This window comes from Variovorax paradoxus EPS, from assembly GCF_000184745.1.
Taxonomy (GTDB): domain Bacteria; phylum Pseudomonadota; class Gammaproteobacteria; order Burkholderiales; family Burkholderiaceae_C; genus Variovorax; species Variovorax paradoxus_C.
On record NC_014931.1, the window covers coordinates 4,843,469 to 4,900,090 of the forward strand.

Below are 56,622 nucleotides of genomic sequence, written 5' to 3' on the forward strand. Positions count from 1 at the left end.
AGACTGGCAGAAGCACCCGCCCCGCCTCATCTACACGACGCCCTCGCACCAGTACCCGGCCGGTGCGGTGCTGAGCATCGCGCGCCGGCTCGCGCTGATCGCCGAGGCCCGCCGGCACGGCGCCTGGATCATCGAAGACGACTACGACAGCGAGTTCCGCCACACGGGCGAACCCATCGGCGCGATGCAGGGGCTGGTGCCCGACGCGCCCGTGCTCTACATCGGCACCTTCAGCAAGACGATGTTCCCCTCGCTGCGGCTGGGTTTCCTGGTGCTGCCCGAAGCGCTCCTGGCCAGCGTGCAGGCGCCGCTCGAGGAAATGCTGCGCGGCGGGCACCGCCACGAGCAATTGGCGATGGCCGACTTCATCGAGAGCGGCCAGTTCGGCCGGCACCTGGGCCGCATGCGGCGGCTGTACCGCGACCGGCAGCAGGCGCTGCGGCTCGCGCTGACCCGGCACCTGAAAGTGCCGCACGAGATCGACGGCGGCTACTGCGGGCTGCACCTCACCGTGCGCCTGCCGCCCCGCTTCGACGACCGCCGCATTGCCGCCGAGGCGCTGCGGCACCAGCTCGCGCCCGTGGCCCTGTCGAGCTTCGCGCTGCAGCCGCTGCCGTCGGACAACGGGCTGGTGCTGGGTTATGGCAATACGTCGGCGGAGCTTTTCGAGCCGCTGGTCAAGCGCCTGTCGCAGTTGGCGCGGGCTGCGGAATGCGGCGACAGCGGCAGCGGCGCCTGATGCGAATTGGCGGTCAATCCATAAGAACCGTTCGGGCCGAGCTTGTCGAAGCCTCGCGCAGCGCTTCGGCAAGCGCAGCGTGAACGGTCTTATCTTTTCGAACGCAGCCCTGTATGAAGCTCTTGCAGCGCCGGGTTACTGCGGACGGCTGCCGTCCCAGCTGAGCAGCCCCTGCTCCATCGCCGCGCGCACCGCCCGGGTCCGCGAATTGACGTCCAGCTTGCGGTAGATGCTCTTGATCTGCGTGTCGATGGTGTTGGCCGAACGGCTGAGCGCCTCGGCGATCCGGCGGTTGCTCAGGCCCTGCGACACCAGTTGCAGCACCTGCAGTTCTCGCGGAGACAGCGAAACGTTCGCCGCCGGCGGCGCGGCGCCCGTGCGCGGCTTCGTTGCAATGGCCGAGGGAGGCCGGGATTTCGCGGCCGCCGCGATCAACGCCAGCATGTGGCGCGCGATGCGCGAGGCGCCGGGCGAATGGCTGCGCTCCATGGAAAACATCAGGGCGGCCAGTTCGTCCTCGCGGGCCTCGTTGAAGAGATGACCGAAGGTACCGGCGGCGGCGGCTGCGGCTGCGGCTGCGGGATCGGCTTTTCCTGTGGACATTTCGGTACTCGCTCAAGAAATCAGGTTCGTTCGGCCATGCAGCCGCTCGAAGGCAAGAGTCGTGGAGCCGCTCCGGCGGACTTGACCGTCCGTCTCAGTTATTGAGAGAATTAATTCGAATTTGCGCCTTATTTAACGGTTTTTTCCATTCATTGGATGCCGCGATCGCGCAATCGCAGCGGTCGCACCTCGCGAATTTCTCCTCACCCATGAACTCCCGCGCCCGCCGAGGCGACCTCCAGGCCCCCGCCCTTCCCGCGCAAGGCATCGTGGCGCGCAGCCATTTCAGCGTGCATGGCGAGCCGGCGCACCGGCAACTGCTGGCCTGGCGGGAGCGCGTGGGCCACGTCATCGACGTGCTGCCTTCGAAGGCGGACATCGGGAAGCCTTTCAGCGCGGAGATCGACCGCTACAAGGTCGATGGCCTCCTCTTCACCGACTGCCGCTCCGACGCGATGCTGCTCGAGCGCTCGCTGGCGCGCATCTCGACCGACAACGTGCGCGATTACGTCTTCCACGTGTTCTCCGAGGGCGGCGTCGATGACGTCGCGCTGCGCGCCTCGACGCCGCGCCACAAAGCCCCCTCTTCCAGCGCCACCACGAAGATCCTCGCGCTGGACATGAACCAGCCGGTACGCATGCGGCGCAGCAGTTGCCGGGTGCTCACCTTCTTCGTGCCGGCCTCGCTGGTGCAGCAGACCTTGCCCGACCCCGAAGCCATCCACGGCCGCACGATCCAGGACGCGACCCCGCTCACGCGGCTGGCGCTCGAACACGCGGCGGCGCTGGGCGCCAACATCGGCGGCATGACCGCCGCCGCGGCCGACAGCGCCGTGCGCAACGCCGCGCACCTGGTGGTCGCCGCCTTCGGCAAGCAGGCCGGCCTGAGCGGCAATGCGCGCTCGGCGGCGCGGGCGGCGCTCTTTGGCCGGGTGCGGCGCTACATCCAGGCCAACCTGCACCGCGCCGAGCTGACGCCCGAAGGCGTGGTCAGCGCCCTGCATGTGTCGCGCCCGACCATCTACCGCATGTTCCAGCACGAAGGCGGCCTGGGCGCCTACATCCGCCACCTGCGGCTGCGCCAGGCGGCCGACGAACTCGCCCGCTACCCGCACATGATGGTGACGGACGTGGCCTATGCGGTCGGCTTCAAGAGCGCGTCGGACTTCACCCGCGCCTTTCGCCGAGCCCACGGCATGGCGCCGCAGGAGTTCCGCGCGCTGTCGCAGACGTACCGCCTCGAGCACCCGGACCCCTGGCAGATGCCGCAGATGCCGCAGGTGCCGTCCGCCTAAGCCGCAACGCCGAAGCCGGTGTCGAAGGTGCCCTTCACATCGAGCGGCTGCTTGATGAGCCCTACCTGCCGGTAGAAATCCGCCGTGCCCTGCTGGTCGGCGACCACCTGGGCATCGATGGCCACCCACTTCTGCTGGCGGCGCTCGAACTGCAGCTTCGCCGCCTCGGGCGGGATGCCGATGATGCGGGCCAGCGCGGCCGAGTAGGCATCGACATTGCGGTACGACCAGAGCTGGGCCTTGACCACGCGCTGCAGGAAGTCCTGCAGCACCGGCCGCTTGGCCGCGATGGCTGAATCTGTCGCAGCAAGGTAGCTCAACCCCGGCAGCAGGCCGCGCCCGCTCACGAGCACGCGCGCGTGCTTGCTCACCTCGGCCAGCGCGGTGTAGGGCTCCCAGGTGGCCCAGGCATCGACCGAGCCCTGCGTGAGCGCCAGCTTGGCGTCGGCCGGCGCGAGGAAGCGGATGTTCACGTCTTCGGGTTTCAGGCCCGCCGCGGTTATCGCCTTGAGCGTCACGTAGTGGCCGATGGAGCCGCGGTTGGTCGCGATGCTCTTGCCCTTGAGGTCGGCCGCGGTCTTGAGCGTCGAATCGGGGCGCACCAGCACCGCGGTGCCGTAGGAATCGGACCGGTTCGCGCCGATGGCCTTGACGCGCGTGCCCGCTGCCAGCGCGAAGATCAGCGGCGCATCGCCGATGGGGCCCGAATCGACCGCCGCCGCGTTCAGCGCTTCGGCAAGCGGCGCGGCGGCGGGGAATTCGGACCACTGAATGTCGTAGCTCAATCCTTCGAGGCCGTTGGCCGCTTCGAGCAGCGCGCGCAGCCCGCCCTTCTGGTCGCCGGCCTTGAGCACTTGGCGGCCCTGCTGTGCGCGGGCAGGCAGCGAGAAGGCGGGCAAGGCGGCGACAACCGTGACGGCGGCAATGCCTTGGGTGAGGAGCTTGCGGCGGGATGGGTCGAGACGCGGGTCCATGGGTTTCCGTGTGCGATCGGGCTTCAAAGCAGCAACTCGGGCTCGGCCTCGACCAGCCCTTCATAGAGGCTGTCGAAGGAATGGATGGCCCCCTCCGGGCCGCCGATCTGGCTGTGCGTGTGGCGCGCGGTTTCCTCGTCGATGGGCTGCGGCTTGCCCGCCGCTTCGGCGAGGAGCTGGGTGTGGCAGGCGTTGTCCAGCGCGATGTACCACCACGCGGCGGCCTCCACCGTCGGGCCCGCGGTCAGGATGCCGTGGTTCTGGAGGATCGCGCCCTTCTTGTCGCCCAGCGCTTCGGCGATGCGGTCGCCCTCGCTGGTGTCGACCACCATGCCGGTGAAGTCGTCGAACAGCGCCACGTCGTCGTGGAACACGCAGCTGTCCTGCGTGATCGTGTCGAGCTTGCGGCCGAGCGTGGACCAGGCCTTGCCGTAGGTCGAGTGCGTGTGGGCGGCGGCGACGATCTTCGGGTTGTGCTCGTGGATCGCGGCGTGGATCGCGAAGGCGGCCTTGTTGAGCGGCTTGTCGCCGATCACGGTTTCGCCCTTCGCATTGACGAGCAGCAGGTCGGACACCTTGATGCGCGAGAAATGAATGCCCAGCGGGTTGACCCAGAAATGGTCGGTGAGCTCCGGGTCGCGCGCGGTGATGTGGCCGGCCAGCCCCTGCGCGAAGCCGAAGCGCGCGAACAGGCGGAACGCGCCCGCCAGGCGCTCTTGTCGGTGGCGGCGTTCGGCCTGCACGCTGGTGCGTGGCGGGACCGGGTCGAACCAGTACTTCTGCTGCGGGTTCGGGTTGAGCTTGAGCGGCTGGGGGGCGTTGCGGTCGATGGAAAGAACGGCACTCATGAGGATTCCTCGTATTCGGTTTTTGCTCCTTCCCCCTCTGGGGGAAGGTTGGGATGGGGGCAAGCGGCGCTCGAAAGGCCGCGGCGTCGTGAGTGCCGCTTGCCCCCACCCCTGCCCTCCCCCAGAGGGGGAGGGAGAAAGTCAGGTCATGCGACCTTGCGAACAAAAGCCGCGCGCTGTGCGACCAGTTCGCGCGTACGCGGAATCAGTTCGCGGCCGTAGTCCGTCGCGTCTTCCAGCGGATCGAAGCCGCGGATCAGGAAGGTCGTCACACCCAGGTCGTAGTAGTCGAGCAGCGCATCGACTACCTGCTCGGGCGTGCCGACCAGCGCGGTGCTGTTGGAGCGGCCGCCGATTTCCTGCGCGATGGCCGTCCAGAGGCGCTTGTCCACGCGCGGGCCCTTGTCGGCCGCGGCCAGCAGGCGCTTGGCGCCTTCGCTTTGCTGCGGGCCGCCGCGGTTGTAGCCCTGCACCACGCGCAGTCGCTTGGTCTCGGCCAGGATGTTTTCGGCACGCGCCCAGGCGGCCTCTTCGGTCTCAGCGAGGATCGGGCGGAACGACACCGAAAAGCGCACGCTGCGCCCGTGCTTCGCAGCCTCGGCCCGCACGCGCGTGGTGAGCTCGCGCGCCTGGTCGAGCGATTCGCCCCACAGCGCATACACGTCAGCGTACTTGCCGGCGACCGGGATCGCGGCTTCCGACGCACCGCCGAAATACACCGGCACATGCGGCTTGCCGTTGCGCGTCTGCAGCGGCTTCACTTCGGAGAAAGCGTTCTGGTAGCGGTAGTGCGCGCCTTCGTGGTCGAAGGGCTTGTCGGCGGTCCACACCTTGTGCAGCACATCGAGGTATTCGTCGGTGCGGGCGTAGCGCTGGTCGTGATCGAGCCAGTCGCCGTCGCGGCGCTGCTCTTCGTCGGAGCCGCCCGAGATGTAGTGCACGCCCAGGCGCCCGCCGCTGAACTGGTCGAGCGAGGCGAACTGCCGCGCCGCGAGCGTGGGCGCAACGAAACCCGGGCGGTGCGCAAGCATGAAGTGGATGCGCTCGGTGACCGAGGCCGCATACGCCACGGTAAGCGTGGCGTCGGGGCCGGTCGAATGGTGCGGCACCAGCACGCGGTCGAAGCCGGCGTTCTCGTGCGCCTGTGCGAAGGCGCGCACGTAGTCGCGGTCGATGGCCGGGCCCTTGGCGGGGTGGATCTCCGAGACCTTCTGGCCCTGGATCATGCCGATGAATTCAACGTCGCTCTGGGTGTTCTGGCTCATGGGAGTCCTTTGTTTGTTGTCGAGGTTTGGGGGTCGATCAGGCGGCGGGCAGGCGCAGAACGCTTTCGAAGCTGCGATCCCACAGAGGCTTCACGTCGGCGGGGCCATCGAGCACACCGATCTTCAAAAAGGTGTCGGCCACGTCCTGGTGGCTGCGCACCACCGCGTCGCTGACCGGGCCGAGGCTGTAGTCGCCGCTGCGGCCGTTGAAGAGTTCGACGATGTCGCCGACCGGCACACGCGTCTCGGCCGACTGCGCACGCGCATAGGCCAGGTAGTTGCCGTTGATCCATGCGAACGATCGCTGCAGGCGCTGCAGCAGGTCGCTCAGTGCCGCGCGGCGCAGCGTGTCATCGAGCGCGCGCGGGTTGGCGTAGATCGGGAAGTTGCCCGAGAGATAACCCACGCCGGTCTTGATGACCCGCGCGCCGTACTGGGTGCGCGCGATCTGGCCGTTGTAGCCGTAGATCGCCCAGGCATCGAGGTCGCCGCGTGCGAAGGCCGAGAGGCCGTCCGAGGGCGTGAGGCTCACGGCCTGGATGTCGCTGAACGAGAGCCCCGCCTCGGCCAATTGCTTGGCCAGGTAGTAGTGCGAAGTGGTCGCGCGCACGTAGCCCACGCGCTTGCCCTTGAAGTCGGCGATGGTGCGGATCGGCGCATCCTTGCGCGCGAGCGTGGCCTGGTTGTTCAGGTCTTCGTGCGTCACGGCGACGAGCCGCACGCTGGACTTCTGGCGCGCCGCGAACACCGGCGGGATCTCGCTGCCCGAACCGAGGTCGAGCGCGTCGCCATTGATGGCCTCGATGTGCAGCACGCCGTTGTTGAGTTCGCGCCAATCAATTTTGTAGAGCGTGTTGGCCTGGCCCGAGGCCTGCAGCAGCGGACGCCACAGGCCCTTATAGGTGCCGACGCGCAAGGTCACGCCCGAGAGGTCGCGCGATGGTGTTGCGGCCTGGGCCACTTGCACCCCAAGGCCGGCGGCGGCTGCTGCACCCCATGCGGCGGCGGCCTGCAGCAGGCTGCGGCGATCGAGTGAGAAATCGGGTTTCATGCGTTGCGGTCTTTCTTCTTCCCTGCCCACGGGAGCCGCAGGAGAGAAACGAGACCGTACCGAGACGCCTCGCAAAAGCGAACGCAGAAAAACGAGTTTGCATATGCGCGATGCGTAGTTTTCAGGCGGCCGGCGGGTCGGTACCGTGCGGGACCATGAGTGCACTCCCCTTGCGCCGCCCGTCGGCCACGCCTGAAGAAGAAACCCCTTCCGCCACCGTCGATGCCGCGCTGCTGGCCCGGCTGTCGGCCCAGTTCGCTGCCACGGCGGCCGACTACGACCGCAGCGGCGCCTTTCCGCAGGAGAACTTCGAAGCACTGCAGGCGAACGGCCTTGTAGGCCTCGTTGCACCCGCGGCGCATGGCGGCGGGAGCGCCACGCTGGCGACAGCGCGTCGCGTGATCGCGGCCGTGGCGCGCGGCGAGCCGGCCACCGCGCTCATCCTCACGATGACCTACCTGCAGCACCACGCGCTCACACGCGGCGACAACCGCTGGCCGCCACAGTTGCGCGAACGCGTGGCGCGCGATGCGGTGGAGCGCGGCGCGCTCATCAACGCGCTGCGCGTGGAGCCGGCGCTCGGTTCGCCCTCGCGCGGCGGCCTGCCCTCGACCGTCGCACGGCGCAGCGGCAACGGCTGGGCCCTCGACGGCCACAAGCTCTACACCACCGGCATCGAGGGCCTCACATGGCTTGCCGTGTGGGCGCGCACCGACGAAGCGGTGCCGCGCACCGGCGTGTTCCTGGTGCCGCGCCACGCCCCCGGCGTGCGCGTAATCGCGAGCTGGGACCACCTGGGCCTGCGCGCCTCGGGCAGCCACGAAGTGATCTTCGAGAACGTGGCCATCGACATCGACCACGCCGTCGACCTGCGCGCACCAGCCGACTGGGCGCCCGACGCCGGGAGCCAGACCGACATCGACGCGCACGCCACCCAGCAGGCCTGGATGGTCGTGTTGCTCGGCAGCCTCTACGACGCGGTTGCGCAGGCCGCGCGCGACTGGCTGGTGGGCTTCTTGAACCAGCGCGCGCCCGGCAGCCTGGGCGCGCCGCTCGCGAGCCTGCCGCGCGTGCAGGAGCATGTCGGCGAGATCGAAGCGCTGCTGCGCACCAACCGCGTGCTGCTCGACGACGCGGCCTCGGCCGTCGACAACGGCCACGCGCAGCCAGCCACCGACAGCGGCTTGCTCAAGTACACGGTGACAGGCAACGCGGTGCGCGTGGTCGAGCTCGCATTGCAACTGAGCGGCAACCACGGCCTCACGCGGCAGAACCCGCTGGAGCGTCACTACCGCGATGTGCTGTGCAGCCGCATCCACACGCCGCAGAACGATGCGGTCCTGGTCGGCGCGGGCAAACGCGCGCTGCTCTCGACGGGAGTTGCCGCGTGACCGATCTGCTGTTTTCCAAAGCCTCGCGCCGCAGCTGGTTGAAGCAAAGCGCGGCGCTCTCACTGGCCGCGACCGGCTCGTTGCGTGGGTGGGCGCAGCCGCAGACCACGCTGATCCTCGGCGACCAGGCCGGTGGCCTGCGCTCGCTGTTCGAAGCGTCGAAGGCGCTCGAGGGCGCACCGTTCGCCTACCGCTGGGCCAACTTCCAGGGTGCCGCGCCGCTGTTCGAGGCGCAACGCAGCGCCGCGGTCGATACGGCAATGGCCGGCGATCTGCCGGTGCTCGCCGCGGCAGTCGGCAAGACGCCGCTCAAGATCGTCGCCACGCGCGTCGGCAAGGCCGATTCGTTGGGCATCGTGGTGCAACCCGGTTCACCGCTGCGCAGCGTGAGCGACCTGCGCGGCAAGACGGTGATCGTCTCGTCGGCGCGCGGCAGCATCTCGCAGTACCAGCTCTACGGCGCGCTCGAAGAGGCCGGCGTGCCGCGCAGCGAGGTCACGGTGAAGTTCGTACTGCCGACCGATGCGGCGGCCGCTTTCGCCTCCAAGCAGATCGACGCGTGGGCCATCTTCGATCCGTACTACGCGATCGCGCTGCAGCAGGGCGGCCGCATCCTGCGCGACGGGCGCGGCATCAACACGGCGCTGGGCTTCATCACCGCGAGCGAGCATTCGCTGGCCGATCCGGCCAAGCGCGCGGCCATCGTGCAGTTCCTAGACCGGCTGGGCCGCGCGGGCGACTGGGCGCTGGCCAATCCCGAGGCCTATGCGCAGGCCTACAGCCAGCTCACGCGCTTGCCGATCGAGTCGGCACGCATCATCACAGCGCGCGCCTCTGTGGCGGGAAGGCCGGTGAGCGAGGCGGACATCGTCGCACTGCAAGCCGTGGCCGACCGCTCGGCGCGGGACGGCATCCTGCCGGTGCGCGTGGACGTGCGCGCCATCACCGACACGCAGCTCTGGAAACGCCCCGCGTGATCGCGCCGCTGCGCGACTTCGTCGGCGCTTTCGGCCGGCTGCTCGACAGCGCGCCCGACGAGCCCCGCATCCTTCGTGAAGGCGGCGCGCTGCTGCGCACGCTGGTCGCGCGCGACGACTGGTTGCCCGATGCCTTCGCGCAGCCCGACCCGGCGCGCTACCAGCAGTTCCTGCTGCATGCCGACAGCACCGAGCGCTTCTCGGTCGTGAGCTTCGTCTGGGGTCCGGGGCAGGCCACGCCGGTTCACGACCACACGGTGTGGGGCCTCATCGGCATGCTGCGCGGCGCGGAGTACAGCCAGGGCTACGTGTTCGACGGCGAGGGCCGCGCGCAGCCGCAGGGCGAGGCGGTGCGGCTCGATGCCGGCGACGTGGAGGCCGTGTCGCCCACCGTCGGCGACCTGCACCGCGTGCACAACGCGCATGCCGACCGCGTGTCGATCAGCATCCACGTCTACGGCGCCAACATCGGCGCGGTACGGCGGCATACTTACCCGGCCGAGGGCGGGCGCAAGCCCTTCGTCTCTGGCTACTCCAACACGCTGCTTCCCAATCTCTGGGACCGCTCCGAAGAACTCAGATCGACCTTCGCATGACGACCGCTGCTTTCCCCCTCGTGTCCTTTTCCGCCGTGCGCGAGCGGCTCATTGCGCGCGAAGAGACGGCGCTGCTCGACCTGCGCGAGGAAGATCCGTTCGCGCAGGAGCATCCGCTGTGGGCCGCGAACCTGCCGCTCTCGAAGATCGAGATCGAGGCCTGGCGGCGCATTCCGCGCCTCGACACTTTCATCGTGCTGTATGGCGCGCACGACGGCGTCGATCTCGCGCCGCTTGCCGCGCAGACCTTCGCCGCGTTGGGCTACACGAACGTCCATCTGCTCGAAGGCGGCCTCGAAGGCTGGCGCGCGGCGGGCGGCGAGCTGTTCCGCGACGTGAACGTGCCGAGCAAGTCGTTCGGCGAACTGGTCGAGCATGAGCGGCACACGCCATCGCTTTCGGCACCCGAGGTGAAGGCGCTGGTGGAAGCCAAGGCCAACGTGGTGGTGCTCGATGCGCGCCGGTTCGACGAGTACCAGACGATGAGCATTCCCTCGGCCACCAGCGTGCCCGGCGCGGAGCTGGTACTGCGTGTGCGCGAACTGGCGCCCGATCCGGCTACGCAGGTGATCGTCAATTGCGCGGGGCGCACGCGCAGCATCATCGGCACACAGTCGCTGGTGAATGCGGGCATTCCGAATCCGGTGGCGGCGTTGCGTAACGGCACCATCGGCTGGAAGCTCGCGGGGCAGGTGCTGGATCACGGGGCGGATCGGCAGGCGCCGGCTGCGGTGTCCGATGCGCATCGTGCGCAGGCACAAGCCGATGCGCGCCGCGTGGCCGACAAGGCCGGCGTGCGCCGCATCCCGCTCGATGCATTGCAGACGCTGGAGGCGCCGGGGCGCACGGTCTATCGCTTCGACGTGCGCACGCCCGAAGAATATGCAACGGGCCATCTGCCCGGCTTTGCGAGCGCGCCCGGTGGGCAACTGGTGCAGGAGACCGATCATCAGGTGCCGGTGCGTGGTGCGCGCATCGTGCTGGCGGACGACGATGGCGTGCGCGCATCGATGAGCGCGTCGTGGCTCGCGCAGATGGGGTGGGAGGTCTATGTGCCTGACACGGCGCCTTCCGCTTCGGCGTTCACCGAGAAGGCGGCGCCCTCACCCGCCTATCCGCGCGTCGCCGCGACGGTCGGCGAGATCGCCCCCAGCGCACTGGCCGAGTTGCTGAAGCAGCCCGGCACCGCCGTGCTCGACGTGACCACCAGCGCGAATTACGTGAAGCGTCACATTCCGGGCGCCTGGTACGTGATTCGCGCGCAGCTCGCGGGTGCGATCGATGCGGTCATCCCCGCATCGCAGCGCTACGTACTGACCTGCGGCAGCAGCCTGCTCGCACGCTATGCCGCAGCCGACCTGCGCGCGCTGTTCGATGCGCGCGGGCAGCGCGATGTCGAAGTGCTGTTGCTCGCCGGTGGCAATGCGGCATGGTTCGCAGCCGGTCTCGAAATCGAGACCGGAGAGACGCGCCTGGCGACAGCACGCACCGATCGCTATCGCCGGCCCTATGAAGGCACCGATGCACCCGCGGAAGCCATGCAGGCTTACCTCGACTGGGAGTACGGCCTGGTCGCGCAGTTGGGGCGCGACGGCACGCATCATTTCAAGGTGATCTGAGAAAGCGTTTTGAAAGGATGACAACACGCCGGTGACACTGTGTCGCAGGCGTAAAGGCCGTCATCCGAGGGCTCTGCAAGGCGTTGGTTGTGCACACCCACAACAACTCGTCCCCAGGAGCTTCGCCATGAGATTTCCCGTTGTTCTTGCGCTGTCGGCCGCTGCGCTCTCAGCCGCCCTTACCGGTTGCGTCGTTGCACCGGCCCAACCCGTCTATTCGGCGCCTCCGGGCGTGGCCTATATGGCGCCGACGTATGTGTCGCCAGGGGTTGGTTTTGTGTGGGCGTACCACCCGCGCTATGGCTGGGGTTGGCACCATCCTCAGTACGGATGGCATCGCGGCTGGCGGTGAACAAGGCTCGCCCCCAGGCTGCGCGCACTTCGTGTCGCTTCTCCTACCCCCTACCGGGGGCAACACCAGAGGCCCGGCAAAGCCGGTTCCTCGGTGTTTCTGGAAGGGATGCCGCGGCTTTGCACGGCACGAGCCGGATCAGCTCGGCTCGGCCGACTTGAACAGCGCCGCGACCTTGCGCTTGCTCTTGATGTTGCTCGAGATGCCGCGTGCAGGCGCTGCCTTGGCGGCGGCTTCCCATGCCGGTGTGGCGTCGGCTGCGCCCGGCTCGTAGGGCTTGTCGAAGAACGGATCGCGCGGCGCCGAAGGCGCACGGTGCGGGCGTCCACCGCCACCGCCGCTGCTGCTGCGACGGGGAGCGTCGGCGCCGAAGCCGCTGCTGCTGCGTTCGCGCGGCTGGTCGAGCACGTCGCGTGCATCGCCTGCTTCGCCTTCTTCGCGCCAGTGGCGGCGTCCGTCGTTGATGCGGCCGCGCGGGCGGTCTTCTTCGAACTCGACGGGTTCGAGCTCGATCTTCTTCTTGATCAGCTTCTCGATGTCGGCCACCAAGCGCGCATCGTTGCCGCCGCTGGCGAAGCTCACGGCCAGGCCCGAGGCGCCGGCACGGCCGGTGCGGCCGATGCGGTGCACGTAGTCTTCGGCGTTGAACGGAATGTCGAAGTTGAAGACGGCGGGCACGTCCTTGATGTCGAGGCCACGGGCCGCGACGTCGGTGCACACCAGGAGGTCGACTTCACCGGCCTTGAACGAGGCGAGCGCCTTCAGGCGTTCGTCCTGGCTCTTGTCGCCGTGCAGTGCGGTGGTACGCAGACCGTCGCGCTCCAGCGAGCGTGCGAGGCGCGCGCAGCCGAGCTTGCTGTTGACGAACACGAAGGCCTGCGTGATGCCGCGCTGCTTGACGATCTGCTTGAGCGCACGGCGCTTGTCGTCGTCCGAGACGCTGTAGAAATGCTGTTCGACGGTGGAAGCCGTTTCGTTCGGCCGCGCCACTTCGATGGTGACCGGGTTCTGCAGATAGCTGCCGGCCAGGCGCTTGATTTCAGGCGAGAACGTGGCCGAGAACAGGAGCGTGGTGCGCTGCTTGGGCAGGTAGCTCAGGATGCGCTGCAGGTCGGGCAGGAAACCGATGTCGAGCATGCGGTCGGCTTCGTCGAGCACCACGTACTCGACCTGGTTGAGCACCGCGTTCTTGGCTTCGATGTGATCGAGCAGCCGGCCCGGCGTGGCGACCAGCACTTCGACGCCCTTCTTCAATTCCAGCGTCTGCGGCTTCATGTCGATGCCGCCGAACACCACCGTGCTGCGCAGGTTCGTGTACTTGGCGTACAGCTTGACCTGTTGCGCGACCTGGTCGGCCAGCTCGCGCGTGGGCAGCAGCACGAGCGCGCGCACCGGATGCCGTGCAGGCGACGTGGAGGCGTTTTCGTGCTTGAGCATGCGCTGGAGCAGAGGGAGCGAAAACGCTGCCGTCTTGCCGGTGCCGGTCTGCGCGGCGCCCATCACATCCTGGCCCGACAGCACGACCGGAATGGCCTGCTCCTGGATCGGTGTCATGGTCTCGTAGCCCATTTCGGCTACGGCGCGGGCCAGCGGTTCTGCCAGCGAAAGATTGGAGAAGGAGCTTGTCATTGAGCCCGCTATTGTCGCATTGCCGCAAAAAACGGCAGTGACGGCGCCGTGACAACGTCCGCGCCGCCGGCATTGCTATTTATTCAATAGCGCTCAAGTCAATGACCATAGGCCCCGCGAGCCCATGAAGTTCAAAGATTCCGCGCGTTGAAGGTGTCGCACGACTTCATGTCGCCGCTTTGATAACCCGCGCCGAACCACTTCTGCCGCTGCGCGCTGGAGCCGTGGGTGAAGCTGTCGGGCACCACCGCACGGCCTGCGGAACGCTGCAATGCGTCGTCGCCGATCTTCTGCGCGGCGTTCATGGCGGCCTCGATGTCGCCCGGGTCGAGCCACTTCTTCGACTCCTGCGAATGGTGCGCCCACACGCCCGCGAAGCAGTCGGCCTGCAGCTCGACGCGCACGCTCACCGCGTTGTTCTGCGACTGGCTCAGGCGCCCGCGCATGCCGTCGACCTTGGCGGTGATGCCCAGCTCGTCCTGCACGTGATGGCCGACCTCGTGTGCGATGACGTAGGCCTGCGCAAACTCGCCAGGCGCGCCGAGCTGGTTCTTGAGCGTGTCGTAGAAGCCCAGGTCGATGTAGACCTTCTTGTCGCCCGGGCAGTAGAACGGCCCCATCGCCGATTGCCCCGTGCCGCAGGCCGTGGGCGTGGCGCCGCGGAACAGCACGAGCCGGGGCGCCTGGTAGTTGCCGCCGTTCTTGCGAAAGATGTCGGTCCACACCACTTCGGTGTTCTTGAGCACGGTCGAGACGAAGGCCGCCTCGCGGTCGCCCGAAGGCGGCTTGGGTGCCGGGCCCTGCGGCGCCTGCTGCACCTGCTCGGTGCCACCGCCGCCGCTGAGCAGGCTCAGCACGGTGAGCGGGTTGATGCCGAAGACCCAGCCTGCGATCAGCGCGACCGCGATGGTGCCGATGCCGATGCTGCGGCCGCCGATGAAGCCGCCTCCACGACCACCGCCGCCCTCGCCGCGGCGATCTTCGACGTTGTCGGATTGTTCGTTGCCTTCCCATCTCATCGCAGTCTCCTTCCCGGCATTGCAGAAGTGTTGCCGGACCGTTGCAGGATGGTACTTGCCCCAAGGCGGCCCGGGGTAACCGGGCGTCAGTGCCGGGCCCGGTGGCGCGTCAGGTTTTCGGCAGAGTCACGCCGCGCTGGCCCTGGTACTTGCCGCCGCGGTCCTTGTAGCTGGTCTCGCAGACTTCGTCGCTCTCGAAGAACAGCACCTGCGCGCAGCCTTCGCCCGCGTAGATCTTGGCGGGCAGCGGCGTGGTGTTGCTGAATTCCAGCGTCACGTAGCCTTCCCACTCGGGCTCGAACGGCGTCACGTTGACGATGATCCCGCAGCGCGCATACGTGCTCTTGCCGAGGCAAATGGTCAGCACGTTGCGCGGGATGCGGAAGTACTCGACGGTGCGCGCCAGCGCGAAGCTGTTGGGCGGGATGATGCAGTAGTCGCCGTGCATGTCGACGAAGCTCTTCTCGTCGAAGTTCTTCGGGTCGACCACGGTGCTGTGGATGTTGGTGAAGACCTTGAATTCGGGCGCGCAACGGATGTCGTAGCCGTAGCTCGAGGTGCCGTAGCTGATGATCTTGTGGCCAGAGGCTTCGCGGACCTGACCGGGCTCGAAGGGCTCGATCATCCCAGTCTGCTCGGCCATGCGCCGGATCCATTTGTCGCTCTTGATGCTCATATGCGCTCGCTGCTGCTGCGGGGGAATCGGGGCCGAATTGTGGCATGGGCGCCCTGCGCGCCCTCCCCCGTGCAGGTCAGCCGGCCTGCGAGATCACCGTGCGCTCGACCAGCCGGTCGTCTCCCAGCACGATCATCGCGAAGAGCATTTCTTCCAGCGTGTTCGCCAGCTTCGTCTTGCGCGCCAGCAGCGGCGTGGCAGCGGGGTTGAGCACGAGGAAGTCGGCCTCGCAGCCCGGCTGCAGATTGCCGACCACGCCATCGAGCCCCAGCGAACGCGCCGCGCCGCCGGTGTGATGCCACCACAGCCGCGAGGGCGGGATGCTCAGGCCGGTCTTGGTCTGGCCTTCGCGGCCCACGTAATAGGCGGCCAGCATCGTATGGAAGGGGCTGAAGCTGGTGCCGCCGCCCACGTCGCTCGCAAGCCCGTAGGGCGCTTCGATGCGGTCGGCCGCGCCGAAGTCGAAGAAGCCGCTGCCCAGGAAGAGGTTGCTCGTCGGGCTCACGGCCGCGGCGGTTTTCGTCTCGCGCATCAGGCGGCGGTCTTCGTCATCAATGTAGATGCAATGCGCGTACACGGCGCGCTCGCGCATCAGGCCGAAGCCGGCGTACACGTCGAGGTAGGAGCGCGACTTCGGATAGAGCTCCCGCGCCCACTTCACTTCGTCCTTGTTCTCGGCCACGTGCGACTGGATCCAGGTGTCGCCGTACTTCGCGGCCAGCTCGCCCGCGCCGCGCATCTGCGCGTCGGTGCTGGTCGGCGCAAAGCGCGGCGTGATGGCGTAGCCCAGGCGGTCAACGTTGTGCCACTTGCGGATCAGCGACTCGGTATCGACCAGGCTCTGCTCGGTTTCATCGCGCACGCCGTCGGGCGAGTTGCGGTCCTGCAGCACCTTGCCGGTGATCATTCGGAGGCCTCGGCGCTGCGCGCTCTCGAAGAAGGCATCGACCGAGGCAACGTGCGAGGTCGCGAACGTGAGCGAGGTGGTCACGCCGTTGCGCAGCAGCTCGTCGAAGAACACATCGGCCACTTCGCGCGAATGCGCCGGGTCGACGAATTTGCTCTCTGCCGGGAAGGTGTAGTTCTCGAGCCAGGGCAAGAGGCCCGGCGACGGTGCACCGATGATGTCGGTCTGCGGAAAGTGGATGTGCATGTCCACGAAGCCCGGCGCGAGGATGCGGCCCGGCAGGTGCATCACCTCGGCATCGGGATGGCGCGCCGACACGGCGGCATGGCTGCCGGCATCGACGACGCGCTGGCGGCCGGCGCTGTCGGGAGCAACGACCAGCAGGCCGTCTTCATCGAAAAGGGGCAGGCCGGCGTTGTCGAATCGCAGGAGGGAGGCGCGGTAGGCTTTTTTCATCGTGGCTGCGGAGGGTAATCCAGCCCCGCGCAGTCGCAATTTCCATGCGCATATGAGTGCTATATGCGGAACGCATCCCCCGGGAAAACCCGGCGCGGCCGTTCTTCAGCGCGTCACACGCCCCTGCACGCCCTCGACCAGCCAGTTCATCTTGAGGATCTGCTCGTCGTTCAGTTGCGCGCCCTTGGCGATCACGACGCGACCCTCGTTGTCGCGCACATCGACGGCCACCGCACGAAACGGCTGCAGCTTGCCGGCCGCGATGTCCTGCTGCCGCGCCAGCACTTCCTGCTGCACGGCCTTGGGCACCTTGGTGCCGAAGTCGCCGACGCGGATCATTCCTTCCTTCACGCCGCCCCAGAGATTGCCGCTCTTCCAGGTGCCATCGAGCACCGCCTTCGCGCGCTGCGTGTAGTAGCCGCCCCACTGGTGCGTGACCGCGACGATCTGCGCATCGGGCGCGATCTTGCGCATGTCGGAGTGGTACGCGATGGCCATCTTGCCGCGCTCCTGCGCCGCGGCCATCACGGCTGTGGAGCCGGTGTGAAAGGCGACGACGTCGGCGTTCTGGTTGAAGAGCGCCATCGCCGCGTCGCGCTCCTTCGGCGGATCGAACCACTCGTTGAGCCACACCACGACGACCTTCGCATTCGGGTTCACTGAGCGCATGCCCAGCGCGAACGCGTTGATGCCCTGCAGCACCTCGGGAATCGGAAAACCCGCGACGTAGCCCGCGACATTCGTCTTGGTCATGCGCCCTGCCGCGATGCCCGCGAGATAGCGGCCCTCGTAGTAGCGCGCGTTGGCCGTCGCCACATTCGGCGTTTGCTTGTAGCCCGTGATCGACTCGAACTTCACATCCGGAAAATCGCGCGCCACCTTCAGCGTCGGCTCCATGTAGCCGAAGCTGGGCGTGAAGATGAGCTTGTTGCCCTGCTGTGCAAGATCGCGGATCACGCGTTCGGCATCGGCGCCTTCGGCCACGTTCTCGACGAAGGTGGTTTTCACCTTCGCGCCGAGCGCCGCATCGACGGCCTTGCGGCCCTCTTCATGCTGGCGCACCCAGCCGGCATCGGTGACCGGCGTGACGTAGACGAAGCCGATCTTCAGCGGCGCATTGGGCGCCGGCGTTTGCGAAAAAGCGGGAGATAAAAAACAGGCGGTCACCCACGCCAGAACGGCGCGGCCCGCGAGGTTTTTGTACATGGTGGTCCTCTACATGGCCCCGGAAAAGCAAAAACCCGCAGTCGGCCGGGACGCCCAACTGCGGGATGCGGATTTTAGTGCGGGCGTTTTCAGGCCGTAGCGGCTGCCTCCGCGCTCGCGCCTTTCACGCCATAACGAGCCGCAGGCACCGAGCTGGAAATCCGGCCCGACATGGCGCGCCGCGCCGCATCGAAAGCGTCCCACTCGTCCTGGCTCGGCAACGACGGGATCGTGACCTTCTCGCCCTGGTCGAGACCCGCGAGCGCGGCATCGACCATGTCTTCCGCGCTCATGACGATCGCGCTCGGCAGGTGCTGCACCGGCAGGCCTGCAATGCCCCAGAACTCGGTGGCGGTCGCGCCCGGCAGCACGGCCTGCACGCGCACGCCCTTGTCGCCCACCTCATGCTGCAGCGACTGGCTGAGCGCGAGCACGAAGGCCTTGCTGCCGCCGTACACGCCGTTGAGCGTTTCAGGCGAGACCGCCACGATGGACGCGATGTTCACGAGGGTGCCCGCACCCCGTGCCACGAAGCCCGGCACGGCCGCATAGGTGAGGCGCGTGAGCGCATTCACGTTGATCGCGATCATCTCTTCCATCTTCTCGATGTCCGAGGCGAGCAGCGGCGCGGTGGCGCCGACGCCGGCGTTGTTCACCAGCAGCGTGAGCTCGCGGTTCGTGCGGATGGCGGCTTCGACGCGCGCGATGTCTTTCTTGTCCGCGAGGTCGGCGGCAATCGTCTCGATCTTGCGGCCCGTCTCCGTCGTGAGCCTGGCGGCCAGCGCCTGCAGTCGATCGTTGTTCCGCGCGACCAGCACGAGATCGAAGCCGCGGCGGGCGAGCCGGTCGGCGTAGACGGCGCCAATACCTGAAGAAGCGCCGGTGATGAGGGCTGTGCCCTTGGGTGTTGCAGTCATTGGAGGTTCCTTTGGAAGCCGCGTCGTTGCGGCATGAAAGGAAGTTTCCTCCTTCAACGTGATGGCGTAAATGTCATATAAGCCTCTTTTTACGCCACATCCGCGATCTGCCTCGCGACGCGGCGAACGGCCTGTGGCGGCTGGCCCAGCGTGCGCAGGAACGCGCGGCGCATGCGCTCAGGGTCGCCGAAGCCCGTTTCATCGGCCACCACGTTGAGCGCCAGCCCGCCCGCGTCGATCAACGCCTTCGCCGCTTCCACGCGCAGGTGCTCGACGGCTTGCGCCGGCGACTGGCCCGTCTCCGATTTGAAGGCGCGGCTGAACTGGCGCGGGCTCAGGTGCGCCACCTCGGCAAGGTCTTCGACCGAGAGCGGATCGCGCAGGTTGGCCCGCGCATGCACCAGCGCCTGCTGGATGCGGTCGGACTTGGGCTCCAGTTCGAGCAGCGCCGAGTACTGCGACTGCCCGCCCGCCCTGCGGTGGTAGACGACAAGGTTCTTCGCGACCATGCGTGCGGCCTCCACGCCCAGGTCTTCCTCCACCAGCGCGAGCATCAGGTCGATGCCCGCGGTCATGCCGGCCGATGTCCAGAGCGAGCCGTCGTTGATGAAGATGCGGTCCGGCTGCACCTTGGCCAGTGGATGGCGCTTCTGCAGCTCCTGCGCGAAGGCCCAGTGCGTGGTCACGCGCCGGCCGTCCAGCAGCCCCGCATCCGCAAGACCGAATGCGCCGGTGCAGATGCTGGCAATGCGGCGCGCGTTGCGCTGGCCCGTGCGCAGCATCCTGCAAAGCCCTTCGGAGGTCGGCTCGATGGTGAGCGCGCCGGTCATCACCAGCGTGTCGAACTTCGATGCGGTCAACCGTTTCGTCTCGACGCCGATGCCCGACGAGCTGGGAATGACGCCGCCGGTTTCCGACAGCAGCTCGACCTTGTAGACCGGCTTGCCCGCGTGCTTGTTGGCCAGCTCGAAGGCGGCGACGGCGGCCAGATCGAGGATCTGGAAGCCCGGAAAAACGACGACTGCGATGCGCTTGTGCATGATGTCCTGAAAGGAGGTTTTTGATTTATTTCAGCCAAAAGGTACGCGACATCCCGCATGTCGTCAATTGACGCGCCATGCGCACCCATGCAACGCCACGATGGGTGCCGCCGCGAATCGGCAGGCACGGCTTCGCACATGCGGCGGGACAATGGTTCGCTCCATGACGAACCCGACAATTTCCGCCAGCAGCGTCGCTGCGCACGCGCATTGGCAGCGCAACCTCGCCGTCTGCATGTTCGGCTCCTTCACCACCATCGTGGCGATGACGCTGCTGCTGCCCTTCCTGCCGCTCTACGTCGAGCAACTGGGCGTGAAGGACCATGCTGCCATCGTGCAATGGTCCGGCGTGGCCTACGGCGCCACCTTCTTCAGCGCCGCGCTGGTGGCGCCGCTCTGGGGACGGCTGGCAGACCGGTATGGCCGCAAGCCGATGCTGATCCGCGCGAGCCTGGGCATGGCGGTGGCGATGGCGCTCATCGGCATGGCGGGCAACGTGTGGCAACTGGTCGGCCTGCGTCTGCTCGCGGGCCTGCTGGGCGGCTACGCCTCGGGCTCGATGGTGCTGGTCGCCACGCAGACGCCGAAGGACCGCACCGGCTGGGCGCTCGGCACGATGTCCTCGGCCATCATGGCCGGCAACCTCGTGGGTCCGCTGGTCGGTGGCGCGCTGCCGCCGCTCATCGGCATCCGCGCGACCTTCTTCGCGGCGGGCGCGATGATCTTCGTGGCCTTTCTCGCCACCGCCTTCATGATCTGCGAAGAGAAAAAGGCACCCTCGGCCTCGAAGCACGGCGACGCCCGCGACACCGGCTGGGCCGCCATTCCCGACAAGCGTCCGCTCATCGCGATGCTCTTCACCGGCATGCTGCTGATGCTGGCCAACATGTCGATCGAGCCGATCATCACCGTCTACGTCGCCACGCTGGTCGAGGACCCCAACCGCGTGACGATGATGGCCGGCTTCGTGATGTCCGCCGCCGCGCTCGGCAGCATCCTCTCGGCCTCGCGCCTGGGCAAGCTGGCCGACCGCGTCGGGCACTGGAACGTGATCGTCGGGTGCCTCGCGGTGTCGGCGCTGCTGCTGATTCCGCAGGCTTTCGTCACCTCGGGCTGGCAGCTGGTGGTGCTGCGCTTCCTGATGGGGCTCTCGCTCGGCGGGCTGCTGCCCTGCATCGCGAGCGTAATCCGCCACAACGTGCCCGAGCGCGTGGCCGGCAACATGCTCGGGTACTCGACCTCGGCGCAGTACACAGGGCAGGTCGCGGGGCCGCTGCTCGGTGGTTTCGTGGGCGGGCACATCGGCATGCGGGCCGTGTTCCTCGGCACCTGCGTGCTCATGGCCGCGGGCGCTGGGTGGAACTGGCTCGCGCAGCGCGCTGCATCCACTGTTGCGTCGTCGGCTACTCGCTGACGACCGCGCTGCGGTAGGCCGTGTCGGCCTTGATCTCGGCTTCGGAGAACGGCACCTTGAGCCACTTCCCGGCGCTGTAGGCGCGGGTGTAGTCGGCGTTGTGCGCCGATGCGGGATCGTCCGACAGCGAGAACGTCAGGAAGGTGTGCGCCTCCACGCCGCCTTCAGGGAACCGCACGATCTGCATGTAGCTGTTGCCGTTCGGGTTGCCGTCCATGGTGTAGCCGCCCTTGTCGAGACGGTTCTCCGAGCACGCGATGGTGAAGTAGCCCGGGCCGTGGCAGCCGCCGTACAGCGGAACCTTCTGACCGCCGCGCGTGGCGAACAGGTAGTCGCCGCGCTGCGCATCGAGCGCGAAGCCGCTGGCTTCCACCCGCGCGACGGCCGCGCCGAAGGCTTGCTGCAGCGCTGTCGCGGCGGCGGGCTTCAGGTCGCGCGGCGTGTGGATCGGATCGCTCGCGCTGAAGGCCACGTTGTAGAGCGTGGCCGACGGCAGCAACGCGGCACGGCTCCAGAACTCGTCCCAGATGTGCGCGCCGCGCGCGCCGGTCAAGCCGGTGTTGTTCCAGGCCTGGAGCGCCGCGCAGGCCGGGCCTGTGTCGACGTCGCGCCCGATGGCAGCGCCGCCTTGCGGATCGGTCGCCACGTTGATCGTCGGTGCCGCGCACACCAGGGCCAGCGCCTGGTCCTTGAACAGCTCGGCCGTCAGCACGCGGCTGTTGAGCACCATCTGCTTGACGGTGTCGGGCGTGGCCGCCTTGCCGGCGTAGTTGTCGGTGCCGTCGATCCGCCCTTGCGCGAGCAGGTTGCCCAGGCGCGTACGGAAACTCACGGCCTCCGTGCCCGCGGGGCCCATGATGTCCGGGTAGCCGGTCATCGGCGCTTTCGGATTCGCGAGCCAGTAGCTGTCGTTCGAGTTCTCGACGTAGTCGTCGCGCATCAGGCTGGGCATGCGCGACGCGCCGAGCGCGCCCTTCTGCGCGGAGTCGGCATCGGTCTGCCAGTCGCATTCGCTCCTGGAGCCATCGAAGACCGGCACGCGCGGCAGCGACGGGCCGAGCGCTGCGCCCAGCGGCGTAGTGCAGTTGGTCACCTGGGTGGGCGACACATTGGGAATCGCGCCGATGTCGGCATACCAGGCTTTGGCCGCGCCGCGTCCGACGGCCACGGTGTTGACCCATGGGATAGCAGACTCCTCGCGCTGGATGGCGATGAATTCGTCGAGCGACTTCGCCTGGTTCCAGCGCAGCCAGTTCTTGAAGGTGCGGTAGTTCTCTCCGTTGATGTCGCGGATCGCGAATGCGGTGGTCTGGCTCCAGCCCAGCGCCGCGTTCAGCGGGGCCAGGTTGATCATCGGCCCGTACTCCGACTTGTAGAGCGTGCGCGTCACCGGCGCCACGCTGCCGTCGGCCTGCTTCGCGTTGACGGTGATGTTCAGCGCCTGCATCTTCACGGCCTTGCCGTCGCGCATGTAGCTGGTCGGGTCGCCCGATGCGAGCTTCAGCTCGAAGAAACCGAAGCGACGCGCCGTCGACACCGTGTGGCTCCACGCGATGTTGTCGTTGAAGCCGATCAGGATCACCGGAATGCCGAGGAACGAGGTGCCGCTGATGTTGAGCTGCCCCGGAATCGTGAGCTGCGCCTGGTAGAAGCGGTCGGGCCCACGCCAGTACCAATGCGGGTTGCCGAAGAGCAGCGGGCTGCTGTCGCCGGTGGCGGCCGTGCCGAAGCCGATCATGTTGCTGCCCACGCCTTCGTGCCCGCCGACCTGGAGTTCGGGCACGCGCGTGCCGCCAGCCGCGAGTTGCAGCGTGCCCTTGTTGAACTTGCCGCGCGCGGCCGTCTTGGTGGGCGCCGCCGGCGAGGGTGCGATCGCGTTGGCGATGTTCGGCAGGAAGTTGCTGTAGCCGCCCGCGAGGTTGGCCGCGTACATGCGGCGGTAGATGTCCTCGGCCGTGATGGGCTTCACCCAGGCCTCGTTGCGGCAGGCCTCGTGCGCCGTGCCGCTGGCCTTTGCGTCGCGCACGTAGCGGTTGTAGCCCGCGGCAAAGCCCTCGACCAGTTGCTTCAGGTTGTCGGGCTGGGCCGCGATCATCTTCTGGAGCACATCGGCCGAGATCACGTGCTTGTGGAAGAAGTCGGAGTCGATGTTCTTCGGCCGCGCGATCGTGCTGGCGGCCACGAGTTGCGCATCGCCGCCGAGGTACTGCGAGCGCTCGCCGCGGTAGGTGAGGAACGAGTCGGCCATGGTGCACAGGTCGTCTTCGGCCTGCGCGAAACCGTAGCCATAGCCCACGCCGGGCCAGTTGTCGGCCTTGATGTGCGGCACGCCCATGGCGGTGCGGCGGATCTCGGCCTTGTAGCTGCCTTCGGCCGGTGGGTTGACGGGCGGATTGCCGGCTGTGGGCAGGAACGAGAACCCGTTGCCGCCACCACCACCGCCGCCGCAGGCGGTGAGCGCGGCTGCCGCGACCAATGCGAGCGGGACCAGCGGGACGAGCGAAAGCCGCGGCTTGGCGCCGCGCGAGGATGTCTGTCTCATTGATGTCTCCAGTTGATGCTCTCTTGGCGGAGCACCTTCCAGCTTAGGCAGGGAGACCGGCTGCGGCTTGAACGCAGCCGCTGTCATGCGGGCAACGCAGGTTCAATGAACGGTCGCGTCGCCCCACGCATGCGAGGCCTGCTCGTCCGCCGTCACATGCACCTTGCTTGCGAGAAACGACGGCGGCAAGCCGAAGTAGCGCTGAAAGGTGCGGCTCATGTGGGCCGCATCGGTGAAGCCGCTGACCAGCGCCACATCGGTGAGCGGCCGGTGGCTGGTGAACTGCTGCACCGTGCGCCGCACCTTGGTCCACAGCGCATAGCGCTTGACCGACACGCCCACCTGCTCCGCGAAAAGATGCGTGAGCCTGTCGGGCGAAAGGCAGGCCACGGCCGAGAGTTCCTTCAGCGAAATCTGCCCCGCGTGCGCGCGGATGGACTGCAGCACGCGCTCGATGCGCCGGTCGATCGGCGCCGCGAGCTCGGGGCATTCGGTGATCGCCTCGACCATCTTCGCGCTGAGCGATTGCAGCCCGCGGTCACTGAGCATGCCGCGCTGCGCGGGATCGAAGTCATCGCGCAGCTTGCCGAAGCAGCGCGCATCGATGGGCTGGATGCCGTGGCCGCCCATGCACCGCGCAAGCATGCGGTAGGCGGTGGAGGCCGGGTCGAGGTTGAGCGACAGCAGGCCGCAGCCATCCACGTCGAGCCGGCGCGAGACATGCGGCGCCACCAGCGCGGCTGTGCAGCGCACGCGCGTGCCATCGACCGCCTCGAGCGTGAACGGATGGCCGCTCACCGAGGCCAGCAGCGTGGCCGACGAGCGCGCCGTGAGGCCCGACTGGATCGCCGGCGTGATGTAGAGGAACCTGTCATCCCAAAGGTGCAGGAAGTTTTGCTGCTGCTGCTGCGTGGCCATGCCGTGTTGCTTTTGTGTTTTGTCTCCAGCGGCGGATTCTCATGGATCGGCGCGGCAGCGATACGAGGGATTGTGCTCAGTGCATTTGCACAGGGGCCACCTGCACGTGCTGGCGCACCGCCTCCAGCAGCAGCGTGGCGAGCCGGCCGACGGGCGCCTCGGCATTGGCCTGCGCGCGGTAGAGCGCCATCGACATCTGCGGCAGCGCCGGCAGGCCCACCGCGGTGCGGTCGATGGCGCGCACATGCGAAGGCAGCCCGAAGGGCGTGCGCACCGTGAGGCCGAGGCCCGCCGAACTCGCGGCCCACAAGGCCGCGAGGCTGGCGCTGGTGAACGCGTGGCGCCACGGCACGCCGGCGCGGTCGAGCGTCTGGGTGACGATGTCACGCAGCGGGCACGGCGCATCGAGCAGCACCAGCGGCAGCGGCTCCTTCGACTTGCGCGCGCCACGACCTCCACCCCCACCATCGCGGCGCTCGCGCTCCTTCCACCAGGCCGCATCGAGCACGTCGCCGGATGCGGGGCCGATCCATTGCAGCGGCAGGCGCGCCACGCGCTCGGCATGCAGCGACGGCGGTTGGTCGCCCGCGTCCCACGCCAGCGCGAGGTCGAGCTTTCCGAGTTCGAGGCGCTCGCGCAGCTCCGCGCTGCGCGCCACGCAGGCCTCGATGCGCACCTTGGGGTGCGCACGCGCAAAGCGCCCGAGCACCGCGGGCAGCAGCGTCTCGCCGAAGTCTTCCTGCAGGCCCAGGCGCACCCAGCCCTCGAGGTCGGCGCCGCGCATGGCGGCGCTCGCTTCTTCGTTGAGTTCGAGCATGCGGTGGGCGTAGGCCAGCAAGGTTTCGCCGGCGTCGGTGAGTTCCAGGCCACGGCCCGCCTTGCGGAACAACACGGTGCCGGCCTGCGCCTCCAGCTTCTTCAACTGCGCGCTCACCGCCGAGGTCGAGCGCCCCAGCCGGTCGGCCGCGCGGGCATAGCTGCCGAGTGCGATGCCGGTGGAAAAACTGCGCAGCACGTCGAGATCGAACATCACCTGGGACATGGATTCATCCTTTTTCAATCGTCCTGATTTTTGGGACGGTTCACTCATTATTTTCTGATTTTCAAAACCTTGGCAACGGCGGAAACTTCGCCGCACCATGACCCACTCGCCTCTTTCTCCCTCGTATTCGCCTCGCCACCGCTGGAAGGTACTGGCCGCTGGCGTAGCCGCCAACGCGGCGTTCTCCGTGGCCTTCAGCGGCATCCCGATGACGGCAGTGCTGATGCGCACCGGCTACCAGCTGGACAACGCGACGCTCGGCCTTGTGCTCGGCCTCATGGGTCTGGGCATCGCGGTGAGCGAATTGCCATGGGGCCTTTTGACCGACCGCTGGGGCGACCGGCCGGTGCTGCTCACCGGACTCGGCAGCACCGCGATCGCGCTCGTGGCAATGGCGCTCTGGGCCGCGCCGAGTGGGCAGCACATCCCCGGCCTCGGCTGGCTCGCCGCGGGCCTGCTGCTGGTCGGCCTGCTGGGCGGCAGCGTCAACGGCGCGAGCGGCCGCGCGGTGATGACATGGTTCGACGCGAGCGAACGCGGGCTCGCGATGAGCATCCGACAGACCGCCGTGCCACTGGGCGGTGGCATCGGCGCGCTCGTGCTGCCGTTCGTCGCGCTGCACTTCGGCTTCGCCGCGCTCTATGGCCTGCTCGCGCTGCTGTGTGCGCTCAGTGCGTTGATGAGCTGGGCTTGGGTGCAAGAACCGCCGATTGCGAAGGGTGCGCCGCGTGCCCCGACAGCAGCCGAAGCCCCGAAGACCGGCCCGCTGCGCGACGCCCGCGTCTGGCGCATCGTGCTGGGCATCGGCATCCTCTGCGCGCCGCAGTTCGCGGTGCTGTCTTTCGGCACGGTGTTCCTGCACGACTTCGGCCATGCGGGCCTCGCGACCATCACCGCGACCATGGTCTTCACACAGGTCGGGGCAATGGTGATGCGCGTATGGAGCGGCCGCTGGACCGACCGCCGCCGCAACCGCCCCGCCTACCTGCGCGCCTGCAGCGCACTCAGCGTGCTGCTCTTCGCCGCGCTCGCGGTGCTGGTGATGGCCGCGGGCACGCACACCGCCGATTCACTGGCGCTGCGCATCGCGCTGGTCGTGCTGCTGGGGGTGAGCGGCGTGTGCGTGTCGGCCTGGCACGGCGTGGCCTACACCGAGCTCGCCACGCTGGCCGGTGCGGCGCGCGCCGGCACTGCGCTGGGCATGGCGAACACCAGCGTGTTCCTGGTGTGCTTCGTCACGCCTTTCTCCATTCCGCATCTGCTCGCGCTGCAGGGCTGGCCGATGGTGTGGCTCACGGCCAGCGCTTGCGCGCTGGTGGCGATGCCGCTGCTGGTGCCGCGGCCCGCCGCTGCCGATCAGAACGTCGCGAAAACGGCGTTGAGCCGGTCCACGTAGGCGCGCTTGGCGGCGGTGTCGATGAAGCTGCCCTCGAAGCTGTTGGCCGCGAGTTGCCAGGCGTGCCGCACGCCGAGCCCGGTGGCTTCGAAGGTCTGCGTGAAATTCTGGTTCATGTAGCCGCCGAAGTAGGCGGGGTCGTCTGAGTTGACCGTGGCGACCAGCCCCGCATCGAGCAGCGCACCCAGGTTGTGCCGCGACAGGTCCGGGAACACGCAGAGCTTGAGGTTCGACAGCGGGCACACGGTGAGCGGAATGCGGTCTTGCGCGAGCCGCTTCATCAGCGCGGGGTCTTTGGCGCTCTGCACGCCGTGGTCGACGCGCTCGACCTTCAATACATCGAGCGCGCTCCACACATATTCGGGCGGGCCTTCTTCGCCCGCATGTGCGACGAGGCGCAGGCCCAGTTCGCGGCAGCGTGCGAACACGCGCGCGAACTTTTCGGGCGGATGGCCGACCTCGCTCGAATCGAGGCCCACGCCGATGAACTTGTCGCGGAACGGCAGCGCCTGCTCCAGCGTTTCGAAAGCCTCTTCTTCGCTCAGGTGGCGCAGAAAGCAGAGGATGAGCGATGCGCTCACGCCTAGCTTGGGCTGCGCATCGACGCACGCGCGGTGCAGGCCATCGACCACCGTTTCCATCGCCACGCCGCGCGCCGTGTGCGTCTGCGGGTCGAAGAACATCTCGGTGTGCACCACGTTGTCGGCCGCGGCACGCTCGAGGTAGGCCCAGGCCATGTCGCAGAAGTCCTGCTCCTTCAGCAGCACGCTCGCGCCGGCGTAGTAGATGTCCAGAAAGCTCTGCAGGTTGGTGAAGGCATAGGCCTTCCGCAGGTCTTCGACGCTGGCATACGGAATGGCCACGCCGTTGCGCTGCGCGAGCGCGAAGATCAGTTCAGGCTCGAGCGAGCCTTCGATGTGCATGTGCAGCTCGGCCTTGGGCATGGCGCGCAGCAGCTCGGGGAGTCGGTCAGCGGGAATGTTGTCGAAGCGCGGGTCGTAGACAGGGCGGAAATCGGTCATGGCGTGGGAATCTGCGTTGTGATCCCGCACAGCATAAGGGCAGGCACGCCCCGCGCCATCGCACGGAACGTATAGCCGTCAGTCGATGCCGCGGGGGGACGTGGATGCATGGCGCCGTTTGCCATCGCCGCCGTCGCGGTCGCCGCCATCGCGATAGCGCTGCGGCGTCACGCCATGCTGCCGCGCGAACGCACGCTGCAGTGCGTCGACCGACCCGAAACCGCTGCGCGCTGCAATGCGCTCCTGCGGCCACTCCGTCTGCCGCAGCAACTGCGCAGCCGCGGCCACGCGCGTCTGCTCGACGAAGCGCGCCGGCGTGCAGCCTGTTTCCGCCGCGAATGCGCGCGCGAAATTCCGCGGGCTCATCTGCACGCGCTCGGCCAGCACTTCGACCGACAGCACCTCCTGCGGATGCGTGCCGATCCACGCCACCAGCTCGCGCAGCCGATGGCTCGCCGCGCCTTGCGCCTGCAGCGCCTGGCTCAGCTGCGGCTGCTCCGCGCCGCGCAGCATCGGCAGCGCGAGCGTGCGGGCGATGTCCATCGACACGCCATGGCCGAGGTCGTCTTCGACCAGCGCCAGCGCCAATTCGATGCCGGTCGTGACGCCAGCCGATGTCCACACCGGGCCATCGCGCACATAGATGCGTTCGCGCTGCACGCGCGTCTGCGGCCGCAGCGCCTGCAGCTGGTCGCACCAGCGCCAGTGCGTGGTGGCCGCGCGGCCGTCGAGCAGGCCCGCCGCCGCGAGTGCGAAGGCGCCGCTGCACACGCTCGCGACGCGGCGGATGCCCGGTGCGGCGTCTTTCAGCCACGCGCCGATGCGGTGCTCGACGATCGCCTCGCGCACCGCGGGCTCGTCGCCGCCGGCCACGATCAGTGTGTCGATGGCGGCGGGCAACTGCTGCAGCGCCAGCGTGCCGCCGAACTGCAAGCCGCCGTTCGTCGACACCGTGCCGCCGCCGGGCGATGCGATGTGCAGGCGGTAGGTGCCGGGGCGCATCTCCTCGGCCTTGCTGAACACGCTGGCGGGGCCGGCGGCATCGAGCACCTCGACGCCGTCGAACACGACCAGCACCACGTTGCTGGCAGGAACCGCGGTGTCTTCGTCCTTGTGGGTCGGGGTCGGCATTCTTAATCTCTGGGCATCGTCTGGTTGACAGGAGAACAGAGCCATGTGGAGAGCGGTGTGGGCGCTGATCGGCGCCAGTATTGCAGCGTTTGCCCTCGCAGGATGCGGCGTGGGTGCGCCACTGCCGCCCGCGCCGGCCGACACCTCCGCGAGAGAGCGCGAGCAGCAGGCCTTCGTCGAAGCCCTGAAGCCGCGCCGCGCGGGCAGGCCGGTGATTGCCGTGCTCGCATTGAACGAAGGCACCGAGACAACCGACCTGCTGCTGCCGCACGCGGTGCTGAAGCGCGCCGACGTGGCCGATGTGCGGATCGTCGCGCCGAAGAGCGGCCGGGTGACCCTGTATCCCGCGCTGCAGGTCGATGCCGCACAGGACTTCGCGAGCTTCGATCGTGCGCACCCCTCGGGGCCGGACTACGTGATCGTGCCGGCGATGATCGTCGAAGACGATCCAGCGGTGACTGCATGGTTGAAGCAACAGGCCGCGCGGGGCGCGCGAGTGATCGGCGTCTGCTCCGGCGCGCTGGTGGTCGGCCATGCCGGGCTGCTAGATGGGCGGCGTTTCACAGGTCATTGGTACGACCGCAAGACGCTGCTGAAGCGGCACCCCGGTGCGACCCATGTGCCGCATCAACGGTACGTGATAGACCGCGATGTCGCGACAACCACCGGCATCACCGCCTCGGTGCCGACGATGCTGGCGCTGGTCGAGGCGATCGGCGGGCCGGAGAACGCTAAGTCGATCGCCAACGAACTGGGCGTGGCTTCGTGGAGCCCCGAACACGACAGTGCACCCTTCGGCCTGAACATGAAGCGCGGCAGCAGCTACCTTCTCAACAGGGCCGCGTTCTGGCGCGGCGAGCAGGGACAGATCGATGTGCAGAGCGGCACCGACGACATCGCGCTTGCGCTGGCGGCGGATGCGTGGACGCGCACGGGGCATTTGAAAGTCGATGCTGCGTCTGTGTCCGGGTCGGTCACGTTGCGCAGCGGGCTCGTGCTCGTTACGCAGTCAGCTCGCGAAAAATCGACCCGCCTGCTGCTGACTTCCTCGCTCAAGCCGGTGCAGCAACTGGACCGCACGCTGTGCGAGATTGCCGCGCGCCATGGCGAGGCACGGCGTGACTGGGTCATGCAGGAGATGGAGTACCCGGGGCCGGTTGTCGATGCGTGTGCGAGCTGAGTGCGTTCGCGTGGCCCGGGCGGCTGAGGCCAGCCACGCTCAATCGACGCGGATGTTGCGAGCCTTCACCAACGCGCTCACCCGTCCCGTTTCATCCTGCACGAACTTCGCAAACGCCTCGGGCGTGGTGCCTGCGGGCTCCAGGCCGAACTGCAGCAGCTTCTGCTTCACCGTGGGATCGTTCACCGCCGCCTGCACCGCCTTGCCCAGCCGCTGAACGACATCGGCCGGCGTGCCCTTGGGCAGGAACACGCCGTTCCACTCGACCACGTTGTAGCCCGGCAGGCCCGACTCGGCGAGCGTGGGCGTGTCGGGCAGCCCGTTCACGCGCTTGCTTGAGCTCACGGCCAGCGCGCGCAGCTTGCCCGACTTCACATAGCCCAGCGTCGAGGCCACGTTGCCGAAGTACGCCGACACCTGCTCGCCCATCACGTCGGTCAGCGCCGGTGCGCCGCCCTTGTAGGGCACGTGCATCAGGTTGACCTTCGCCTGCTCGTTCAGCGCCTCGCCCGCCAGATGCGAACCAGTGCCGCCGCCGGCCGAGGCGAAGCTGAGCTTGCCGGGGTTCTTGCGCGCGAAGTCGAGGAACTCGGCCACGGTCTTGTACGGTGCGGTCGCGGGCACGACGAGTATCTGCGGCGCTGTGGCCACGAGCGACACGGGAATGAAATCCTTCGCCGCATCGAATGGCAGCTTGCGCAGCGACGGGTTCACCGAGAACGCCGAGGCGTCGTAGAGCACGGTGTAGCCGTCGGCCGGGGCCTTCGCGACGTTGTCCTCGCCGATCACGCCGCCCGCACCGGGCTTGTTGTCGATTGACGATCTGCTGGCCGAGCGCGGTGCTCATGTGCTGCGCGACGACGCGCGCGGTGTTGTCGGCACCGCCGCCCGCGGCGTAGGGCACGACCATGCGGATGGGTTTGTCGGGCCATGCAGCCCAGCCGAGCAGCGGAGTGCACGCGGCCAGCGCGGCGATGGATCTCAGGAGGCGTCTCTTCGTCATTTTTCAGGTTTCTCGGTCTTTGTCGTCATTTCAGGAAAGTCGTAGAGCAGCGCCGGGTTGCCGACCAGCACGCGATGGCGCGTGGCCGCGTCGGGCACCCACTGGCTCAACAGGTCGAACAGCGCCGCGTCGTCGGGCTTGGCGACGGGCTCGGTGGGATGCGGCCAGTCGCTGCCCCAAACCACGCGTTCGGGCGCCTGGCGGACCCAGGCCTGCGCGATGGACGTCGTGTCGGCGTAGCCGCCCGCGGCACCCGCCTTCGAGTCGAGGTAGGGGCCGGACAGCTTGACCCATGTGCGGCCGTTCTCGCGCAGTCGGCTGACCACATCGAACGCGGGATGCGAAAGCGCGTCGGGCAGCGGCAGCCGCGCGAGGTGGTCGAAGACGATCGTGCACGGCAGACGCGCGAGCAGCTCCGCATGCGCCGCGATCTGATCGGCGCCCCAGTGCAGTTGCACATGCCAGCCGAGCGCGTGCACGCGCTGGGCGAGTGGCTCGACCATGGAGAAATTTGTTACCGCGTTGGCCTGCGCGTAGAGCGTGAAGCGGATGCCGCGAATGCCGCCTGCGTGCAGCCGCTCCAGTTCGGCATCGCTCACGTCGGGGCGAACCACTGCGATGCCGCGCGTGTTCTCGGCACCGAGCGCGCGAATGGCGGCTAGCGTCACGCTGTTGTCGGTGCCATGCACGCGCGGCTGCACGACGACCGTGCGCTGCGTGCCGATGCGTTGCTGCAGCAGGCGATAGTCGTCGGCCGTGGCCTTGTCGACCATCGCGTCGGGCGAGCCGTGCAGCGCGAAGCGGCGGTCGTAGATGTGCATGTGCGCATCGCACGCGCCCTCCGGCGCCACGCCGGCGGGTCGGCGCGCTCCGCTGCTGTTGGGGTAGCTGACGTCCATGCGCGTTTTCAGTCCGCTGCGCTCGCGGTCTTCAACACCTTGTCCGTGTGCTGCCCCAGCGTCGGTGCCGCAAAGGGCTCGGGGCCGGGCGTGCGTCCGAACTTCACTGCCCTCGTGAACCCTCGGTACGAGCCGAGCGTGGGATGGGCGAAGTTCGCCACCATGTCCTCGGCCAGCACCTGCTCGTTGTCGAACATGTCCTCGACGGTGCGCGCCGCTGCGCAAGGCACTTCCTCGCCGAACAGTTCTTCCCATTCGAGCGCGGTGCGTGCAGCCAGCGCTTCGCGCAGGCGCGGAACGATCTCCGCAAAGTGCAGCGCGCGTTTTCGCACCGAGTCGTAGCGCTCGTCGGCCGCGAGTTCGGGCAGGCCCACCTTGGCGCACAGCGCCTGCCAGAAGTGCGGCGTGTTGGCCGAGATGTAGAGGTGCCCTTCGCGCGTCGGATGCAGGCCGGTGATGCCGCCCGAGCGCATGTCGCGTCCCACGTCCTTCGGCTCGCCCTCGGCCCACACCATGCGCGCCGATTGCATCGTGAGCGCGGAGCGCAGCAGCGACACGCCGACGAACTGGCCCTGGCCGCTCTTCTCGCGTTCGTACAGCGCTGAGGCAACGCCCGCAGCCACGAGCGCGGCCGCGTAGTAGTCGACCACCGAGCCGTAGATGATCTCGGGCGGCTCGCCGCGCTTGCCCTGCAGCGCGCACATGCCGGTCATGCTCTGCAGCACCTGGTCGTAGCCGGCCTTCTCGCGCAGCGGACCGGTCTCGCCGTAGCCCGTGAGGCTGCAGTAGATGAGGCGCGGGTTCACGGCTTTCAGCTGGTCGTACGCAATGCCCAGCCGCGGCGGCACGCTGGGGCGGAAGTTGTGCACCAGCACGTCCGCCGTGCGCACCAGCGCCATCAACGCGGGAAGGTCTTCCGCCTTCTTCAGGTCGAGCACCACGCCGAGCTTGCTGCGGTTCACGCCGATGAAGGCGCGGCTCTCGGCCTCGAGCGTCGAGGGGTACTTGCGCAGGTTGTCGCCCGTGGGCGGCTCGATCTTGATGACCTCGGCGCCCTGGTCGGCCAGCAGCGAGCAGCCGTAGGGGCCCGCGATGTAGGCGCTCAGGTCGAGCACGCGCAGGCCGCTCAACGGCCCCGCGGGGCCGGTGCGCGCGGGCAGGCGTGCGTCGTCTTTGTCGGCGTCGAAGCTCATGAATGAATCTTTCTTTCCTCGGTGGTCGGCCGTCAGTCGGCGGTGATGTTCTGCTGCTTGGCCAGCTTCTTCCAGCGTTCGACGTCCTCGGCGATCACCGTGCCGAACTGGGCCGGCGAGAGCGGCGTGGCGATGGCGCCTTCGCGCAGGAAGTTGGCCTCGATCTCGGGCTTGGTGATGATCTTGTTCACGGCACCGTTGAGCTTGGCGATCACGTCGGGCGGCGTGCCCGCCGGCGCGAGCAGGCCCCACCAGAGCTCGAACTCGTAGCCGGGGACGGCCGTGGACACCGGCGTGAGGTCGGGCGCGATCGGGCTCGGCTTCAAACTGGTGATGCCCACCGCGCGCAGCTTGCCGGCGCGCACCATCGGCAGCAGCGAGGGCCCGCTCGAAATCAGCAGTTGCGTCTGGTTGCCGACGAGGTCGGTCACGGCCGGCCCCATGCCCTTGTAGGGGATGTGCGCGATCTGCAGGTCGCCCACCTTGGCCTTGAGCAGCTCGGTGCCGAACTGGTTGACGCTGCCCGCACCCGAGGAGGCGTAGTTGTACTGCCCCGGCTTGGCCTTGATGGCGGCGATGAGCTCGGCCGGCGTCTTCGCCGGAAACTCGTTGTTCACCGCGACGATGAACGGCCCCTTGGCGAACATCGCGATGGGGGCGAGGCCCTTGACCGGATCGAACGGCAGCTTCGACTGCACGGCCGCATTGGTCGTCATGCTCGACGACACCGCCACCAGCGTGTAGCCATCGGGCGCGGCCTTCGAGACCTGTCCCGTGCCGGTGTTGCCGCTCGCGCCGGGGCGGTTGTCGATGATCACCGGCTGCTTGAGCTCGTCGCCCAGTTCCTTGGCCACCTGGCGCGCGAAGGTGTCGTTGGAGCCGCCCGCCGGATAGGGCACGACGATGGTGATGGTCTTGGTCGGATACGCGGCCTGTGCGAAGGCGGCGCCGCTCAAAAGGCAGGCGCCAGCTGCAGCTGCAACAACAGCGAGCGTGCGCAAGCGAAACAACGGGGAAATCTTCATCTGTCTTGTCTCCTGATTTTTTTAAGAAAGCGAAAGGCTCAACCCGGCAGCAGGCCCAGGCTGCGCGCGCTCGCGACGATGGCGCGTGCGCGGATCACGAAAGGGATGTCGATCATTTTTCCGTCGACCACGTAGGCACCCACGCCCTTGGCATCGGCGTCGCGCGCGGCCTCGACCACCTTGCAGGCGTGGGCGATCTCTTCGTCGGTGGGCCGGAATACCTCGTTGGCGATCGCGATCTGGCTCGGGTGGATGCAGGTCTTGCCGAGGAAGCCGAGGTTGCGCGACAGCATGGCCTCGGCGCGGAAACCTTCGGCATCGCGGATGTCCGCGAACGCGCCGTCATACGCATAGACACCCGCCTCGCCCGCGGCGATGCGCATCGCGAACATCGCCTGCTGGATCGCAGCCGGCTCGCGGCGTGCGATGCCCAGCGGCTCGAACAGATCGCCGAGCCCCAACTGCAGCCCGGCCACGCGCGGATGCCCCAACCCGAGCTGCGCTCCGGTGCGCAACGCCGACGGCGCTTCGATGTTCAGCAACAGGCCGATGGGCGTACGCACGCCGTTGGCCTGCTCGGCGCGCTCGATGGCCTCGACCGCGGCACGCACATGCGCCGGGCTCTCGGGCTTGGGAATGTTGATGAGGTGCACGCCGGCCTGCGCCACCGCCGCGATGTCGTCCGCGAAATGCGGCGTGTCCATCGCGTTGACGCGCACGATCACGGTCTTGCCCGATGCAGCGACGCCATCGCCTTGCAGCAATTGCCGCACGGCATCGCGCGCCTCGCCCTTGCGCGGCTCGGAAACCGCATCTTCCAGGTCGAAACACACGCCATCGGCCGCGCCACTCAGCGCCTTGGCGAACAACTCGGGGCGCGTGCCGGGAACGAACAGTTTGCTTCTCATGCGCCGCAGTGTGCGCAGCGCATGAGAAAAGAAAAACACATGGTTTCTATGATCAGTTCATAGAAAATCTATCTTCATGGAAACCGCCTACCTGCAAAGCTTTCTCTTGGTCGTGGAGTCGGGCTCGATGTCGGAGGCCGCACGCCGGCTCGACCTGACGCCCGCCGCCGTGGCACAGCAAATACGCACGCTCGAGCGCGAGCTCAACGCACCGCTGCTCGCACGCGCGGGCCGCACGGTGCAGCCGACCGAGGCGGGGCACCTGCTGGTGCAGCGCGCGCGCAACCTGCTGCGCGAGGTGGGCGACATCAAGACGCTGCTGAACAGCGACGCGGCCGGCGGCGAACTGCTCATCGGCACCATCAACACGGCCATCCACAGCCTGCTGCCGGACATCCTCGCGCGCTTCGTGAAGACGCATCCGGGCGTGAAGGTGTTCCTGCAGTCGGGCACGACGGCCACGCTTCACAAGGCGGTGCAGCAGGGCGAGCTCGATGCGGCCGTGTGCCTGTATCCGCCCTATGTGCTGGCCAAGACTTTCGACTGGTCGTTGCTGCGCGAGGAGCCGCTGGTGCTGCTCGCGCCGAGCCGCCTTGCCAGGCGCGACCCGCACGAACTGCTGCGAACTTCGCCGTTCATCCGCTACGACCGCGCACTCGGAGGCGGCAAGCAGGCCGACCGGTACCTGCGCGCCGCGGGCATCGTGCCGCAGGAGCGCTTCGAGCTCAGTTCGCTGCTGGCGATCGCGATGATGGTCGACCGGGGCCTGGGCGTTTCGCTGGTGCCCGACATCGCATCGCCGCTGCTCGATGGCCAGCGCATCGTGAAGATCCCGTTGCCGCTGCCCTCGGAGCCGCGGCGCTTCGGCGTGCTGTGGCTGCGGGCGTCGCCGCGGCAGCGGTTGATACGGGGGTTCGTCGACAGCGCGGCAAGCGTGATCGAGACCAGAGGCACGCCGACCTGAAGCAACCGTGCCCTGCGCCCTGCGCCCGGTCAGGTGAATGGCTACTTGCGCTTCTCTCCCGGAACGCCTAACTTGCGGGCCTGCACCCGTTCCTTGGTTGCGATGCACTATGCAGGTCAATGAATCCATCAGGTTCCAGAAAATTCCGCATCGGTCTGAACACGCGCATGAGCCTTGGCGTGGCTGCAGTGGTGCTGGCAGCCACGTTCGCCGTTGCCACGGTCGCGCTGCAGTTCGTCAAGACCAGCATGCGGGAGTCGATTGCCCAGGAGGAGTTCGCGCGCGTTTCGGCCCTGGCGGATGCGGTTGACCAGAAGTTCATCAGCCGGCGCACGCTGCTGAAGACCTTCGGCGACAGCGTGGAGGCGCTCGCGCTGGCGGATGCGGCGCCGCTGCAGGCTTTTCTGGAACGGCACGCGTCGTTGCGCGAGGCGTTCGACAATGTGGCCTTCATCGACATGGACGGCAACCTGGTGGCAAACCTCAGCAACGCCGGCCAGGTCCGCCGGATCAACGTCAAGGACCGCGCGTATTTCCGGGACACCGTGGCCTCCAAGGAGGGCGTGATCTCGGAGCCCTACCGCAACCGGCTGAACGGCCTGGCGCAGGTCGCCATCACCGAACCGGTGCTGGACAGCGAAGGGCGGGTGCAGTTCGTGATTTCGGGCTCCATCAACCTGAAGGAGCGCAACATTCTGGGCGACCTGGCGAGCGTCAGGTTCGGCGAGACCGGGTACCTGTTCATCACGACGACGAACGGCATCGTCGTGGACCATCCCCGCGAAGAGCGCGTGCTCGAAGCAGCCAGCCCGCAGACGGCGCGCAACCCCGAGATAGAGCGCGCCATCAGAGGCTTCGAGGGCGCGACCGAAGGCGTCAATCGGGAGGGCGTGCACGGCCTCTATGCGTTCAGGCGCCTGCGGCAGGCGGACTGGATCATGGGCGCCATGTATCCGCGCGACGAGGCATTTGCGCATGTCGATGCCATCGAGCGCGCCGCATGGGCGGGAGCCTTCGTGCTCGCGCTGCTGGCCGGTGCGATCGCATTGGCTGTCGTGCGGCAGCAGCTCAAGCCCCTGACCGCGCTGCACCGGCACATGCTGCGTGCCCAAGCCGCGCCGACCGAAGTGACGGCGCTGCGCAGGTACACCAACGATGAAATCGGCGACCTCTCGCGCACCTTCGACCGGCTGATTCGGCAACGGCAGGCGGACGAGAAGTTCCTGCGCGACATCACCGACAACCTGCCGGCCATGGTCTCGCATGCCGACGCGCAGGGCCGCTACACCTTCGTGAATGCCCGCCTGTGCGAGAAGCTGGGCCAGAGCGCCGCGCAGCTCATCGGGCAGCCGGTGCAAAGCATGCGCAGCCCGGGCGACGACGCGGCCCTCGAAGCGGGGCTGCAGCGCGTGGCGGTGGGCGAATCGGTCAGCCTGGAGCGCCGCGACGCATCGGGGCCCGGCGCACAAGAGCGCTTTTTCCAGACCGACCTGATCCCCGATCTCGACCACGCCGGGCAGTACCGCGGCTACTACGCCATGACCTTCGACGTGACGGAGCGCAAGCGCATCGAGGTGAGCCTGGCGCACAGCGAGGCGAAGGTTCGCATCATTGCGGACAACATTCCTGCGCTGGTGTCGCATGTCGACGCATCGCTCAACTACACCTTCGTGAACGCGCACATCAGGGCGCTGCACCGCAACGATTCGATGGTCGGCCAGTCGATGCCCGAGGCGCGAGGCGCGGCGGATTTCGCAGTCGTCGAGCCCTACATCCGGCGCGCCTTGGCCGGCGAGACCGTGGTCGTCGAGAAAAAGGGTGATCCTGCGCGCGGCATCGGCGAGCGCACCTACAAGGCCCACTACATTCCCGACCAGGACGCCAGCGGCGCGGTGCAGGGCGTGTTCGCGATGACCTTCGACATCACCGACGAGGTGAACGTGCGCAAGGCCCTGACCGAGCAGGAGAAGCGGCTGCGCGACGTGACCGACAGCATTCCCGCACTGGTGGGCTATTTCGACACCGAGGAGAACTGCCTCTACGCCAACAGCCGCGCACGGCAGATGGCAGACCATGGCGACCGGCCGCTGGACGGCGTCACGCTGCGCTCGGCGCTGGGCGAATCGATGTACGCACAGCACGCGCCCTACATCCCGGTGGTGCTCGCGGGCAAGCAGGTGCGCTTTCCGCTGCATGCGCCGCTGCACGGCAAGGACGGGCACTTCCAGGCCCACCTGATCCCCGACAAGGATCTTGACGGCCGCGTCCTTGGCTTCTATCTCATGACCTTCAACATCACCGCGCTCAAGCAGGCGGAGCTGCAGCGCGCCGACAGCGAGAACCGGCTGCGCACCATCACCGACAACCTGCCCGCGCTCATCACCTACATCGACCGCGAGGAGAACGTGACCTTCGCCAATGCCACCCATCGCGAGTGGTTCGGGCTCGAACCCTCGCAACTGCTGGGCCGCCCCCTCCACGACGTGGTGGGCCATGGCGTGTACCAGAAGCGCAAGGCCTTGATCGACCGGGCGCTCGCCGGCGAGCGCGTGGAGTTCGAGGACCAGACCCCGGCCGTCGGCGCGGGCCGTGTCGCCCGCATCAGCCTGGTGCCCGACATCGGCGCGGACGGCGCCACGAACGGCATCTTCTCGCTGTGCCTGGACATCACGGCCCTGAAGGCGGTGGAGAGCCAGCTGATCGAGCTGGCCCGGCTCGACACGCTCACGGGCCTGCCGAACCGGCTCGCCTTCAACGAGCTCCTGCCCGCGGCGCTCCTGCGGGCGCAGCGCACCGGAAGCGCGATGGCCCTGATGTTCCTGGACATCGACGCGTTCAAGACCATCAACGACACGCTGGGCCACGCAAGCGGCGACAGCGTCCTGGTCGAATACGCCAACCGCCTGCGGTCCAGCGTGCGTGCCACCGACATCGTGGCGCGGCTGGCGGGAGACGAGTTCGTCGTCGTTCTGGAAAATCTGCCTGCGCGGGATGCGGCGGCAGGGGTTGCACAGAAAATCCTCGCGCAGATTCGCGCACCCGCGTTTCGCCTCGACAGCCAACCGCTGCAGGTCACGACGAGCATCGGCATCGCATTCCGCCTGGGCGGCGATGCACCGGTCACCGCCGAAGAATTGCTGGCGCATGCGGACAGCGCGCTGTATGCCGCCAAGTCGGCGGGAAGGAACAGGTTCGAGTTTTCCGATTGATCCGTTGCCCATGAACCGCGGCCCCGGCCGCCGCACCGCGCCAAGCCAATGAGCTGCGTGCGCCAGCGCAGAGAAACCAGAACAGGAGATCCCATCCATGTCATCCGCCGAAGTCACCACACCGGAACAACTGCTGACCGAACTCGATGCCCAGACCCGCATGCCGATCGCGCAGATCGGCCAGACGCTGATGTCGCTGGGCATGGTCACCGCGGCGCAGTTGCAAGGTGGACTGGTTCAGCAGCAGCTCGCCCCCACGGTGCCGCTGGGCGAGATGCTGGTGCGCATGGGCTTGATCAACCGCGCCCAGCTGCAGGCGGCGCTGGTGCACAAGATGGGCTATCCGCTGGTCAACCTGCACCTGTTCGCGCCGTCCGCAGAGGCCCTGCGCAAGATCGGCCACAGCGCGGCGCAGCGCCTGCAGGTGATGCCGCTGATGCTGCACGAGGGCCGCCTGGTGCTCGCGCTGGACGATCCCTCGAACCGGCGTTCGGCCATCGACGAAGTGGAATTCATTGCCCAGTCGAAGGTGATTCCGGTGGTCGGGAAATGCCTCGACCTGGACGGCGTGCTGCACAAGGCCTACGAGAAGCTCGGCGACCCGGCGACGCCGCGCCCGGCCAGCTTCGATCCGATGCGGCCGCTGGAGTTCGACATGGCCGGCACCAGCGAACTGCTCGAAACGCTCGAGAAAGAAGGCCGCTCGATCGCCAGCACCGAGGCGCCGATCGAGCAGTCGGACAACTCGCTGGTGCGCATGATCAACAGCATGATCCTGGAGGCGCATCGCGAAGGCGCATCGGACATCCACGTCGAAAGCTCGCCCGGCGACGAAAAGACCCGCATCCGGTTTCGCCGCGACGGCCGGCTCTATACGTACCTGGAGCTTCCGTCCAGCTATCGCAACGCCGTGGTGGCGCGCATCAAGATCATGTGCGACCTGGACATCAGCGAGAAACGCAAGCCGCAGGACGGCAAGATCAACTTCAGCAAGTATTCGCCGCAGCACCGCATCGAACTGCGCGTTGCCACCATTCCGACCAGCAACGGCCTGGAAGACGTGGTCATGCGCATCCTTGCATCGGCCAAGCCCATCGCGATGAACGCGCTGGGCCTCTCGCCGCGCAATCTCGCGCAGCTCACCCAGGCGGTCGAGCGCCCCTACGGCATGGTGCTGTGCGTCGGCCCCACGGGTTCGGGCAAGACCACGACGCTGCACTCGGCGCTGATGCACATCAACACGCCGGAGCGAAAGATCTGGACGGCGGAAGACCCGATCGAGATCACGCAGGCCGGCCTCCGGCAGGTGCAGGTCAATCCACGGATCGACTGGACCTTTGCCAAGGCCCTGCGGGCCTTCGTGCGCGCCGACCCCGATGTGATCATGGTGGGCGAGATCCGCGACGAGGAAACCGCCAGGACGGCCATCGAGGCCTCATTGACCGGCCACCTCGTACTTTCGACCCTGCACACCAACAGCGCCCCCGAAACGGTGACCCGGCTGCTCGACATGGGCATGGACCCCTTCAACTTCGCGGACTCGCTGCTGGCGGTGCTGGCACAGCGGCTGGTGCGCCGCCTCTGCACCCAGTGCACCACCAGCAGCCCCGCGAGCCCCGAGAAGGTCGAGGAACTGCTGGCCGACTACATGCATGCCTTCGGCGCGGAGGCCACGCCCGCCGAGCGCGAGGCGGTGCGCGGCGACTGGATCGCACGCCATGGGCACGGCGGCCATCTGCACACCTTCACCAGCACCGGCTGCCCGCATTGCGGCGATACGGGCTTCAAGGGCCGTGTGGGCATTCACGAGCTGATGGTGGTGTCCAGGACGCTTCGGCGCCTGGTGCAGAACGGAGCGCGTGCCGAGGAACTGCAGGAAGCGGCGCTGCGCGAAGGCATGCGCACGCTGCGTCAGGACGGTATCGAGAAGGTGCTGGCCGGGCAGACGACCATCGAGGAAGTGCGCGCGACCAGCAACGTGTGAGCGGGACCCGCCCGCCCCGCCCCGTCACATAAGGTCACGTCAGGCGGTGCCCCATGCCACCGCCGGCAATGCGGCAATGGCGGGCCTTGCGAAGAAGTAGCCCTGGAACAGGTCTACGCCCAGCGCGTGAAGGGCGTCGACCTCTTCCAGCATCTCGACGCCTTCGGCGATCACCCGGATGTTCAGCTCGTCGCAGGTGGCGACGAAGCCTCTCACGATGGCCAGCCGAACCGGGTCGGCATGGATGTTCCGCACCAGGCTCATGTCGATCTTCAAGACGTCGGGCTGGAACGCGGCAAGCATCCCGAAGCCTGCATAGGCGGCACCGAAATCGTCGATGGCCGAGGTGAAACCGTGGTGCCTGAAGTCCTGGAAGATGGCCGCGAGGCCGGGCAGGTCGATCGTCCGCTCGCCCTCGGTGACTTCGAACATCAGGCGGCTCACCGGAAAATTGCAATGCTCCGCGGCGGCCATGGCGGTGCGAAAGCACTCGGGCCGGCCGGCCACATCGTTGGGCAGCACGTTGAGGCTGAGCCTGGATGCCATGCCCAGCCCTGCCGCCATCTCGATGGCCTTTACCCGGCAGGCCTCGTGAAACGCAAAGCGCTGCGAGGAGCCGATGCTGGCGAGCACCTCCATCGCGCCTTGTCCCGAGAGGCCGCGCACCAGCGCTTCGTGCGCGAAGATCTCGCGGCGCGCGACATCCACGATCGGCTGGAACGCCATGGTGAACGCCGAGCCGAAGCCGGGAAAGCAGGCATCGGCGAGGTTTGGGGCTGTCGCGGACATGGGACTCGCGGTTCGGAGGGGAGGCGTTCTGGCGGGAGTGCGGGGCGACCAATGTAAGCGTTTTTTACATCTTCCGGCCGTGCTTGCGCACCAATCGCAGCAGCATCGTGCCGCAGGGGGCTTCAAGCTCAGGGGCAGACGAGCTCAGTTTTCGACGCCGCGCACAACCTGGCCACCTCGGCCTTCGGCAGGAATTCCGTGGTCAGGCTGTTGAGCATCAGCACGGCCGGATAGAGGCGCGCGTCCTGCGGATTCGCGCGATACGCCTTCTGCAGCAACTGCTGGCCCGCCTTGTTGCAGTGCTTGCGCTGCATGCGGTTGATTTCCTTGTCGCGCGCGGAGCCGTCGCCGTTGAACTCGCCCGCCAAGTGAAAGCACATCTCGGTGTCGGAGACGGCCTTTTGCAGGGCTTTCTCGTCCTTCGAGAATCTGGCGGGCTCGGCCGCGAACGACAGCGAGGCCGCCGACAGCAACGCGGCGCTCGCAATGGTGAACATCAGCTTCATGGTGCGAATCCCCTCCTCGAATGAAAAAAGGGCCGCCCTGGGCGACCCTCTTCGTCTGCATCGCCGCAGCGATTACTTCTTGTCGCCGCCGGGCACCTTGCCTTCGACGCCCTTGACGTAGAAGTTGATGCCGGTCAGGAATTTGTCGTCGGCCACCGCGTCCTTGGCGACGACTTCCTTGCCGTCCTGGCCGAGGATCGGGCCCTTCCAGATCGCGAAGCTGCCGTCCTTCAGGCCCTTTTTCACTTCCTCGACCTTGGCCTTGGTTTCGGCCGGCACGTCTTCGGCGATCGACACGAGGTCGATGGCGCCTTCCTTCACGCCCCACCAGGCTTGGCCGGTCGCCCACTTGCCGTCGAGCGCGTCCTGCGTGGCCTTGATGTAGTACGGCGCCCAGTTGATGGTGGCCGAGCCGAGGTGGGCCTTGGGGCCGTAGGCGGTCATGTCCGAATCCCAGCCGAAGGCGCGCTTGCCCTTCTCTTGCGCCGTCTTGAGCACGGCGGGCGAGTCGGTGTTCTGGAACAGGATGTCGGCGCCGCCGTTGATGAGCGCGGTGGCCGCTTCGGTTTCCTTCGGCGGGCTGAACCATTCGTTGACCCACACGACCTTGGTGGTGATCTTCGGGTTGACCGATTGCGCGCCCATCGTGAAGCTGTTGATGTTGCGCAGCACCTCGGGAATCGGCACCGAGCCGACGACGCCGAGCGTGTTGCTCTTGGTCATGGCACCGGCAATGATGCCGGCCATGTACGCGCCTTCGTAGGTGCGGCTGTCGTAGGTGCGCATGTTGTCGGCGGTCTTGTAGCCGGTGGCGTGCTCGAACTTCACGTCCTTGCTGTCGTTGGCGACCTTGAGCATCGGCTCCATGTAGCCGAAGGTGGTGCCGAAGATCAGCTTGTTGCCCTGGCCGACCATGTCGCGGAACACGCGCTCGGCGTCGGCGCCTTCGGGCACGCTTTCCACGAAGGTGGTCTTGATCTTGTCGCCGAATTCCTTCTCGAGCGCCTTGCGGCCGTTGTCGTGCGCGAAGGTCCAGCCGCCGTCGCCCACCGGGCCGATGTATGCGAATGCGATGTTGAGCGGCGCTGCCGGAGCCGGTGCGGCTGCCGCTGGTGCCGGAGCGGGCGCGGGGGCCGCGGCCGGTGCTGCCGCTTCTTCTTTCTTGCCGCAGCCGATCAGGGCCGCCGAAGCGACCGCCGTGAGGGCGGCCAGCTTGAGCAGAGAGCGCTTGTTCAGATCATTCATTGTCGGAAATCCTCAAAAAGGACGGGTTGGCGGGAAAACGAAAAACGCGATTATGAGCCGGGGTAGAACGGTTTCCCTATGGAAGCCGGCATGTTGATGCGGATGAACGCGGGGTTGCGCGAGATGAGCGCCAGCACCACGATCGGCGCGATGTACTGCAGCATGCTGAGGAACTGGGGCGGCACGTCGACGCCGCTGCTCTGCAGGTGGAAACCCAGCATCGAGACGCCGCCGAAGAGGTACGCCCCCAGCAGCACGCGGATCGGCCGCCAGGTGGCGAAGGTGGTGAGCGCCAAGGCGATCCAGCCGCGGCCCGCGACCATGCCTTCGACCCACAGCGGCGTGTAGACCGTCGAGAGGTACGCGCCCGCCAGCCCGCAGAGCGCGCCGCCCGCGATCACCGCCATGAAGCGGATGCGCCGCACCGGGTAGCCGAGCGCATGCGCCGACTCGGGCGATTCGCCGACCGAGCGCAGCACGAGGCCCGCGCGCGTGCGGTACAAGAACCAGATGAGCCCGAAGGTCAGCACCACCGCGAAATACACCATCGGGTGATGGCGGAACAGCGCGGGGCCAATGAGCGGAATGTCGGCCAGCACGGGGATCGCATAGGTCGCGCTTTCGGGCAGCTTGGCCTGCACGAAGTTGATGCCGGCGAAGGCCGAGAAGCCGACGCCGAACAAGCTGAGCGCGAGTCCGGTCGCGTACTGGTTGGTGTTGAGCCAGATCACCAGCACGCCGAAGAACGCGGCGAGCAATGCGCCTGCCGCCATGCCCGCGAGGAAACCGAGCCAGGGGTTGTGCGTGGTGACCACCGTCGCGAAGCCGGCGATGGCGGCGCACAGCATGATGCCCTCGGCGCCGAGGTTGACGATGCCGGCTTTCTCGTTGATCAGAAGGCCAAGCGCGGCGATGGCAAGGACGGTGCCGGCGCTCAGCGTGGAGCCTAGAAGGAGTGCGTAGCTGTCCATGTCAGAGGGCTCCTTCGTTCGACCGTGCAACAGGCGCGGTCAGCGGCGTGCTGGCTTGCAGCGAGCTCGTCGCGAGGATGGCTTTCGCCGCGGCCTTCCGGCGGATGCGGTACGCGATGAGCGTGTCGCAAGCCAGCAGCGTGAAGAGCAAGAGGCCCTGGAACACGCCGGTCAGCGACTTGGGCAAGCCGAGGCGCGATTGCGCCAGTTCGCCGCCGATGTAGAACATGCTCATGAGGATGGCCGAGAACACCATGCCCACGGGATGCAGCCGCCCGACGAAGGCCACGATGATGGCCGCGAAGCCGTAGCCGGCCGGCACATACGGCGTGAGCTGGCCGAGCGGCCCGGCGACCTCGAGCGCACCGGCAAGACCCGCCGCGCCGCCCGAGGTGAGCAGCGCGATCCACACCGCGCGCCGTGCCGAAAAGCCGGCATAGCGCGCCGCCGCCGGGGCTAGGCCGCCGACCTGCTGCGCGAAGCCTGCGCGCGTGCGGAACAGGAAGACCCACAGCGCACCGACGCCCACGAGCGCAATGATCAACCCGATGCTCACGCGCGAGCCCTTGAAGAGCCGAGGAATCTGCGTGACCGCCTCGAAGGTCTTGGACTGCGGGAAGTTGTAGCCCTGCGGGTCCTTCCACGGGCCGAAGACCATGTAGCTCAGGAGCAGCGTGGCCACGTAGACCAGCATCAGGCTCACGAGGATTTCGTTGGCGTTGAACTTGTCGCGCAGGAACGCCACGATGCCCGCCCACACCATGCCGCCGAGCGTGCCCGCGACGAGGATGGCGACGACGATCCACGAACCGGTGTTCTTGTCGGCCAGAAGCGCCACGCCGCCCGCGACGATGGCGCCGAACACGAACTGCCCCTCGGCGCCGATGTTCCACACGTTGGAGCGGAAGCACACCGCGAGGCCCAGCGCGATGATCAGCAGCGGCGTCGCCTTGATCATCAGCTCGCCGAGCGCATAGCCGTTCTTGATGGGCTCGTAGAAGAACACCATCAGGCCCTTGACCGGGTCCTTGCCGAGTGCGGCGAACAGAGCCACGCCGATCAGCACCGTGATGAGCAGCGCCAGGATCGGCGAGGCAAAAGTCCAGAAGCGCGAAAGCTCCGGGCGGGGTTCGAGCTTAAGCATGGGCCGCTTCCTTGTTCCAGAGTCCGCTCATCCATTCGCCGATCTGCGGCAGCGTGGCCGCAGCGCGGTCGATGGACGGAGAGAGCCGACCCTTGGCGATGACGTGCAGGCGGTCGCTGATGTCGAACAGCTCGTCGAGCTCTTCGCTCACCACCAGCACCGCGCAGCCGGCATCGCGCAGCGCGAGGATCTCGCCGCGGATCAGCGCGGCCGCGCCTACGTCCACGCCCCAGGTGGGCTGCGAGACGATGAAGAGCTTGGGGTTGGCGTCGATCTCGCGGCCGACGATGAACTTCTGCAGGTTGCCGCCCGAGAGCGAACGCGCCGCCGCATTCGGGCCGCCCGCCTTGACGTTGAAGCGCTCGATGATTCCCTTGGCGTGCTTTTCGAGTGCGGCGGTGCGAATCCATCCACCCTTGCCCACCGCATTGCTGCGCGTGAGCAGCAGGTTGTGCGCGAGCCCCAGCGTCGGCACGGCGCCGCGGCCGAGGCGCTCCTCGGGCACGAAGTGCAGGCCCAGTGCGCGGCGTGCGCGCGGCCTGAGACGGCCGGCGGGCTTGTCGAACACCTGGACCATCGAGGCGTCGGCGCGTACGTCTTCGCCCGAGAGCGTGTAGAGCAGTTCCTTCTGGCCGTTGCCGGAGACACCCGCAATGCCGACCACTTCGCCGGCTCGCACCTCGAACGAGATGCCATCGAGGTCGACGCCGAACTGGTCTTCGCGCGCCAGCGTGAGCCCCTTCACGCGCAGCGCCACGGCGCCCGCATGCACCGGGCGGTGCTGCAAGGGCGGAGGCTCGCTGCCGATCATCAGCCGTGAGAGCGATTCGTTGCTCTCGTTCTGCGGATTGCACACGCCGGTCACCTTGCCGCCGCGCAGCACCGTGCAGGCGGTGCACAGCTCCCGGATCTCATGCAGCTTGTGGCTGATGTAGAGGATGCTGCAGCCCTCGGAGGCCAGCTTGTTGAGCACCGTGAAGAGCTTGACGACCGCCTGCGGCGTGAGCACCGAGGTCGGCTCGTCCAGGATCAGGAGCTTGGGGTTGGTGAGCAGCGCGCGGATGATTTCGACCCGCTGCATCTCGCCCACCGAGAGCGTGTGCACGGGGCGCGAGGGATCGATGTCGAGGCCGTATTCGCTCGCCTTGGCGGTGATGCTGCGGGCCACTTCGGCCAACTGCAGCGATTTGTCGAGGCCCAGCCACACGTTCTCGGCCACGGTGAGCGTGTCGAACAGGCTGAAGTGCTGGAACACCATGCTGATGCCCAGCGCCCTCGCCTGCTGCGGGTTGCGCAGGTTGACGGCCTGGCCGTCGAAGGTGACGGTGCCTTCGTCGGGCTTGACCGAGCCGTAGATGATCTTCATCAGCGTCGATTTGCCCGCGCCGTTCTCGCCGAGAACGGCATGGATTTCGCCGGGGGCAACGGCCAGCGAGATGTCGCTGTTGGCCACCACCGCGGGATACCGCTTGGTGATGTGCGCGAGCTGGAGTCGGGGGGTTGTCATGCCGGGTTTCGTGGGTTTGTCTCGTTCAACAGCAACAAAGCGGGAACAGTTGTCAGTTTATTAGCACTGACGACTGCTCCCGCGACCAGCGGCGCCCGACGGCGCTCGGTTTCAGTGCCCGCCGATGTAGGCGAACTTGAACAGGAAGATCGCCGCGATCACCCACACCATCGCATGCACTTCCCGTGCCCGCCCGGTGCACAGCTTCAGCACCGCGTAGGTGATGAAGCCGAAGGCCAGGCCGTTGGCGATCGAGTAGGTGAAGGGCATGGCCAGCGCGGTCACCGCGGCGGGGATGACCTCGGTGGTGTCCTCCCAGTCGAGCTCGACCAGGTCGCGCAGCATGAGGCAGCCCACGAAGAGCAGCGCCGGGGCGGTGGCGTAGGCCGGCACCGAGCCCGCGAGCGGCGAGATCATGAGGCAGGCCAGGAACATCACCGCCACCACCACGGCCGTGAGGCCGGTGCGGCCGCCGGCTTGAACGCCGGCCGCGCTTTCCACATACGCCGTGGTGCTCGAAGTGCCGAGCAGCGAGCCCGCGAAGATCGCGCCGCTGTCGGCCAGGAGCGCCTTGTTCATGCGCTCCATCTTGCCGGGCACGAGCAAGCCCGCGCGCTTGGCCACGCCCATCAGCGTGCCGGTGGCGTCGAACATCTCGACCAGGAAGAACACCAGCACCACGTTCAGGATGCCGCCCTTGAGCGCACCGAGGATGTCCAGCTGCATGAAGGTGGGCGCGATCGACGGCGGCGCGTCGAACACGCCATGGAACTTGTTGCCGCCGAAGAAGAACGACAGCACGGTCACCAGCATGATCCCGATCAGGATCGCCCCTCGCACCTTCAATCGGTCGAGCGTCACGATGACGAGGAAGCCCAGCGTGGCCAGCACCACCGGCGGCGAGTGCAGGTCGCCCAGCGTGACGAAGGTAGCGGGCGATGCGGCGACGACGCCGGCACTCTTGAGCGCGATGAGCGCCAGGAACATGCCGATGCCCACCGTGATCGCCGTTCGCAGCGACTGCGGTATGCCCGCGATGAACAGCTCCCGCAACCCGGTGACCGTGACGATGAGGAACAGGCACCCCGAGATGAACACCGCGCCCAGCGCGACCTGCCACGTGTAGCCCATGCCCAGCACAACGACGTAGGCGAAGTAGGCGTTCAGGCCCATGCCCGGCGCCATGGCGATCGGGTAGTTGGCGTACAGGCCCATGATCAGCGTGCCCAGCGCCGCGATGAGGCAGGTGGCCACGAAGACTGCCCCCTTGGGCATGCCCGCATCGCCGAGGATCGTCGGGTTCACGAAGATGATGTAGGCCATCGTGAGGAAGGTGGTGAGCCCCGCGATGACTTCGGTGCGCACCGTGGTGTTGTGCGCACTGAGCTTGAACACCCGTTCAAGCAAACCCGAGCCGCTTGCGCTGCCCACAGCCGCACGCGGACGCGCGGACTCGACATGCCCCGGGATGCGGGGCTCGGCGCCCTTGGGCGCCTCTTCAAACGTACTCATTTCGCTTGTCTCCAGCTGTTGTAGTGGCGGTTTCATCGTTCCCCCGCTCACGACGCCGGCGCGAACGGGGGTTTTTCAGGGGTCCGAGGTTTCAGGCGTGGCGGGCGGACGTGCCGCGCCGGATATCGCGGAAACCGGAGGCCGCAGCGACGCCGCCACCTCCTTGATGCATTCGCGCAGCCACCGCGCCGAGCTCGACGAATGGGTGCGTTCGTGCCAGAGCTGGTAGTACATGAGGCGCGGCAGCGCCACGGGGCAATCGATGATCTTCACCGGCAGCCGCGCAGCGAAACGCTCGCAGTACTGGCGGCCGGTGGTGAGCACCAGAAGGCTCGACGCCACCATGTCGGGGATCAGGCTGAAGTGCGCGCAGCGCGCGGTGATGTTGCGCTGCCGGCCCAGCTCGTCGAGCATCTGGTCGATGATGCCGCGCCCGCCCGGGTGCATGGGCGTGGGCGCGATGTGCTCGGCCGCGAGCCAGGTCTCCAGGTCCCAGCCGCGGCGGACCGCCGGATGGTCCTGGTTGACCAGCGACACCACCTCGTCGCCGAAGAGCCGTGCCATGTGCAGGTCTTCCGGAGGCTTGAGCCAATTGCCGATGACCAGGTCGACCTGCCCGAGCGCCAGGTGCCCGTGGTAGTCCGAGTCGGGCGAGAGCGCGTGGATCTCGATCTGGCAGAGCGGCGCCTCGCGCTTCACATGCGCCACCAGCATCGGCAGGAAGAGCGGGTCCATGTAGTCGCTCGCTGCAATCCGGAAGGTGGTGGCCGCCGACTGCGGCTCGAAGCCGCGCGCATCGGAGAACAGCATCTCGGCCGCACGCAGGATGCTGGCCGCGGGCTCGATCATCCGCAGCCCCGCATCGGTGGGCACCATGCCCGAACCCGAGCGCACCAGCAGCGGATCGCCCGACAACTCCCGCAGGCGCTTGAGCGCGGCCGAAACGGCCGGCTGGTACATCCCCAGGCGAATGGCGGCGCGCGAGACGCTGCGGTCGGTCAGCACGGTGTGAAGCACCCGGATCAGGTGTAGATCGATCTTGTCGAAAAGCGCTTGGTCTCTCATGGCTGTTCACACCTTTCTTGTCTGTGCGAACAGTTATACAGCGCAGCATTTGGCGAAACCGGGTGTGGGAGTGAAGCTCGGACCGTGCGAGCACGGCCCGTTTTCATTCGGCCGATGCAGCCGGCCCCGCCTGCACGGCGGTGACGGCACGAAGAATCGACTCGCTCGTGGCCGGCGCCTTCAGCGGCGGATCGACCCTGTGGTCACCGGCCGCCGACACCGCATCGCGGATCGCGAAGAACACCGAGAACGGCAGCAAGAGCGGCGGCTCGCCCACGGCCTTGCTGCGGTGGATCGAGTCCTCGAAATTCTGGCCTTCGAACAGGCGCACGTTGAAGACCGGCGGGCAGTCGTTGGCGGTCGGGATCTTGTAGGTGCTCGGCGCGTGCGTCGTGAGCTTGCCGCTTTGCGGATGCCACACCAGTTCTTCGGTCGTGAGCCAGCCCATGCCCTGGATGAAAGCGCCTTCGACCTGGCCGATGTCCACCGCCGGGTTCAGCGACTTGCCCGCATCGTGCAGGATGTCGGCGCGCAGCAGCTTCCATTCGCCGGTGAGCGTGTCGACCACCACTTCGCTCACCGCCGCGCCATAGGCGTAGTAGTAGAACGGGCGGCCCTGCATCTTGTCCTTGTCCCAGCTGAGGCCCGGGGTGGCGTAGAAGCCATCGGACCAGAGTTGCTTCCGGTCGAGATACGCCTCGCCGACCACGGTGCTGAAGGTCAGCGACTTGCCGTTGACCTCGACCTTGTCGTTCGCGAAACGCACGTCGCTGGCTTTGCCGCCATGGCGCTCCGCCGCGCTGTCGGCGAGACGCTCGCGAATCTGCCGTGCCGCATCCTGCGCAGCCTTGCCGTTCAGGTCAGCGCCGGTCGATGCGGCCGTGGCCGAGGTGTTCGCCACCTTGGTCGTATCGGTGGCGGTGACGCGCACGCGCTCGAAGCTCACGCCCAGCTCGTGCGCCACCACCTGGGCCACCTTGGTGTTCAGGCCCTGCCCCATCTCGGTTCCGCCGTGGTTCACGAGGATCGAGCCGTCGGTGTACACGTGCACCAGCGCGCCGGCCTGGTTGAAGTGCTTCACGTTGAACGAGATGCCGAACTTGAGCGGCGCGAGCGCGAGGCCGCGCTTGAGCACCGTGCTCTTCTTGTTGAAGGCGGCGATCTCTTCGCGACGCGCGCGGTAGTCGCTGCTGGCCTCCAGCTCCGCCACGAGTTCGTGGACGATGTTGTCCGTCACGGTCTGGCGGTAGGGCGTGACGTTGTTCTCCGCCTTGCCGTAGAAGTTGACGCGCCGCACGTCGAGCGGGTCCCGCTTCAACTCGCGCGCCACCGAATCCATGATGTTCTCGATCGCGATGGCGCCCTGCGGGCCGCCGAAGCCGCGGAACGCGGTGTTGCTCTGCGTGTTGGTCTTGCCCGAGAAGCCGTGCATTGCCACGTTGGGCAGCCAGTAGGCGTTGTCGAAGTGGCAAAGCGCGCGCGTCATCACCGGGCCCGACAGGTCGGCCGAGTGGCCGGCGCGCGAGACCATGGTGATCTCCGCGCCGAGGATGCGGCCTTCGTCGTCGTAGCCGACGTCGTACTCGTACCAGAAGCAGTGGCGCCGGCCGGTGATCATGAAGTCGTCGTCGCGGTCCAGCCGCAGCTTCACGGGGCGCTGCAACTGGCGCGCCGCAATGGCCGCCACGCACGCAAAGATCGCCGACTGCGATTCCTTGCCGCCGAAGCCGCCGCCCATGCGCCGGCATTCCACATGCACTTCGTTCGACTGCAGGTGCAGCGCATGCGCCACCAGGTGCTGCATCTCGCTCGGGTGCTGCGTCGAGCAGTGGATGTGCAGCGCGCCGCCTTCCTTCGGAATGGCGTAGCTGATCTGGCCTTCCAGGTAGAACTGCTCCTGCCCGCCCACGTCGAGCGTGGCCTTGTGGCGGTGCGGCGCCTTGGCGATGGCGGCGCGCACAGCGGCCTCGTCGCCTTCGTTGGCGCTGCCGCCGCTGCGCACGATGTGCATCGGCGGCACGACGTACTGGCCGCGCGCATGCGCGTCCTGTGGGGTGATGACGGGCGGCTGGGCCTCGATGGTCAACGCATCTTTGGCCTTGGCGGCGGCGCGGCGCGCGGCCTCGCGCGTCTCGGCGATCACCGCGAACACGGGCTGGCCAAGGTAGCGGATCTCGCCACCGTCTGCCACCGGCAGCAGGATCGGGTCGTCGTGAACGATCGAACCGCAGTCATTGGTGCCGGGAATGTCGTCGGCCGTCAGCACCGCGACCACACCGGGCATCGCGCGGATCGCATCGAGCGACAGCGCCGTCACGCGGCCGTTGGCCGCAGGCGAAAGGCCGAGCGCGCAATGCAGCGTGCCGGTGATTTCGGGAATGTCGTCGATGTAGGTCGCTTCACCGGCCACGTGCAGGTGCGCCGACTCGTGCGGCCGGCTGATACCGACGCGCGCGCCCAGGTCGTGTGCGACCGCTTCGGCCGCGGGGTCGATGCGCGCGGCGGTGTTCTTCAGGTAATCGGCAAAGGCCTCGGCGGGCTGCAGCAAGCGGGCGTCGATGGGTTTGTTCATGGTCAGACTCCTTCCGCCTGCGCTTTGGCGGAGGCATGGGGCATCACGCTCCAGACGCTGGTTTCCTCGAGCGAGAGCGCGTCTTCGGTACGGGTTTCGAGCCAGAGGCGCTGGATGAGGTTCTGCGCCACCTGCAGCCGGTAGTCGGCCGAGGCGCGCATGTCCGACAGGGGCTTGAAGTCCTGCGCCAGCGCGAGCTTGGCGGTGGCGACGCTGGATTGCGTCCAGGGCTTGCCGACGAGCGCGGCTTCGGCGTTCGCCGCGCGCTTCACGGTCGCGGCCATGCCGCCGAAGGCCAGGCGCACGGCCTTCACCGTGTCGCTGCCCGCTTCGAGCTCGATGGCGAAACCCGCGCACAGCGCCGAGATGTCGCAATCGAAGCGCTTGCTGATCTTGTAGGCGCGCACCTGGCGGCGCATGGCGGCCAGCGGAATCGCCAGCCCCTGCACGAACTCGCCGGGCTGCAGCTGGTTCTTCATGTAGTCGATGTAGAAGTCGGGCAGCGGCATGCGGCGCACCACGTCGCCGCGGCGCAGTTCGATCTCGGCATCGAGCGACATCAGCACCGGCGGCGAATCGCCGATGGGCGAGCCGTTGGCCACGTTGCCGCCCATGGTGCCGGCGTGGCGGATCGGTGGCGAGGCGAAGCGCAGCCACACGTCCTGCAGGCTGGGCACGCGCTGCACGAGGGCTTCGAAGGCGGATTCGAGCGAGGCGCCGGCGCCGATGTAGAGCTCATCGCCATCGGTGGTCTGTCGGATCTCGATGGTCTTCATTTCGGCCACGTCGCCCACATAGATGATGTCGCCGAGGTCGCGGAACTGCTTGTTGACCCAGAGGCCGACGTCGGTGGAGCCGGCCAGCAACTGGGCACGCGGCTTCTGTTCGCGCAGCGCGGCAAGCTGGGCGATGGTTCTGGGGGCGTGGAAGTGGTCGATGCGGGCGCCGAGCGGCGCGGCGTAGTTCAGGTCTTGCCCGTCGTTCTGCAGCGCGGTGAGCGCGGCCACCACGGGCTTCGTGTCGAGCCGCACGGCAGGCAGGTCGAACATGCGCTGGCCCGCATCGAGGATCGGGCGATAGCCGGTGCAGCGGCAGAGGTTGCCCGAGAGGTCGTCGGCCAACTGCTGGCGCGTGGGCTGCGTGCCCTCGGCCTGGTGGTGTTCGTAGGTCGACCACAGCGACATCACGAAACCCGGCGTGCAGAAGCCGCACTGGGAGCCGTGGCAGTCGACCATCGCCTGCTGCACCGGGTGCAGCGTGTGGACGGGGTGTTTCTTGTCCTGCAGCGCCGGGGCGGCGCACTGCGCCTTCAGGTCTTCGACCGTGAAGAGCGCCTTGCCGTGCAGCGTGGGCAGAAACTGGATGCAGGCGTTGACCGTCTGCAGTTGCAGGCCGCCGATGGCCCCGGGCGCATTGGCGTCGGTCGCCAGCTCGCCGATCACCACGGTGCAGGCGCCGCAGTCGCCTTCGTTGCAGCCTTCCTTGGTGCCGGTGCAGTGCGCGTCCTCGCGCAGCCAGTCGAGCACCGAGCGGGTCGGATGCACGCCGCTGACGTCGACGATCTTGCCGCGATGGAAAAAACGGACGGGCTGGATATTGTTGGGCTCTGTACTCATGCGCTTCGCTCGTGGGCGGCTCGGTGTTTCCGGCCAAGCCTGGACGTTAGTCGCTTGGGCCGCAACCCACATACCGCGGGAGCCATATTGCGTATGTGGGCGCGGGTATGCGACCTAGGGGGAAACCCTGGAGAAAGCGAGCAATTCCCGGGCCATGGGCGCAGGGGTGCGCCCGAGGCGCCGCTTCAGGTCGGCTCGGGCACGGCTGCTGCCGTCGCCTTCGCCTGTGCGTAGCGCCACGCGATCAGCGTGCCGATGCAGAGGAACAGCGCGGCGATGAAGAACGGCGCGCCCGGCAGGTGGACGGGCGCGTCCGTGGCGATGAAATAGCCGAAGCTGCCGGCGAACATCGTCGGCCCGACGATGCCCGCCACCGACACCAGGCTCGTCAGCGCGCCCTGGATGCGGCCCTGCTCGGCCGCGCCGACCTGGCGGGTGACCAGCGCCTGCGCCGCCGGCCCGGCGAACGCCAGCAAGGTGCCGAACGGCAGCGCGGCCAGAAGCATCCAGCCCGCATCAGCCAAGCCGATGACGATGAAACCGAGCACGCCGAAGCCCATGCCGAACAGCAGCGCACGGCGCTCGCCGAAGCGCTTCACGCCCGGCCCGATCAACAGCGCGTTGACCAGCACGCTGAGCACGCCCACCGCGCCGAGCACCCAGCCCACCGCGTCTTCCTTCCAGTGGTAGCGGTAGTCGGCGAACAGCACGAACACGCTCGGGTAGACGTACTGGGCCAGGTTGACGAGGAAAATCACCGCCGCCAGCCCGAACACCTGTGGATAGCGCTTGAGCAGCAGCAGCGAGCCGAGCGGATTGGCGTGCGACCAGTCGAACTTGCGGGCGCGCCGCTCCGGCGACAGCGACTCGGGCAGCACGAACCATCCGTAGCAGAAGCTCAGAAGCGTCAGGCCGGCCGCGAACCAGAACGGCAGGCGCGGATCGATGTGGCTCAGTTGCCCGCCGAGCACAGGCCCGAACACCAGGCCCATGCCGAAGGCCGCGCCCACGATGCCGTAGCTGCGGGCGCGATCTTCCGGCGGCGTCACATCGGCGATGTAGGCATTGGCGATGGTGAAGCTGGCCGAGAACACGCCGGACACGACCCGGCCGACGAACAGCCACGGCAGGCTGTCGGCCAGGGCCATGAACACGAAATCCACGCCGAGGCCGAGGCACGACAACAGGATCACCGGTCGCCGCCCGAAGCGATCGGACAGCGCGCCCTGGATCGGCGAACTCACGAACTGGATCGCCGCGAACGCGGTGCCGAACACCGCGATCCAGTACGCCGCCGTCGCGGTGCTGCCGCCGGCCAGGCGCTCCACCAGGTGCGGCAGGCCGGGCAGGATCAGGCCGAACGCGAGGAAGTCGATCAGCACCGTCACGAAGATGAAGGCGAGCGCGGCGCGGCGCACGCGCGGTGCTGGAAGGGTGGCGCTCACTCGCTGCGACTCATCAGGTATTTGCCCACGCGGGGATGCGCCTCGATGAGTCCTCCCAGCCGCCCGAACAGGCCATCGAAGCAGCCGAGCACGAGCGCGATGGTCTTCTTCAGGCGATCGCGCTCGAACATCAGCATGGGCAGGATCTGCTTGAGCGTGTAGACGTTGACGAAAAGAATCGCGGGAAAGGCGCGCACATGCGCCCGCGAAAGGTCCAGCGCATTGCGCGCGATGTAGTAGCGCCGCGCGGCCGGATAGTTGATGAAATGGATCTTCCAGCCGAACAGCGACCGGGCCTGGATGTCGCCGATCTGGTGCCGCAGCACGACGTGCGGATTCAGGTACAGCGGCACCTCGCGGCCGAGGGCGCGCATGCAGTAATCGGTGTCCACGTGGTCGATCACGTAGCGCTCGTCGAACCGGCCGACCTTGGCCCAGGCGCCGCGCGAAATCAGCGAGCCCGAAGAGATCATGAAGGCGCAGCGCATCAGCGGCTCGGTGAAGGGCCGCCGAAGGTCGAACTGGTAGACGCGCTTGCCCTCAAGACCGAATTGCGGGATCAGCGCGTCCAGGTTCGTGTCGTGAACGAGCGGGCCGATCAGGAAGGCCGCGTCTTCCCCGCGTTCGCCCTCGCCCGCCCTGCCCCGGGCCACCATCGCGGCCTCGCACATGGCATCGAAGTAGCCGGGCGGCAGCTTCGAATCCTGATCGAGCAGGAAGAAGAGTTCGGCGCCCCGCGCTTCGAGGTCGACGATGCCGCAGTTGAAGGCGCCCGCGATGCCGCCGCGGTTGCCGTTGTGCAGCACCGGGACGCCCGCCTCGATGAGCGCCGGATGCCACCCGTCCACCTGCGGCGTGTT

Annotated in this window: 47 protein-coding genes (2 of these 47 only partly in view); 13 read left to right on the forward strand and 34 right to left on the reverse strand. The window is 67.6% G+C overall.

What is annotated here, in order from left to right:
* Positions 1 to 739, forward strand: the 3' end of a protein-coding gene (locus tag VARPA_RS22315) for a PLP-dependent aminotransferase family protein (RefSeq protein WP_013542848.1). Its footprint begins 761 nt before the window's first position; 739 of the gene's 1,500 nt are visible here — the last part of the coding sequence; its start codon lies beyond the left edge, outside the window; the stop codon is at positions 737 to 739.
* A 135-nt stretch (positions 740 to 874) separates the two neighbouring features.
* Here VARPA_RS22315 and VARPA_RS22320 read toward each other — a convergent pair whose 3' ends face one another.
* Complete coding sequence (locus tag VARPA_RS22320; protein WP_013542849.1) at positions 875 to 1,342, reverse strand: response regulator transcription factor; 468 nt, start codon at positions 1,340 to 1,342, stop codon at positions 875 to 877.
* A gap of 209 nt (positions 1,343 to 1,551) precedes the next feature.
* Between VARPA_RS22320 and VARPA_RS22325 the strand changes: the two genes are divergently transcribed.
* Positions 1,552 to 2,637: a helix-turn-helix transcriptional regulator gene (locus VARPA_RS22325; protein ID WP_013542850.1), complete on the forward strand. Its 1,086-nt coding sequence runs from the start codon at positions 1,552 to 1,554 to the stop codon at positions 2,635 to 2,637.
* On the opposite strand, the gene VARPA_RS22330 is transcribed toward VARPA_RS22325, so the two are convergent.
* The 4 genes from VARPA_RS22330 to VARPA_RS22345 all read right to left on the reverse strand — a co-directional run bounded on the left by VARPA_RS22330 (position 2,634) and on the right by VARPA_RS22345 (position 6,775).
* Positions 2,634 to 3,611, reverse strand: coding sequence for an ABC transporter substrate-binding protein (locus tag VARPA_RS22330; RefSeq protein WP_013542851.1), 978 nt, complete (start codon positions 3,609 to 3,611; stop codon positions 2,634 to 2,636). The genes VARPA_RS22325 and VARPA_RS22330 overlap by 4 nt on opposite strands.
* Positions 3,612 to 3,634: 23 nt before the next feature.
* Positions 3,635 to 4,459, reverse strand: coding sequence for a class II aldolase/adducin family protein (locus VARPA_RS22335; RefSeq protein ID WP_013542852.1), 825 nt, complete (start codon positions 4,457 to 4,459; stop codon positions 3,635 to 3,637).
* A 146-nt stretch (positions 4,460 to 4,605) separates the two neighbouring features.
* Positions 4,606 to 5,724, reverse strand: a complete 1,119-nt coding sequence (locus VARPA_RS22340) for an LLM class flavin-dependent oxidoreductase (RefSeq protein WP_013542853.1) — start codon at positions 5,722 to 5,724, stop codon at positions 4,606 to 4,608.
* 37 nt (positions 5,725 to 5,761) lie between these two features.
* Positions 5,762 to 6,775, reverse strand: a complete 1,014-nt coding sequence (locus VARPA_RS22345; RefSeq protein ID WP_013542854.1) for an ABC transporter substrate-binding protein — start codon at positions 6,773 to 6,775, stop codon at positions 5,762 to 5,764.
* Between the two features lie 155 nt (positions 6,776 to 6,930).
* Here VARPA_RS22345 and VARPA_RS22350 point away from each other — a divergent pair, with 155 nt between their 5' ends.
* From VARPA_RS22350 to VARPA_RS31725, 5 genes are all read left to right on the forward strand, one after another.
* Positions 6,931 to 8,166: an acyl-CoA dehydrogenase family protein gene (locus tag VARPA_RS22350; protein WP_013542855.1), complete on the forward strand. Its 1,236-nt coding sequence runs from the start codon at positions 6,931 to 6,933 to the stop codon at positions 8,164 to 8,166.
* On the forward strand, positions 8,163 to 9,143 hold the full coding sequence (locus tag VARPA_RS22355; protein ID WP_013542856.1) for an ABC transporter substrate-binding protein: 981 nt from the start codon (positions 8,163 to 8,165) through the stop codon (positions 9,141 to 9,143). Before VARPA_RS22350 ends, VARPA_RS22355 begins: the two co-directional genes overlap by 4 nt.
* Positions 9,140 to 9,739, forward strand: a complete 600-nt coding sequence (locus VARPA_RS22360) for a cysteine dioxygenase (RefSeq protein WP_013542857.1) — start codon at positions 9,140 to 9,142, stop codon at positions 9,737 to 9,739. Before VARPA_RS22355 ends, VARPA_RS22360 begins: the two co-directional genes overlap by 4 nt.
* Positions 9,736 to 11,358 (forward strand): rhodanese-related sulfurtransferase, encoded by a 1,623-nt coding sequence (locus VARPA_RS22365; RefSeq protein ID WP_013542858.1) that lies wholly within the window; start codon positions 9,736 to 9,738, stop codon positions 11,356 to 11,358. The genes VARPA_RS22360 and VARPA_RS22365 overlap by 4 nt, the downstream gene beginning before the upstream one ends.
* A 127-nt stretch (positions 11,359 to 11,485) precedes the next feature.
* Complete coding sequence (locus VARPA_RS31725; RefSeq protein WP_013542859.1) at positions 11,486 to 11,710, forward strand: hypothetical protein; 225 nt, start codon at positions 11,486 to 11,488, stop codon at positions 11,708 to 11,710.
* Positions 11,711 to 11,848: 138 nt separating this feature from the next.
* Here the strand turns inward: VARPA_RS31725 and VARPA_RS22370 are convergent, their stop codons facing one another.
* The 7 genes from VARPA_RS22370 to VARPA_RS22400 form a co-directional block, all read right to left on the reverse strand.
* On the reverse strand, positions 11,849 to 13,339 hold the full coding sequence (locus VARPA_RS22370) for a DEAD/DEAH box helicase (protein ID WP_013542860.1): 1,491 nt from the start codon (positions 13,337 to 13,339) through the stop codon (positions 11,849 to 11,851).
* Between the two features lie 131 nt (positions 13,340 to 13,470).
* Entirely contained in the window at positions 13,471 to 14,358 is an 888-nt protein-coding gene (locus VARPA_RS22375; RefSeq protein WP_013542861.1) for a neutral zinc metallopeptidase, read from the reverse strand.
* A 109-nt stretch (positions 14,359 to 14,467) separates the two neighbouring features.
* Positions 14,468 to 15,034, reverse strand: coding sequence for a dCTP deaminase (gene dcd / locus VARPA_RS22380; RefSeq protein ID WP_013542862.1), 567 nt, complete (start codon positions 15,032 to 15,034; stop codon positions 14,468 to 14,470).
* 76 nt (positions 15,035 to 15,110) lie between these two features.
* Positions 15,111 to 16,397: a guanine deaminase gene (gene guaD, locus VARPA_RS22385; protein ID WP_013542863.1), complete on the reverse strand. Its 1,287-nt coding sequence runs from the start codon at positions 16,395 to 16,397 to the stop codon at positions 15,111 to 15,113.
* A 105-nt stretch (positions 16,398 to 16,502) separates the two neighbouring features.
* A complete protein-coding gene (locus tag VARPA_RS22390) occupies positions 16,503 to 17,603 on the reverse strand; it encodes a BMP family ABC transporter substrate-binding protein (protein WP_013542864.1) in 1,101 nt (366 codons plus the stop codon).
* A gap of 89 nt (positions 17,604 to 17,692) precedes the next feature.
* Complete coding sequence (locus tag VARPA_RS22395; RefSeq protein ID WP_013542865.1) at positions 17,693 to 18,520, reverse strand: SDR family NAD(P)-dependent oxidoreductase; 828 nt, start codon at positions 18,518 to 18,520, stop codon at positions 17,693 to 17,695.
* 89 nt (positions 18,521 to 18,609) lie between these two features.
* Positions 18,610 to 19,560, reverse strand: a complete 951-nt coding sequence (locus tag VARPA_RS22400; RefSeq protein ID WP_013542866.1) for a GlxA family transcriptional regulator — start codon at positions 19,558 to 19,560, stop codon at positions 18,610 to 18,612.
* Between the two features lie 163 nt (positions 19,561 to 19,723).
* Between VARPA_RS22400 and VARPA_RS22405 the strand changes: the two genes are divergently transcribed.
* A complete protein-coding gene (locus VARPA_RS22405) occupies positions 19,724 to 20,974 on the forward strand; it encodes an MFS transporter (protein WP_013542867.1) in 1,251 nt (416 codons plus the stop codon).
* On the opposite strand, the gene VARPA_RS22410 is transcribed toward VARPA_RS22405, so the two are convergent.
* The 3 genes from VARPA_RS22410 to VARPA_RS22420 form a co-directional block, all read right to left on the reverse strand.
* Positions 20,964 to 23,516 (reverse strand): penicillin acylase family protein, encoded by a 2,553-nt coding sequence (locus VARPA_RS22410; protein ID WP_013542868.1) that lies wholly within the window; start codon positions 23,514 to 23,516, stop codon positions 20,964 to 20,966. The two genes, VARPA_RS22405 and VARPA_RS22410, sit on opposite strands and share 11 nt — an antisense overlap.
* Positions 23,517 to 23,618: 102 nt before the next feature.
* On the reverse strand, positions 23,619 to 24,434 hold the full coding sequence (locus tag VARPA_RS22415) for a helix-turn-helix domain-containing protein (RefSeq protein ID WP_013542869.1): 816 nt from the start codon (positions 24,432 to 24,434) through the stop codon (positions 23,619 to 23,621).
* Between the two features lie 76 nt (positions 24,435 to 24,510).
* Complete coding sequence (locus tag VARPA_RS22420; RefSeq protein WP_013542870.1) at positions 24,511 to 25,476, reverse strand: LysR substrate-binding domain-containing protein; 966 nt, start codon at positions 25,474 to 25,476, stop codon at positions 24,511 to 24,513.
* 97 nt (positions 25,477 to 25,573) lie between these two features.
* Between VARPA_RS22420 and VARPA_RS22425 the strand changes: the two genes are divergently transcribed.
* Positions 25,574 to 26,872 carry an MFS transporter gene (locus VARPA_RS22425; RefSeq protein WP_013542871.1) on the forward strand — a complete coding sequence of 433 codons (1,299 nt, stop codon included), beginning with the start codon at positions 25,574 to 25,576 and terminating at the stop codon, positions 26,870 to 26,872.
* Here VARPA_RS22425 and VARPA_RS22430 read toward each other — a convergent pair.
* Together VARPA_RS22430 and VARPA_RS22435 are read right to left on the reverse strand one after the other, a co-directional pair.
* Positions 26,833 to 27,894: an adenosine deaminase gene (locus VARPA_RS22430; RefSeq protein WP_013542872.1), complete on the reverse strand. Its 1,062-nt coding sequence runs from the start codon at positions 27,892 to 27,894 to the stop codon at positions 26,833 to 26,835. The genes VARPA_RS22425 and VARPA_RS22430 overlap by 40 nt on opposite strands.
* Positions 27,895 to 27,972: 78 nt before the next feature.
* A complete protein-coding gene (locus VARPA_RS22435) occupies positions 27,973 to 29,025 on the reverse strand; it encodes a GlxA family transcriptional regulator (protein WP_013542873.1) in 1,053 nt (350 codons plus the stop codon).
* Between the two features lie 43 nt (positions 29,026 to 29,068).
* Between VARPA_RS22435 and VARPA_RS22440 the strand changes: the two genes are divergently transcribed.
* Positions 29,069 to 30,205: a DJ-1/PfpI family protein gene (locus VARPA_RS22440; RefSeq protein WP_013542874.1), complete on the forward strand. Its 1,137-nt coding sequence runs from the start codon at positions 29,069 to 29,071 to the stop codon at positions 30,203 to 30,205.
* Between the two features lie 39 nt (positions 30,206 to 30,244).
* Here the strand turns inward: VARPA_RS22440 and VARPA_RS22445 are convergent, their stop codons facing one another.
* The 5 genes from VARPA_RS22445 to VARPA_RS22465 all read right to left on the reverse strand — a co-directional run bounded on the left by VARPA_RS22445 (position 30,245) and on the right by VARPA_RS22465 (position 35,233).
* A complete protein-coding gene (locus VARPA_RS22445; protein WP_234974812.1) occupies positions 30,245 to 30,994 on the reverse strand; it encodes a tripartite tricarboxylate transporter substrate-binding protein in 750 nt (249 codons plus the stop codon).
* 210 nt (positions 30,995 to 31,204) lie between these two features.
* Positions 31,205 to 32,107 carry an amidohydrolase family protein gene (locus VARPA_RS22450; protein ID WP_013542875.1) on the reverse strand — a complete coding sequence of 301 codons (903 nt, stop codon included), beginning with the start codon at positions 32,105 to 32,107 and terminating at the stop codon, positions 31,205 to 31,207.
* An 8-nt stretch (positions 32,108 to 32,115) separates the two neighbouring features.
* A complete protein-coding gene (locus VARPA_RS22455; protein ID WP_013542876.1) occupies positions 32,116 to 33,300 on the reverse strand; it encodes a CaiB/BaiF CoA transferase family protein in 1,185 nt (394 codons plus the stop codon).
* A 32-nt stretch (positions 33,301 to 33,332) separates the two neighbouring features.
* A complete protein-coding gene (locus tag VARPA_RS22460; RefSeq protein WP_013542877.1) occupies positions 33,333 to 34,325 on the reverse strand; it encodes a tripartite tricarboxylate transporter substrate binding protein in 993 nt (330 codons plus the stop codon).
* Between the two features lie 38 nt (positions 34,326 to 34,363).
* Positions 34,364 to 35,233, reverse strand: coding sequence for an HpcH/HpaI aldolase/citrate lyase family protein (locus tag VARPA_RS22465; protein ID WP_013542878.1), 870 nt, complete (start codon positions 35,231 to 35,233; stop codon positions 34,364 to 34,366).
* Positions 35,234 to 35,309: 76 nt separating this feature from the next.
* On the opposite strand from VARPA_RS22465, the gene VARPA_RS22470 reads away from it, so the two are divergent.
* The 3 genes from VARPA_RS22470 to VARPA_RS22480 all read left to right on the forward strand — a co-directional run bounded on the left by VARPA_RS22470 (position 35,310) and on the right by VARPA_RS22480 (position 41,390).
* Positions 35,310 to 36,197: a LysR family transcriptional regulator gene (locus VARPA_RS22470; protein WP_013542879.1), complete on the forward strand. Its 888-nt coding sequence runs from the start codon at positions 35,310 to 35,312 to the stop codon at positions 36,195 to 36,197.
* Between the two features lie 167 nt (positions 36,198 to 36,364).
* Positions 36,365 to 39,406: a PAS domain-containing protein gene (locus VARPA_RS22475; protein WP_013542880.1), complete on the forward strand. Its 3,042-nt coding sequence runs from the start codon at positions 36,365 to 36,367 to the stop codon at positions 39,404 to 39,406.
* Positions 39,407 to 39,503: 97 nt separating this feature from the next.
* The gene (locus tag VARPA_RS22480) at positions 39,504 to 41,390 is read left to right on the forward strand and encodes a GspE/PulE family protein (RefSeq protein WP_013542881.1); all 1,887 of its coding nucleotides are present in this window, start codon (positions 39,504 to 39,506) and stop codon (positions 41,388 to 41,390) included.
* 39 nt (positions 41,391 to 41,429) lie between these two features.
* On the opposite strand, the gene VARPA_RS22485 is transcribed toward VARPA_RS22480, so the two are convergent.
* The 12 genes from VARPA_RS22485 to VARPA_RS22540 form a co-directional block, all read right to left on the reverse strand.
* Positions 41,430 to 42,179, reverse strand: a complete 750-nt coding sequence (locus tag VARPA_RS22485) for an EAL domain-containing protein (protein ID WP_013542882.1) — start codon at positions 42,177 to 42,179, stop codon at positions 41,430 to 41,432.
* Between the two features lie 128 nt (positions 42,180 to 42,307).
* Positions 42,308 to 42,685 carry a hypothetical protein gene (locus tag VARPA_RS22490; protein WP_013542883.1) on the reverse strand — a complete coding sequence of 126 codons (378 nt, stop codon included), beginning with the start codon at positions 42,683 to 42,685 and terminating at the stop codon, positions 42,308 to 42,310.
* A 72-nt stretch (positions 42,686 to 42,757) separates the two neighbouring features.
* Complete coding sequence (locus VARPA_RS22495; protein ID WP_013542884.1) at positions 42,758 to 43,930, reverse strand: BMP family ABC transporter substrate-binding protein; 1,173 nt, start codon at positions 43,928 to 43,930, stop codon at positions 42,758 to 42,760.
* A gap of 50 nt (positions 43,931 to 43,980) precedes the next feature.
* Positions 43,981 to 44,901 carry an ABC transporter permease gene (locus VARPA_RS22500; protein ID WP_013542885.1) on the reverse strand — a complete coding sequence of 307 codons (921 nt, stop codon included), beginning with the start codon at positions 44,899 to 44,901 and terminating at the stop codon, positions 43,981 to 43,983.
* A gap of 1 nt (position 44,902) precedes the next feature.
* On the reverse strand, positions 44,903 to 46,045 hold the full coding sequence (locus tag VARPA_RS22505; RefSeq protein ID WP_013542886.1) for an ABC transporter permease: 1,143 nt from the start codon (positions 46,043 to 46,045) through the stop codon (positions 44,903 to 44,905).
* Complete coding sequence (locus VARPA_RS22510) at positions 46,038 to 47,552, reverse strand: ABC transporter ATP-binding protein (protein WP_013542887.1); 1,515 nt, start codon at positions 47,550 to 47,552, stop codon at positions 46,038 to 46,040. Before VARPA_RS22510 ends, VARPA_RS22505 begins: the two co-directional genes overlap by 8 nt.
* 111 nt (positions 47,553 to 47,663) lie before the next feature.
* A complete protein-coding gene (locus VARPA_RS22515; RefSeq protein ID WP_013542888.1) occupies positions 47,664 to 49,064 on the reverse strand; it encodes an NCS2 family permease in 1,401 nt (466 codons plus the stop codon).
* Positions 49,065 to 49,139: 75 nt separating this feature from the next.
* Positions 49,140 to 50,129 (reverse strand): LysR family transcriptional regulator, encoded by a 990-nt coding sequence (locus VARPA_RS22520; protein WP_013542889.1) that lies wholly within the window; start codon positions 50,127 to 50,129, stop codon positions 49,140 to 49,142.
* Positions 50,130 to 50,232: 103 nt separating this feature from the next.
* Complete coding sequence (gene xdhB, locus VARPA_RS22525; protein ID WP_013542890.1) at positions 50,233 to 52,701, reverse strand: xanthine dehydrogenase molybdopterin binding subunit; 2,469 nt, start codon at positions 52,699 to 52,701, stop codon at positions 50,233 to 50,235.
* A gap of 2 nt (positions 52,702 to 52,703) precedes the next feature.
* On the reverse strand, positions 52,704 to 54,317 hold the full coding sequence (gene xdhA / locus VARPA_RS22530; protein WP_013542891.1) for a xanthine dehydrogenase small subunit: 1,614 nt from the start codon (positions 54,315 to 54,317) through the stop codon (positions 52,704 to 52,706).
* Positions 54,318 to 54,502: 185 nt separating this feature from the next.
* Positions 54,503 to 55,762, reverse strand: a complete 1,260-nt coding sequence (locus VARPA_RS22535; RefSeq protein WP_013542892.1) for a TCR/Tet family MFS transporter — start codon at positions 55,760 to 55,762, stop codon at positions 54,503 to 54,505.
* Positions 55,759 to 56,622 carry the 3' portion of a rhamnosyltransferase gene (locus VARPA_RS22540; RefSeq protein WP_013542893.1) on the reverse strand. 108 nt of this gene lie beyond the right edge of the window, so 864 of the gene's 972 nt are visible here — the last part of the coding sequence; its start codon lies off the right edge, out of view — the gene reads right to left on this strand; the stop codon is at positions 55,759 to 55,761. The genes VARPA_RS22535 and VARPA_RS22540 overlap by 4 nt, the downstream gene beginning before the upstream one ends.

Excerpts from the sequence above, each read along its gene's own strand:
- VARPA_RS22320 (WP_013542849.1), bottom strand. The coding sequence starts at position 1,342 with ATGTCCACAGGAAAAGCCGATCCCGCAGCCGCAGCCGCAGCCGCCGCC.
- VARPA_RS22325 (WP_013542850.1), top strand. The coding sequence starts at position 1,552 with ATGAACTCCCGCGCCCGCCGAGGCGACCTCCAGGCCCCCGCCCTTCCC.
- VARPA_RS22330 (WP_013542851.1), bottom strand. The coding sequence starts at position 3,611 with ATGGACCCGCGTCTCGACCCATCCCGCCGCAAGCTCCTCACCCAAGGC.
- VARPA_RS22335 (WP_013542852.1), bottom strand. The coding sequence starts at position 4,459 with ATGAGTGCCGTTCTTTCCATCGACCGCAACGCCCCCCAGCCGCTCAAG.
- VARPA_RS22340 (WP_013542853.1), bottom strand. The coding sequence starts at position 5,724 with ATGAGCCAGAACACCCAGAGCGACGTTGAATTCATCGGCATGATCCAG.
- VARPA_RS22345 (WP_013542854.1), bottom strand. The coding sequence starts at position 6,775 with ATGAAACCCGATTTCTCACTCGATCGCCGCAGCCTGCTGCAGGCCGCC.
- VARPA_RS22350 (WP_013542855.1), top strand. The coding sequence starts at position 6,931 with ATGAGTGCACTCCCCTTGCGCCGCCCGTCGGCCACGCCTGAAGAAGAA.
- VARPA_RS22365 (WP_013542858.1), top strand. The coding sequence starts at position 9,736 with ATGACGACCGCTGCTTTCCCCCTCGTGTCCTTTTCCGCCGTGCGCGAG.
- VARPA_RS31725 (WP_013542859.1), top strand. The coding sequence starts at position 11,486 with ATGAGATTTCCCGTTGTTCTTGCGCTGTCGGCCGCTGCGCTCTCAGCC.
- VARPA_RS22370 (WP_013542860.1), bottom strand. The coding sequence starts at position 13,339 with ATGACAAGCTCCTTCTCCAATCTTTCGCTGGCAGAACCGCTGGCCCGC.
- VARPA_RS22375 (WP_013542861.1), bottom strand. The coding sequence starts at position 14,358 with ATGAGATGGGAAGGCAACGAACAATCCGACAACGTCGAAGATCGCCGC.
- dcd (WP_013542862.1), bottom strand. The coding sequence starts at position 15,034 with ATGAGCATCAAGAGCGACAAATGGATCCGGCGCATGGCCGAGCAGACT.
- guaD (WP_013542863.1), bottom strand. The coding sequence starts at position 16,397 with ATGAAAAAAGCCTACCGCGCCTCCCTCCTGCGATTCGACAACGCCGGC.
- VARPA_RS22390 (WP_013542864.1), bottom strand. The coding sequence starts at position 17,603 with ATGTACAAAAACCTCGCGGGCCGCGCCGTTCTGGCGTGGGTGACCGCC.
- VARPA_RS22395 (WP_013542865.1), bottom strand. The coding sequence starts at position 18,520 with ATGACTGCAACACCCAAGGGCACAGCCCTCATCACCGGCGCTTCTTCA.
- VARPA_RS22400 (WP_013542866.1), bottom strand. The coding sequence starts at position 19,560 with ATGCACAAGCGCATCGCAGTCGTCGTTTTTCCGGGCTTCCAGATCCTC.
- VARPA_RS22405 (WP_013542867.1), top strand. The coding sequence starts at position 19,724 with ATGACGAACCCGACAATTTCCGCCAGCAGCGTCGCTGCGCACGCGCAT.
- VARPA_RS22410 (WP_013542868.1), bottom strand. The coding sequence starts at position 23,516 with ATGAGACAGACATCCTCGCGCGGCGCCAAGCCGCGGCTTTCGCTCGTC.
- VARPA_RS22415 (WP_013542869.1), bottom strand. The coding sequence starts at position 24,434 with ATGGCCACGCAGCAGCAGCAGCAAAACTTCCTGCACCTTTGGGATGAC.
- VARPA_RS22420 (WP_013542870.1), bottom strand. The coding sequence starts at position 25,476 with ATGTCCCAGGTGATGTTCGATCTCGACGTGCTGCGCAGTTTTTCCACC.
- VARPA_RS22425 (WP_013542871.1), top strand. The coding sequence starts at position 25,574 with ATGACCCACTCGCCTCTTTCTCCCTCGTATTCGCCTCGCCACCGCTGG.
- VARPA_RS22430 (WP_013542872.1), bottom strand. The coding sequence starts at position 27,894 with ATGACCGATTTCCGCCCTGTCTACGACCCGCGCTTCGACAACATTCCC.
- VARPA_RS22435 (WP_013542873.1), bottom strand. The coding sequence starts at position 29,025 with ATGCCGACCCCGACCCACAAGGACGAAGACACCGCGGTTCCTGCCAGC.
- VARPA_RS22440 (WP_013542874.1), top strand. The coding sequence starts at position 29,069 with ATGTGGAGAGCGGTGTGGGCGCTGATCGGCGCCAGTATTGCAGCGTTT.
- VARPA_RS22450 (WP_013542875.1), bottom strand. The coding sequence starts at position 32,107 with ATGGACGTCAGCTACCCCAACAGCAGCGGAGCGCGCCGACCCGCCGGC.
- VARPA_RS22455 (WP_013542876.1), bottom strand. The coding sequence starts at position 33,300 with ATGAGCTTCGACGCCGACAAAGACGACGCACGCCTGCCCGCGCGCACC.
- VARPA_RS22460 (WP_013542877.1), bottom strand. The coding sequence starts at position 34,325 with ATGAAGATTTCCCCGTTGTTTCGCTTGCGCACGCTCGCTGTTGTTGCA.
- VARPA_RS22465 (WP_013542878.1), bottom strand. The coding sequence starts at position 35,233 with ATGAGAAGCAAACTGTTCGTTCCCGGCACGCGCCCCGAGTTGTTCGCC.
- VARPA_RS22470 (WP_013542879.1), top strand. The coding sequence starts at position 35,310 with ATGGAAACCGCCTACCTGCAAAGCTTTCTCTTGGTCGTGGAGTCGGGC.
- VARPA_RS22475 (WP_013542880.1), top strand. The coding sequence starts at position 36,365 with ATGAGCCTTGGCGTGGCTGCAGTGGTGCTGGCAGCCACGTTCGCCGTT.
- VARPA_RS22480 (WP_013542881.1), top strand. The coding sequence starts at position 39,504 with ATGTCATCCGCCGAAGTCACCACACCGGAACAACTGCTGACCGAACTC.
- VARPA_RS22485 (WP_013542882.1), bottom strand. The coding sequence starts at position 42,179 with ATGTCCGCGACAGCCCCAAACCTCGCCGATGCCTGCTTTCCCGGCTTC.
- VARPA_RS22490 (WP_013542883.1), bottom strand. The coding sequence starts at position 42,685 with ATGAAGCTGATGTTCACCATTGCGAGCGCCGCGTTGCTGTCGGCGGCC.
- VARPA_RS22495 (WP_013542884.1), bottom strand. The coding sequence starts at position 43,930 with ATGAATGATCTGAACAAGCGCTCTCTGCTCAAGCTGGCCGCCCTCACG.
- VARPA_RS22500 (WP_013542885.1), bottom strand. The coding sequence starts at position 44,901 with ATGGACAGCTACGCACTCCTTCTAGGCTCCACGCTGAGCGCCGGCACC.
- VARPA_RS22505 (WP_013542886.1), bottom strand. The coding sequence starts at position 46,045 with ATGCTTAAGCTCGAACCCCGCCCGGAGCTTTCGCGCTTCTGGACTTTT.
- VARPA_RS22510 (WP_013542887.1), bottom strand. The coding sequence starts at position 47,552 with ATGACAACCCCCCGACTCCAGCTCGCGCACATCACCAAGCGGTATCCC.
- VARPA_RS22515 (WP_013542888.1), bottom strand. The coding sequence starts at position 49,064 with ATGAGTACGTTTGAAGAGGCGCCCAAGGGCGCCGAGCCCCGCATCCCG.
- VARPA_RS22520 (WP_013542889.1), bottom strand. The coding sequence starts at position 50,129 with ATGAGAGACCAAGCGCTTTTCGACAAGATCGATCTACACCTGATCCGG.
- xdhB (WP_013542890.1), bottom strand. The coding sequence starts at position 52,701 with ATGAACAAACCCATCGACGCCCGCTTGCTGCAGCCCGCCGAGGCCTTT.
- xdhA (WP_013542891.1), bottom strand. The coding sequence starts at position 54,317 with ATGAGTACAGAGCCCAACAATATCCAGCCCGTCCGTTTTTTCCATCGC.